This window comes from Actinomyces sp. HMSC075B09 (genome assembly GCF_001812395.1).
In the GTDB taxonomy this organism is placed as follows: Bacteria; Actinomycetota; Actinomycetes; order Actinomycetales; family Actinomycetaceae; genus Gleimia; species Gleimia europaea.
The window spans coordinates 99,266-156,936 of record NZ_KV808735.1 but is presented as its reverse complement, the minus strand read 5'-3'; the positions used below and the strand labels follow the sequence as shown (position 1 = coordinate 156,936).

The 57,671-nt window shown below is 54.1% G+C and carries 54 protein-coding genes and 3 pseudogenes (1 of these 57 cut by a window edge); 19 read left to right on the top strand and 38 right to left on the bottom strand.

Features of this window, described 5'->3' with window-relative positions:
* The 4 genes in view from HMPREF2854_RS05305 to HMPREF2854_RS05290 are tightly spaced (at most 42 nt apart) and all read right to left on the bottom strand, a layout consistent with a single transcriptional unit that may run on beyond the window.
* A protein-coding gene (locus HMPREF2854_RS05305) for a DUF3159 domain-containing protein (protein ID WP_070620049.1) crosses the window boundary here: on the bottom strand, positions 1 to 635 show its 5' portion. The gene continues 79 nt to the left of window position 1, outside the view; only the first 635 of its 714 coding nucleotides appear in the window; the start codon lies at positions 633 to 635; the stop codon falls past the left edge of the window.
* Positions 628 to 936 carry a hypothetical protein gene (locus HMPREF2854_RS05300; protein WP_146002492.1) on the bottom strand — a complete coding sequence of 103 codons (309 nt, stop codon included), beginning with the start codon at positions 934 to 936 and terminating at the stop codon, positions 628 to 630. The genes HMPREF2854_RS05305 and HMPREF2854_RS05300 overlap by 8 nt, the downstream gene beginning before the upstream one ends.
* Positions 937 to 940: 4 nt before the next feature.
* On the bottom strand, positions 941 to 1,606 hold the full coding sequence (locus HMPREF2854_RS05295) for a DUF3710 domain-containing protein (protein WP_070620044.1): 666 nt from the start codon (positions 1,604 to 1,606) through the stop codon (positions 941 to 943).
* A gap of 42 nt (positions 1,607 to 1,648) precedes the next feature.
* Positions 1,649 to 1,948 (bottom strand): DUF4193 domain-containing protein, encoded by a 300-nt coding sequence (locus HMPREF2854_RS05290; RefSeq protein ID WP_034507466.1) that lies wholly within the window; start codon positions 1,946 to 1,948, stop codon positions 1,649 to 1,651.
* 175 nt (positions 1,949 to 2,123) lie between these two features.
* Between HMPREF2854_RS05290 and sepH the strand changes: the two genes are divergently transcribed.
* On the top strand, positions 2,124 to 3,092 hold the full coding sequence (sepH, locus tag HMPREF2854_RS05285) for a septation protein SepH (protein WP_070620041.1): 969 nt from the start codon (positions 2,124 to 2,126) through the stop codon (positions 3,090 to 3,092).
* On the opposite strand, the gene HMPREF2854_RS05280 is transcribed toward sepH, so the two are convergent.
* On the bottom strand, positions 3,089 to 4,228 hold the full coding sequence (locus HMPREF2854_RS05280) for an alkaline phosphatase family protein (RefSeq protein WP_070620039.1): 1,140 nt from the start codon (positions 4,226 to 4,228) through the stop codon (positions 3,089 to 3,091). The genes sepH and HMPREF2854_RS05280 overlap by 4 nt on opposite strands.
* A 68-nt stretch (positions 4,229 to 4,296) precedes the next feature.
* Between HMPREF2854_RS05280 and HMPREF2854_RS05275 the strand changes: the two genes are divergently transcribed.
* On the top strand, positions 4,297 to 6,711 hold the full coding sequence (locus HMPREF2854_RS05275; protein WP_148130905.1) for a DNA gyrase/topoisomerase IV subunit A: 2,415 nt from the start codon (positions 4,297 to 4,299) through the stop codon (positions 6,709 to 6,711).
* Between the two features lie 112 nt (positions 6,712 to 6,823).
* Here the strand turns inward: HMPREF2854_RS05275 and HMPREF2854_RS05270 are convergent, their stop codons facing one another.
* From HMPREF2854_RS05270 to HMPREF2854_RS05260, 3 genes are all read right to left on the bottom strand, one after another.
* Positions 6,824 to 7,744 (bottom strand): hypothetical protein, encoded by a 921-nt coding sequence (locus HMPREF2854_RS05270; RefSeq protein ID WP_070620037.1) that lies wholly within the window; start codon positions 7,742 to 7,744, stop codon positions 6,824 to 6,826.
* Between the two features lie 102 nt (positions 7,745 to 7,846).
* Positions 7,847 to 8,866 (bottom strand): GNAT family N-acetyltransferase, encoded by a 1,020-nt coding sequence (locus HMPREF2854_RS05265; protein WP_070620035.1) that lies wholly within the window; start codon positions 8,864 to 8,866, stop codon positions 7,847 to 7,849.
* An 88-nt stretch (positions 8,867 to 8,954) separates the two neighbouring features.
* The gene (locus HMPREF2854_RS05260; protein ID WP_070620032.1) at positions 8,955 to 11,075 is read right to left on the bottom strand and encodes a DNA gyrase/topoisomerase IV subunit B; all 2,121 of its coding nucleotides are present in this window, start codon (positions 11,073 to 11,075) and stop codon (positions 8,955 to 8,957) included.
* 118 nt (positions 11,076 to 11,193) lie between these two features.
* Here HMPREF2854_RS05260 and HMPREF2854_RS05255 point away from each other — a divergent pair, with 118 nt between their 5' ends.
* Positions 11,194 to 11,406 (top strand): DUF7455 domain-containing protein, encoded by a 213-nt coding sequence (locus tag HMPREF2854_RS05255; RefSeq protein ID WP_070620029.1) that lies wholly within the window; start codon positions 11,194 to 11,196, stop codon positions 11,404 to 11,406.
* Positions 11,407 to 11,513: 107 nt separating this feature from the next.
* On the opposite strand, the gene HMPREF2854_RS05250 is transcribed toward HMPREF2854_RS05255, so the two are convergent.
* On the bottom strand, positions 11,514 to 13,538 hold the full coding sequence (locus HMPREF2854_RS05250) for an RNA polymerase sigma factor (RefSeq protein ID WP_070620027.1): 2,025 nt from the start codon (positions 13,536 to 13,538) through the stop codon (positions 11,514 to 11,516).
* Between the two features lie 207 nt (positions 13,539 to 13,745).
* On the opposite strand from HMPREF2854_RS05250, the gene HMPREF2854_RS05245 reads away from it, so the two are divergent.
* Positions 13,746 to 14,840 carry a polyprenyl synthetase family protein gene (locus tag HMPREF2854_RS05245; protein WP_070620024.1) on the top strand — a complete coding sequence of 365 codons (1,095 nt, stop codon included), beginning with the start codon at positions 13,746 to 13,748 and terminating at the stop codon, positions 14,838 to 14,840.
* A 33-nt stretch (positions 14,841 to 14,873) separates the two neighbouring features.
* Here the strand turns inward: HMPREF2854_RS05245 and HMPREF2854_RS05240 are convergent, their stop codons facing one another.
* Positions 14,874 to 15,200 (bottom strand): Rv2175c family DNA-binding protein, encoded by a 327-nt coding sequence (locus HMPREF2854_RS05240; protein ID WP_148130904.1) that lies wholly within the window; start codon positions 15,198 to 15,200, stop codon positions 14,874 to 14,876.
* A 102-nt stretch (positions 15,201 to 15,302) separates the two neighbouring features.
* On the opposite strand from HMPREF2854_RS05240, the gene pknB reads away from it, so the two are divergent.
* The gene (gene pknB / locus HMPREF2854_RS05235) at positions 15,303 to 17,471 is read left to right on the top strand and encodes a Stk1 family PASTA domain-containing Ser/Thr kinase (RefSeq protein ID WP_261666668.1); all 2,169 of its coding nucleotides are present in this window, start codon (positions 15,303 to 15,305) and stop codon (positions 17,469 to 17,471) included.
* A gap of 68 nt (positions 17,472 to 17,539) precedes the next feature.
* On the opposite strand, the gene HMPREF2854_RS05230 is transcribed toward pknB, so the two are convergent.
* From HMPREF2854_RS05230 to HMPREF2854_RS05220, 3 genes are all read right to left on the bottom strand, one after another.
* Complete coding sequence (locus HMPREF2854_RS05230) at positions 17,540 to 18,895, bottom strand: class II 3-deoxy-7-phosphoheptulonate synthase (protein WP_148130903.1); 1,356 nt, start codon at positions 18,893 to 18,895, stop codon at positions 17,540 to 17,542.
* 78 nt (positions 18,896 to 18,973) lie between these two features.
* On the bottom strand, positions 18,974 to 20,197 hold the full coding sequence (locus HMPREF2854_RS05225) for a pyrophosphate--fructose-6-phosphate 1-phosphotransferase (protein ID WP_034507448.1): 1,224 nt from the start codon (positions 20,195 to 20,197) through the stop codon (positions 18,974 to 18,976).
* 101 nt (positions 20,198 to 20,298) lie between these two features.
* A complete protein-coding gene (locus tag HMPREF2854_RS05220) occupies positions 20,299 to 21,117 on the bottom strand; it encodes a lysophospholipid acyltransferase family protein (RefSeq protein WP_070620018.1) in 819 nt (272 codons plus the stop codon).
* Positions 21,118 to 21,273: 156 nt separating this feature from the next.
* Between HMPREF2854_RS05220 and HMPREF2854_RS05215 the strand changes: the two genes are divergently transcribed.
* Entirely contained in the window at positions 21,274 to 22,971 is a 1,698-nt protein-coding gene (locus HMPREF2854_RS05215) for an exonuclease domain-containing protein (protein ID WP_186822490.1), read from the top strand.
* A gap of 62 nt (positions 22,972 to 23,033) precedes the next feature.
* Here HMPREF2854_RS05215 and HMPREF2854_RS05210 read toward each other — a convergent pair whose 3' ends face one another.
* The 5 genes from HMPREF2854_RS05210 to HMPREF2854_RS05190 all read right to left on the bottom strand — a co-directional run bounded on the left by HMPREF2854_RS05210 (position 23,034) and on the right by HMPREF2854_RS05190 (position 27,340).
* Positions 23,034 to 23,429 (bottom strand): two-component system response regulator, encoded by a 396-nt coding sequence (locus tag HMPREF2854_RS05210; protein WP_070620013.1) that lies wholly within the window; start codon positions 23,427 to 23,429, stop codon positions 23,034 to 23,036.
* A gap of 82 nt (positions 23,430 to 23,511) precedes the next feature.
* Positions 23,512 to 24,504 (bottom strand): FKBP-type peptidyl-prolyl cis-trans isomerase, encoded by a 993-nt coding sequence (locus HMPREF2854_RS05205; protein WP_070620011.1) that lies wholly within the window; start codon positions 24,502 to 24,504, stop codon positions 23,512 to 23,514.
* A gap of 21 nt (positions 24,505 to 24,525) precedes the next feature.
* Positions 24,526 to 24,870 (bottom strand): iron-sulfur cluster insertion protein ErpA, encoded by a 345-nt coding sequence (gene erpA, locus HMPREF2854_RS05200; RefSeq protein WP_034507442.1) that lies wholly within the window; start codon positions 24,868 to 24,870, stop codon positions 24,526 to 24,528.
* A 77-nt stretch (positions 24,871 to 24,947) separates the two neighbouring features.
* Entirely contained in the window at positions 24,948 to 25,997 is a 1,050-nt protein-coding gene (locus tag HMPREF2854_RS05195; RefSeq protein ID WP_070620006.1) for a glycerate kinase, read from the bottom strand.
* Complete coding sequence (locus HMPREF2854_RS05190; RefSeq protein ID WP_083309405.1) at positions 25,994 to 27,340, bottom strand: dipeptidase; 1,347 nt, start codon at positions 27,338 to 27,340, stop codon at positions 25,994 to 25,996. Before HMPREF2854_RS05190 ends, HMPREF2854_RS05195 begins: the two co-directional genes overlap by 4 nt.
* 95 nt (positions 27,341 to 27,435) lie before the next feature.
* Between HMPREF2854_RS05190 and HMPREF2854_RS05185 the strand changes: the two genes are divergently transcribed.
* Positions 27,436 to 28,038 (top strand): DUF3043 domain-containing protein, encoded by a 603-nt coding sequence (locus tag HMPREF2854_RS05185; RefSeq protein WP_070620003.1) that lies wholly within the window; start codon positions 27,436 to 27,438, stop codon positions 28,036 to 28,038.
* 143 nt (positions 28,039 to 28,181) lie between these two features.
* On the opposite strand, the gene HMPREF2854_RS05180 is transcribed toward HMPREF2854_RS05185, so the two are convergent.
* The gene (locus HMPREF2854_RS05180; protein WP_070620000.1) at positions 28,182 to 29,228 is read right to left on the bottom strand and encodes a quinone-dependent dihydroorotate dehydrogenase; all 1,047 of its coding nucleotides are present in this window, start codon (positions 29,226 to 29,228) and stop codon (positions 28,182 to 28,184) included.
* Positions 29,229 to 29,314: 86 nt separating this feature from the next.
* A complete protein-coding gene (locus tag HMPREF2854_RS05175; protein ID WP_070619997.1) occupies positions 29,315 to 29,821 on the bottom strand; it encodes a hypothetical protein in 507 nt (168 codons plus the stop codon).
* A 129-nt stretch (positions 29,822 to 29,950) separates the two neighbouring features.
* Here HMPREF2854_RS05175 and HMPREF2854_RS05170 point away from each other — a divergent pair, with 129 nt between their 5' ends.
* Entirely contained in the window at positions 29,951 to 30,781 is an 831-nt protein-coding gene (locus tag HMPREF2854_RS05170; protein ID WP_070619994.1) for a TrmH family RNA methyltransferase, read from the top strand.
* Here the strand turns inward: HMPREF2854_RS05170 and HMPREF2854_RS05165 are convergent.
* The 3 genes from HMPREF2854_RS05165 to HMPREF2854_RS05160 form a co-directional block, all read right to left on the bottom strand.
* A complete protein-coding gene (locus HMPREF2854_RS05165; RefSeq protein ID WP_070619991.1) occupies positions 30,773 to 31,528 on the bottom strand; it encodes an HAD-IIB family hydrolase in 756 nt (251 codons plus the stop codon). The two genes, HMPREF2854_RS05170 and HMPREF2854_RS05165, sit on opposite strands and share 9 nt — an antisense overlap.
* 71 nt (positions 31,529 to 31,599) lie before the next feature.
* A complete protein-coding gene (locus HMPREF2854_RS08560) occupies positions 31,600 to 31,743 on the bottom strand; it encodes a methionine/alanine import family NSS transporter small subunit (RefSeq protein WP_072341199.1) in 144 nt (47 codons plus the stop codon).
* A 2-nt stretch (positions 31,744 to 31,745) separates the two neighbouring features.
* Positions 31,746 to 33,299, bottom strand: coding sequence for a sodium-dependent transporter (locus HMPREF2854_RS05160; protein ID WP_070619987.1), 1,554 nt, complete (start codon positions 33,297 to 33,299; stop codon positions 31,746 to 31,748).
* A 158-nt stretch (positions 33,300 to 33,457) separates the two neighbouring features.
* Here HMPREF2854_RS05160 and deoD point away from each other — a divergent pair, with 158 nt between their 5' ends.
* Positions 33,458 to 34,165, top strand: coding sequence for a purine-nucleoside phosphorylase (deoD, locus tag HMPREF2854_RS05155; RefSeq protein ID WP_034507425.1), 708 nt, complete (start codon positions 33,458 to 33,460; stop codon positions 34,163 to 34,165).
* 140 nt (positions 34,166 to 34,305) lie between these two features.
* Positions 34,306 to 34,857, top strand: a complete 552-nt coding sequence (locus tag HMPREF2854_RS05150) for a DNA-3-methyladenine glycosylase I (protein WP_070619984.1) — start codon at positions 34,306 to 34,308, stop codon at positions 34,855 to 34,857.
* Here HMPREF2854_RS05150 and udk read toward each other — a convergent pair.
* Entirely contained in the window at positions 34,854 to 35,558 is a 705-nt protein-coding gene (gene udk / locus HMPREF2854_RS05145; protein WP_261666667.1) for a uridine kinase, read from the bottom strand. The two genes, HMPREF2854_RS05150 and udk, sit on opposite strands and share 4 nt — an antisense overlap.
* A gap of 197 nt (positions 35,559 to 35,755) precedes the next feature.
* On the opposite strand from udk, the gene HMPREF2854_RS05140 reads away from it, so the two are divergent.
* Positions 35,756 to 37,678: an FAD-dependent monooxygenase gene (locus HMPREF2854_RS05140; RefSeq protein ID WP_070619981.1), complete on the top strand. Its 1,923-nt coding sequence runs from the start codon at positions 35,756 to 35,758 to the stop codon at positions 37,676 to 37,678.
* A gap of 67 nt (positions 37,679 to 37,745) precedes the next feature.
* Here the strand turns inward: HMPREF2854_RS05140 and HMPREF2854_RS05135 are convergent, their stop codons facing one another.
* Positions 37,746 to 38,270 (bottom strand): hypothetical protein, encoded by a 525-nt coding sequence (locus HMPREF2854_RS05135; RefSeq protein WP_070619977.1) that lies wholly within the window; start codon positions 38,268 to 38,270, stop codon positions 37,746 to 37,748.
* Between the two features lie 119 nt (positions 38,271 to 38,389).
* On the opposite strand from HMPREF2854_RS05135, the gene HMPREF2854_RS05130 reads away from it, so the two are divergent.
* Positions 38,390 to 39,322, top strand: coding sequence for a DUF808 domain-containing protein (locus tag HMPREF2854_RS05130; protein ID WP_070619974.1), 933 nt, complete (start codon positions 38,390 to 38,392; stop codon positions 39,320 to 39,322).
* 123 nt (positions 39,323 to 39,445) lie between these two features.
* Entirely contained in the window at positions 39,446 to 42,151 is a 2,706-nt protein-coding gene (locus HMPREF2854_RS05125) for a Cna B-type domain-containing protein (RefSeq protein ID WP_222563169.1), read from the top strand.
* A gap of 103 nt (positions 42,152 to 42,254) precedes the next feature.
* On the opposite strand, the gene HMPREF2854_RS05120 is transcribed toward HMPREF2854_RS05125, so the two are convergent.
* The 7 genes from HMPREF2854_RS05120 to pdxS form a co-directional block, all read right to left on the bottom strand.
* Complete coding sequence (locus tag HMPREF2854_RS05120; protein ID WP_222563168.1) at positions 42,255 to 43,229, bottom strand: aldo/keto reductase; 975 nt, start codon at positions 43,227 to 43,229, stop codon at positions 42,255 to 42,257.
* A 67-nt stretch (positions 43,230 to 43,296) separates the two neighbouring features.
* Entirely contained in the window at positions 43,297 to 43,530 is a 234-nt protein-coding gene (locus tag HMPREF2854_RS05115) for a TM2 domain-containing protein (protein WP_070619968.1), read from the bottom strand.
* Positions 43,531 to 43,563: 33 nt separating this feature from the next.
* Positions 43,564 to 43,719, bottom strand: a complete 156-nt coding sequence (locus tag HMPREF2854_RS08745) for a hypothetical protein (RefSeq protein WP_186822489.1) — start codon at positions 43,717 to 43,719, stop codon at positions 43,564 to 43,566.
* Between the two features lie 92 nt (positions 43,720 to 43,811).
* The gene (locus HMPREF2854_RS05110) at positions 43,812 to 46,196 is read right to left on the bottom strand and encodes a Cna B-type domain-containing protein (protein WP_148130902.1); all 2,385 of its coding nucleotides are present in this window, start codon (positions 46,194 to 46,196) and stop codon (positions 43,812 to 43,814) included.
* Between the two features lie 93 nt (positions 46,197 to 46,289).
* On the bottom strand, positions 46,290 to 46,610 hold the full coding sequence (locus tag HMPREF2854_RS05105) for a branched-chain amino acid transporter permease (protein WP_070619961.1): 321 nt from the start codon (positions 46,608 to 46,610) through the stop codon (positions 46,290 to 46,292).
* The gene (locus HMPREF2854_RS05100) at positions 46,607 to 47,326 is read right to left on the bottom strand and encodes an AzlC family ABC transporter permease (protein ID WP_083309403.1); all 720 of its coding nucleotides are present in this window, start codon (positions 47,324 to 47,326) and stop codon (positions 46,607 to 46,609) included. Before HMPREF2854_RS05100 ends, HMPREF2854_RS05105 begins: the two co-directional genes overlap by 4 nt.
* Positions 47,327 to 47,543: 217 nt before the next feature.
* Positions 47,544 to 48,425, bottom strand: coding sequence for a pyridoxal 5'-phosphate synthase lyase subunit PdxS (pdxS, locus tag HMPREF2854_RS05095; RefSeq protein WP_070619955.1), 882 nt, complete (start codon positions 48,423 to 48,425; stop codon positions 47,544 to 47,546).
* An 89-nt stretch (positions 48,426 to 48,514) separates the two neighbouring features.
* Between pdxS and HMPREF2854_RS05090 the strand changes: the two genes are divergently transcribed.
* The 3 genes from HMPREF2854_RS05090 (at position 48,515) to HMPREF2854_RS05080 (ending at position 51,622) form a co-directional block, all read left to right on the top strand.
* On the top strand, positions 48,515 to 49,870 hold the full coding sequence (locus tag HMPREF2854_RS05090) for an aminotransferase-like domain-containing protein (protein WP_070619953.1): 1,356 nt from the start codon (positions 48,515 to 48,517) through the stop codon (positions 49,868 to 49,870).
* Positions 49,871 to 50,033: 163 nt separating this feature from the next.
* Positions 50,034 to 50,486 (top strand): MDR/zinc-dependent alcohol dehydrogenase-like family protein, encoded by a 453-nt coding sequence (locus tag HMPREF2854_RS05085; protein ID WP_070619950.1) that lies wholly within the window; start codon positions 50,034 to 50,036, stop codon positions 50,484 to 50,486.
* Positions 50,487 to 50,587: 101 nt separating this feature from the next.
* Positions 50,588 to 51,622, top strand: a complete 1,035-nt coding sequence (locus HMPREF2854_RS05080) for a YeiH family protein (protein WP_070620360.1) — start codon at positions 50,588 to 50,590, stop codon at positions 51,620 to 51,622.
* Positions 51,623 to 51,834: 212 nt separating this feature from the next.
* Here HMPREF2854_RS05080 and HMPREF2854_RS05075 read toward each other — a convergent pair whose 3' ends face one another.
* Entirely contained in the window at positions 51,835 to 52,299 is a 465-nt protein-coding gene (locus tag HMPREF2854_RS05075) for a recombinase zinc ribbon domain-containing protein (protein WP_083309402.1), read from the bottom strand.
* Positions 52,300 to 52,406: 107 nt separating this feature from the next.
* Positions 52,407 to 52,667 (bottom strand): recombinase family protein, encoded by a 261-nt coding sequence (locus tag HMPREF2854_RS05070; RefSeq protein WP_070619944.1) that lies wholly within the window; start codon positions 52,665 to 52,667, stop codon positions 52,407 to 52,409.
* A 649-nt stretch (positions 52,668 to 53,316) separates the two neighbouring features.
* On the opposite strand from HMPREF2854_RS05070, the gene HMPREF2854_RS05065 reads away from it, so the two are divergent.
* Together HMPREF2854_RS05065 and HMPREF2854_RS05055 are read left to right on the top strand one after the other, a co-directional pair.
* Positions 53,317 to 53,751, top strand: coding sequence for a hypothetical protein (locus HMPREF2854_RS05065; protein ID WP_227469326.1), 435 nt, complete (start codon positions 53,317 to 53,319; stop codon positions 53,749 to 53,751).
* Positions 53,752 to 54,159: 408 nt separating this feature from the next.
* On the top strand, positions 54,160 to 54,612 hold the full coding sequence (locus tag HMPREF2854_RS05055; protein WP_070619939.1) for a hypothetical protein: 453 nt from the start codon (positions 54,160 to 54,162) through the stop codon (positions 54,610 to 54,612).
* 16 nt (positions 54,613 to 54,628) lie between these two features.
* Here HMPREF2854_RS05055 and HMPREF2854_RS08740 read toward each other — a convergent pair whose 3' ends face one another.
* Positions 54,629 to 55,159: a hypothetical protein gene (locus HMPREF2854_RS08740; protein WP_261666666.1), complete on the bottom strand. Its 531-nt coding sequence runs from the start codon at positions 55,157 to 55,159 to the stop codon at positions 54,629 to 54,631.
* 190 nt (positions 55,160 to 55,349) lie between these two features.
* Positions 55,350 to 55,520 (bottom strand): annotated as a pseudogene (locus tag HMPREF2854_RS08555) (phage portal protein); the annotation flags it as partial.
* Positions 55,521 to 55,702: 182 nt separating this feature from the next.
* Here HMPREF2854_RS08555 and HMPREF2854_RS05045 point away from each other — a divergent pair.
* On the top strand, positions 55,703 to 56,353 hold the full coding sequence (locus tag HMPREF2854_RS05045) for a hypothetical protein (RefSeq protein ID WP_070619934.1): 651 nt from the start codon (positions 55,703 to 55,705) through the stop codon (positions 56,351 to 56,353).
* Between the two features lie 63 nt (positions 56,354 to 56,416).
* Here the strand turns inward: HMPREF2854_RS05045 and HMPREF2854_RS05040 are convergent.
* Positions 56,417 to 57,420: pseudogene (locus HMPREF2854_RS05040) on the bottom strand (terminase TerL endonuclease subunit); the annotation flags it as partial.
* Positions 57,421 to 57,428: 8 nt separating this feature from the next.
* Positions 57,429 to 57,671: pseudogene (locus HMPREF2854_RS05035) on the bottom strand (DUF4406 domain-containing protein); the annotation flags it as partial.

Below are 57,671 nucleotides of genomic sequence, written 5' to 3'. Positions count from 1 at the left end.
CAAGCGACGAGGAGGAATGGGGGTAGTCCCAGAAGTAATTTGGCCGTTCCGAGCATCGCAACCTGGCCGCCCAGCCACAGAGGGATCTGCACCAAGAACCGCAAGGCGAACAGGGCGAACCACAACCATGACAGATTTCGCGATACCCTTGCCAAACGATCAAACGAGCCCGGGTTTTTCCACCACTTCCACCGCAATTGCCAAACCGGTGTCAGCGCCATCGACACCACCGGGTAACGGACCAAATTAGCCACCATAATTGCCATCCCATACGCGGCTGAAGTAATGATGCCAAAAGCGAAAAAGTTCTCGCCCCTACCCGACCACAGGGCCCAAATAACTCCGATGGCTACACCCACGAACCCGGAAACTGAATATGTGACTGGCTGCCGACTTACCAGCCGAATCAAAATCAGCACTACCGAAATGCCGCCTGCCAAAATGAGTGGCCATTTCAGGCCCATCGTGATCACGTAAGCAACCACAAACACCAAGACAGGAAGCACAGACTCGATCGCGCCGCGCACTCCCCCAACCGCCTGCCACGCGTCAAACTGATCGGCGTTAAGTTGACTGGCTAAAGATTTGCTCTTACCACCTAGATTGCCTGCCGCCTCGTCGATCGAATCACTCATCAATGTCCCCCAGGATTTGAAAATGAGGATTCCACAGAAGCTGCTCAGAAAACTGTTGCATCACGTTGCCTTGAACAACCATGTGGGCGCCAACATGAACGCCCGGAATCTCACGCCTGCCCGGCCAGGCAACAATTACGGTACCCGTATCATCCTTCAAGTGTGCCCGTAGCGTCATCGACGCGCCTTCAATCGGGTACGTTATAGCAACCACCCGCCCCGAAACCACCGCGCGCATCCGCGGTTTCAATGCCGCGATAGCGGTGCGCGGCTGGTCTACTAATCGCGTTGGAAGAGTCAACCTACTACTTATCGTCCTGCGGCTCAGAAGCCGCCGTAAGCTCTGATGGAAGCGTGAACGGGATTACCGAAAGCGGTGCTCGCGGCGCGTCACCACGTTCGATAACGAGGCCAGAAATGACCGCCGCAACGGGCTCCCAAGCTTTCTCATCGGACAGAGCAGCACCCGCAAGGTCAATACGCAACGCCCAACGGTTACCCTCAATAGTGAAGATCCTGCTCGGAGCTATTGCATCGCGCCCATCTTGGGTCTTCACCACCGTGTGCGCAACCAATTCTTCGCCCCATGGACCTTCGTGTACCTCAACCTTGGCACCCTGCTGTTCCAGAGCTTCCTTCGTTGCGCGTAGCACCTCCTGGGCTGCACCACCGGACTTCGGATTCGCAATCACCATCATCTGCATGACGGAATTACCAATCACCACGTTCATTCGAAAAATGGTTTTGTCCGGCGAGAACACGGGCTGGATTTGAATTCCTGCAATAGCGGGAAGTTTTAGTGGCCCAAGGTCAATGTATCCCTGAGAAACGTCACGCTGGCTGATATCGAAAGGCCCGTGCTCCGGGGCTTGCGCTCCGCCGGCTTCAGCAGACGCGTCATCTGCCAGCGGTTCTTCGTCGCGAGCCTGCGCTACGTCCTCGGTCTTCTTCTTGCGCTTGAATAACGCCACTAAATTTCACCTACTACAATCAAAACCTACCGAACGGCCAGTCTACTCCGCACACTCGGTGCATACAGGCAACCCATCCTGCTCGTAGGCAAGCTGCGAAATGTGGTGTACCAAGAAGCACTCCGAACAGGTGAACTCGTCATCTTGACGCGGAACAACCCGAACTGTGAGCTCCTCATTAGATAGATCTGCGCCCGGTAGTTCGAAATCTTCTGCAATCTCGTTCTCATCCTCATCGACCACATTCGAGCCCTGGTCATTGCGACGGCTCTTCAGTTCTTCGAGAGAGTCTTCCGAAACATCATCATCGTTCTTACGAGGCGCATCGTAATCTGTAGCCATGGTTACCTCTTCATACTCATCTGGGTGGACACAACAGCTGTTACTGCATATTAATGCCGCGCGGGGATATTAGCATTGATTTCAGCAATGAACGCAACCGACAAGCGACACGCGCATAATGTAGCACGATGAGAGCCACTTAGGTGCCATGCTTCATACTAGGGACGGAGGATTAATGATCGAGCTTGAACTTTTAGGCCCGCACGGGGATGGTTCGCAGTTGGTTTTTACCGATAAAGACGGCGAACGCTACATGATTGTTGTGGATGATGCTCTCAAGGCAGCGATCAGGCGAGGTGAGCTGAAGCTCGAGTCATTTCCTAAATCCGGGTCCGTCCTGCGTCCTCGCGAAATCCAGCAACTTCTGCGTGCGGGCATGCCAGCCGCCGAAATCGCGGCGAACTATGACATCGACATTGACCGCATTAATCGCTTTCTTGCGCCGGTTGTCACCGAACGCAACTACATCGTGTCCGCCGCATTGGCCGAGCCCGTCGGTGGCGAGGCGGGAGCACCCCAGCTGGGCGACCTGGTAATCGATAGACTCGCAACCCGAGGCGTCGATGCCCACTCCCTTTCCTGGACCGCGCTACGCGAGGGCGACCGCCCGTGGGAGCTGCACCTAACATTTGTTCAGGCAGCCACCGAGCGCCGCGCCTCCTGGCAGGTATCCAACCGCGGTGTACTTATTTGCGCACTGGATGAAGAAGCGCGCTGGCTTACCGAAACCACCACTCCTGCCGCCACCAATGTGACTAGCCTGCCTGAAGGCGAAGCTCCTACCAACACGCCGGGAGAAGCGGCCTCACCTGACGACGTTGAGAAGATCCTTGGCGATTTGGCTTCGAAACGAGGCCGACGCAGGGAATCGAAATCGCAAAGTAAAACTGAGACCGTTGAGAAGCCATCGCTGTTGCGCTTCCCTAAACCAGCCCAGCCTGAGCCGAAGGTGGAGGCCGAGGAGCCCATCGCCGAACCCGAACCGGCCCAGCCGCAACCGGTTGTAAGCGAAGACAGTGATGCGTTGCCCGGCTTTGAAAAACTCGAAGTTCAAGAGCCTGAACCAAAGACGAACAATCGTAGTGGTAAGCGCCGCTCGGTCCCCTCGTGGGACGAGATCGTTTTTGGCACGCGCAGTAACTAATCGAACCTGAGGATCGGAATGGCAAGCTCAGCAGAGCTGAACGAGCCGTGCACACCCACTAGGTCTATCGACTTTTTAGGCTGAGTGCGTGAATCCACCACCACCCAGTCATCGTGCATGAATGCCACGGCATCACCCGTAAGTGTTGCTCCGCTTTCACCGCCCAGTATTTCTACTACTTCGCGACCCTGCACGATGGTGGCGCGCTCCCCCAGTTCGTCTCTCCAACGGCCGATCACTTCGTTGAGGTTGGTGGCCGCGTGGATATGCACGGCTCTACCCTCGCCCGCGATCAGTTCTAAGTCCTGCTGCAACTGCGGGTTTTGCGCCACGTCGATGCGTCTTTCCGGCCGCGTGTTAACCATTCCGTGATCACCCGTCACAAGCGCGCACACGCCTTTTGGCAGTTCCCTATTTATGCGCGCCAGCGCCGCATCCACGAGCTCAAGTTCGGCAACCCACTTGTCGCAGTCTGTACCAAAACCGTGCCCCACGTGGTCAAGGTCAGACCAATACAGGTAGACCACGGCCGTGCCCTCCCTTAGCTGTTGCATTGCCGCGTCTATTCGCTCGTCAAGGGTCTGCGCACCAACTGGGCGTGCTCCACGCAGGGCCGCCATAGTTAACCCCGATCCGGCAAACCGTTGCGGCATGATCGCCGCAGAATTTACACCCGCTCGGCTCGCCACCTCAAACATGGTGGGATTCGACTGCCATTCTTCAGGGGGTACACTCGCGTTTTCAAAGGTAAGAAGCGTAGTTACTTGGCTACCGTCCTTAACGGACCAGCCCACCATGTTTGTTTTTCCGGGCATAAGGCCGGTTGCAAAAGACGAGATAGCCGCGGCGGTGGTTGAGGGCAGAATGGTACACGCCCTCAACATGTCGGCTTTTCTCGAGCGCAAAAACGGCGTGTAAGGAAAATGGTTTGCTACAAGCTCAAAACCAAAACCGTCAATCAAAACCACGAGGGTTTGCTGGCTCTCTTTCAACTGTAGATAGTTTGCAAGGCGATCGCGCTGCTCCTCAGCCCGAGGTGCCGGTCCGCTCACTCCCCACGCCCTAAAAATCACGGGCAAAATATCGCAGATAGACGGGTGAGCGGCGCGCATAACCTGCGCTTTATGTAAACTCATAGCCCCTTCCAACAGACATGCCCTCGCTTAAATTTCAGTTGCGCAAACTTTTTGACACAATGAGAGTTATGCCAAAAACGGTTGATACCAGCGTAGACGAACACATTGTCGAGATCGATGTTTCCAGCGAAATGCGAGGATCCTTCCTCGAATACGCCTACTCTGTAATCTACGCTCGCGCACTTCCGGATGCACGTGATGGCGCGAAGCCCGTGCAACGCCGTATCCTCTATCAAATGTCCGAAATGGGGCTTCGCCCCGAACGTGGCCACGTGAAGTCGCAAAGCGTTGTCGGCGAGGTGATGGGTAAACTCCATCCGCACGGTGACGCGGCAATCTACGACGCTCTTGTGCGTCTGGCACAAGATTTCAACCTACGCGTTCCCCTGGTTGATGGACATGGCAACTTCGGCTCGCTAGATGACGGCCCGGCAGCCGCGAGGTACACGGAGGCTCGCCTTGCCCCGGCCGCCCTCGACATGGTGAAAGACCTGCATGAAGACACCGTTGACTTCGTACCGAACTACGACAACCGTCTGACCCAACCAGATGTTTTGCCAGCGGGGTTTCCAAACCTTTTGGTCAATGGCGCATCCGGCATTGCGGTGGGCATGGCTACAAACATTGCTCCGCACAACCTTGGTGAAGTCATCGCCGCAACCACGCATCTGATTGATAACCCAGATGCCACCGTTCTTGACCTCATGCGATTTGTACCCGGCCCGGACTTCCCCGAGGGCGGCATCATTATCGGACAGGAAGGCATCGAAGACGCCTACACCACCGGTCGCGGGTCATTCAAAGTTCGTGCCAAGATGAACGTGGAGCGAGTGACTCCCCGCAAGCGCGGTCTGGTTGTCACCGAACTGCCCTATATGGTTGGCCCAGAGCGCGTTATCGAACGCATCAAAGATCAGGTCAACGCCAAACGCCTCCAGGGCATCTCAAACGTCACAAACCTAACGGATCGTCACCACGGCGTGCGCCTAGTAATTGAAATCAAGAATGGTTTCAATCCCGAGGCTGTGATGGAGCAACTGTACCGGCTCACACCGCTTGAAGATTCGTTCTCTGTAAACGCCGTAGCCCTCGTTGATGGACGCCCGCAAACTCTTGGTCTAAAAGAGATGCTTGAGGTTTACCTCGACCACCGTTACCAAGTAGTGCGGCGCAGGTCGCAGTTCCGCCGCCAAAAGGCGATGGACCGCCTCCACCTGGTGGAAGGCCTCCTGGTTGCGATTCTCGACATCGACGACGTGATTGCGATCATTCGCTCCTCCGACGATGTAGATGAAGCGCGTTCGCGCCTCATGCTTGCCTTCGAACTGGATGAGATCCAGGCCGACCACATTCTGTCGCTACGTCTGCGCCGGCTCACCAAGTTCTCCCGGATCGAACTGGAAACCGAAAAGGCCGAGTTGGAAGCCGAGATCCGCGCACTCGATGAGATCTTGGGCTCCGAACAAGTACTGCGCAATGTCGTTAAGGACGAGCTTTTAGAAGTGTCCAAGCGTCTGTCCACTCCGCGGCGGACCATGCTGCTATCGGCCGACACTGCGAAAATCACCACTACTGCCAAGAGCGCCGTGCCTCTGGAAATTCCTGACGGACCCGCAACGGTAGTGCTTACTCCAGATGGCGGTCTCATTCGCGTTGAGGGCAATGAGCCCCTTGAGAAAACCGATGCTCGAGCCGTAGCCGACACCTATCGGGTAGCGATCCCCACTACCACGCGCGGCGAGATTGCTGTAGTGGATAGCGAGGGACTAGCCCACCGCCTCCACGTGGTTGATCTACCCGCTGTGCCCCGGACAGCCTCAAACGCTTCGTTTGCTGCCGCGGTGTCTGCCAGCCACCTGCTTGGCCGCGACATTGAGCCGCGTGGCCTCATTGATCTTGAAGGCGACGCCATTACCGGCATTGTCACAAAGGCGGGCGTCATCAAACGTATGCGACCCGAGTTCGCTAAATCCGACGAGTTTGAGGTCATGCACCTCGCTGATGGCGACGAAGTGCTATTTGTAGCGCCCTGCCCCGACGAAGTAGACGTTGTGTTTATCGCTTCTAATGCGCAGCTCCTGCGCACGCCAGCAGGCAAGATCCGCCCGCAAGGACGCGTAGCAGGAGGTGTGGCCGGCATGAAACTTCTTGACGGGGCCAGCGTTATAGAGGCGGCGTTCACGGCATTGGACGCAGCCGAGGTCGTAACCGTTGCGGCCGCCGACGACGGCATGCTCTACCCCACCCAAACCTCTTTGAAGGTCACGAAGGGCGAAGTATTCCCCGAGAAGGGGCGCGCGACGCAGGGCGTACGCTGTCACCGTTTCTTGAAAGGTGAGGATGCGCTTGCACTCGCTCGAGTATGCCCCGGCATTGCACTTGCAACTTCTTCTACCGGGTCTCCCATCGAGCTACCCGAGGCGGACGAACGCCGTGACGGCTCTGGAACGCCGATCACGAAGACGATTGCCTCGCTGGCATAGCGCTACTTACAACTGGGGCGTAGTACACGAAAGCGCGGAAGCTGTATTCAGCTTCCGCGCTTTAATAGGTCCTATGAGGTTACCGGATGCGGCATTATTGCCCGCGGCACGCCTATTGTTCAGTTACTGCCAGGGTGTATACCCGCGACGTCGCCACCGTGGCGAACCCCAGAGAATCGTAAACCGACATCATTGACGGCGAGGAGAGAGACGAGAGTCCCGCGAGGACAGCATCCATCCCCGCCTTCTTCTGCGCACGCATCGATGCAGACACGAGGGCCGGCGCGATGGTTTGATCTTTAAACTCTGGAAGTACGGCAAGCATATCGATGCTTCCCTCGCGCCAACCCAGAACGGACCAGTCCTGAGAGTACTTTGATGCCATGACCAAGCCCGCGATGGCTTCGCGATCCGCAGCACGTGAGAGCGCTACAAAAGACCATTCGGGAATGAAACCCGCGCGATCCTCACCACTCCACTTGTAGGTCTCGCCGCGGCCACCCTCGCCGCGCGTGATGAGATCCAATGCGTGATCGATCTTATGCTGGCCAACGCTGTCCCAAGGAACGATAGTTATGAATGGATCTACTTCTACGAACTCTGGTTCCTTATCCAGCGCAGCTCGCATGTCAAAGTATGAACGATTCCACTCATACCCGTACTCCAGCAGATACTCCTCGAGAACGCGGTGGCCCTCTTCAACGTTAAAGAGGATCTGTTTGGACTCCCCGCCCATGGCTAGTAGCGCGGCCGTTGCGGTTTGTGTATGCCACTCAACCAGCACTCGCCCAAAGCCGATACCGCGGAACTTCGGGTCCACCCCGCCTCGACACGAAGCTACTACAGGCTCGTCATCAAACAGCCGGATGTAGCCGTACACGCGCAATTTGCCATCAATGAACCCGCCGATTGCAAAAAACTCATCAGAATAGCTAAACAGCTCGGCTATCTCTTCTTCAGAAGTACGGTACGGGAGGTCATCAGACTTTTCAATGCGATGCTGCAAGTCTGCAAGCATGCGAGAATCGCGCACATCAAGGAACCGCCACGAACATTCAAGACCGGGCGCAAGCAACTCTGGAGTCGCGGGCAGGGACGTTAGAATGACGAATCCTCTCTATCTCAGACCACGTGACTAAAAATCAAGACTATAAACAAAGTAGTTGCCTACAGCCTTAAATCCAAGCCGTTCGTAAAAACTGTGAGCGCCGTGCGGATTATCCGTATCCACATCCAGTCCCATGCGTTGCATACCCGAATCATACGAGGCCTTCGTCGCCTTCGTAATCAGAGCACGGGCGAGACCGGAGCCACGCGTATTTGGATCAACGCCAAGAAGTTCAGCGTAGGCCTCGCTCATTCCGGTGTGGAGCCACCGGGCGGGGTGGCGCACCACGAGGATGTAGCCAGAAACCTCACCGGTGGGCGAAATTGCTACAAACGACCACCGCTTCTCGATGGAGGCGATAGCATCCTCCCACCATTTAGCAGCGTCTGCGGTACTTCCCCAGTGGTCTGAAAAAGCGCGCAGGTGCAAGGCTTTTATCTGCGCTTCAAGCTCAGCGATCCACGGAACCACCGTGTAGCCGCCGCGAGGCTCGTCTACCGTGGGTTCCTCGCCTTCCAAATCGCGGTACATGACTTGGAACTGGCGCTGCTTCTCAAAACCAGCACCCTCGAGCACTGCCACGCGCTGGAGCAGATGCCCATCAACGTTTGTAGCGATCTGCGCAGGCAACTCACAATCCGGACCGTACGCTTCTAACAAGAGTTGCGCTCCGCGAGCCTTCTGCCACTCCAAAATGGCCTCGCCAATGCCACGCCCTCGAAAATCTGGGTGGACTTCGCTAGAAATCTCAACTCTTGCCACTTCCCCATCAGCCGGGAGAACTTCGACTACGGCCACGGCCTGGATCTTGCCCTGATCATCGCGACCAACAATCACGTCTTTGCCTTCGCCCGTCACCAGCAGATCAGCAATCCTGTCCGCGCTAGTGGAGAACAAGGTGGAATCAAAAAACTCGCACTTGTGAACCTGACGGGCAGCGTCATAACCGTCACGCGGCTCAATTTCGGACCACTCGAGCCCCAAATTAGCTGGCGGGTAGGTTGCGCCGATCAGCGGTGCCGTTCTTTCTGCCAAAGTTGTAGACATAGCGCCATTCTAAAGGACACGCTCATGCCCACCCAATCAACGCCAAGCTTTTACGTCTACCAAGCAACTACTAGAGGCGCCATATACTTTACGCGTCGATCTTTTCCCTATCGAAGTCGTTTGCCCCCTCAACGATGAAACTACGACGAGGAGCCACTTCTGATCCCATCAAAAGTTCGAAAACCTTCTCGGCCTCAAGGAGCGCGGCCTCATCGGCGAGCGTGATTCGACGAAGAGTGCGGTGAGCCGGATCCATCGTGGTTTCAGCCAACTGGTCTGCGTCCATCTCACCCAGACCCTTGTACCGCTGGATCGGTTCCTTGTATTTACGTCCCTGTCGGTTGAGCTTGGCAAGCGTTTGCGTCAGCTCATCCTCAGAGTAGGTGTACAAAATCTCCTTCGGTTTCTTACCCTGCTTCGGTACCTCAATTCGGTGCAGCGGTGGCACGGCCGCGTAGACGCGCCCCGCTTCCACCAATGGCCTCATATAGCGGAAGAACAAAGTAAGTAGCAGGGTGCGGATGTGCGCACCGTCCACGTCAGCATCCGTCATCAAAACAACCTTGCCATACCTTGCGGCCGAGAGGTCAAACGTTCTGCCCGAGCCAGCTCCAATCACCTGAATGATCGCTGCGCACTCCGCATTTGCAAGCATGTCAGCAGTGGATTTCTTCTGTACGTTTAGAATCTTGCCGCGAATCGGAAACAGCGCCTGATGCTCCGAATTACGTGCAAACTTTGCGGTACCAAGAGCCGAATCGCCCTCAACAATGAACAATTCGGAAGAATCCACATCGTTTGAGCGACAATCGGCAAGTTTTGCGGGCAACGATGACGTTTCAAGAGCGTTCTTGCGACGCGATATCTCTTTGTGTACACGCGCTGAAACGCGGGCCTTCATCTCGCCCACAATCTTCTCTATAAGAGCATCATTGGTTTGCTTCACGTCGCGCTTACTGGACTTGAAACGGGTTTGGAAGTAGTCGCTCACAACCTTGTTGACAACCTGGCGAACCTGCGGAGTGCCAAGTACTTCCTTAGTCTGTCCTTCAAACTGAGGCTCTGGGAAACGCACGGTGACAACCGCCGTCATACCGGCCAGGATGTCATCCTTCTCAATGCGCCCATCCTTCTTTGTCACCTTGTAACGTCGCTGATTCTTATCCACCTGGTCGCGAATCACCTTAAGCAACGCAGCTTCAAATCCCTGGACGTGCGTGCCCCCCTTTGGAGTGGCAATAATATTCACAAACGAACGCTGCGTCGTGTCATAACCAACGCCCCACCGAAGCGCAATATCGACGTTGCAGGTGCGTTCAATATCAACTGGTTGCAGGTGCCCGCCCTCGTTCAAGCGCTGCACAGTCTCGTTGTAAACACCCTCTCCGGTTATGTGCATCGTCTCTGTAACAGGTCCATCAACCGCCAGGAAATCGACGAAGTCAACAACTCCGCCATCAAACTGGAGTGTTTCTTCGATAACCTCGTCACCGCGCTCATCAATACACGTGATAGCCAGGCCTGGAACCAAGAACGTTGTTTGGCGGGCTCTACCAAGTAACTGCTCGAAGTCGAATCCCTCATTCTTTGGGAAAATCTGGAAATCAGCCCAAAAACGCACGCGAGTGCCCGACTTACCTCGAGCGGCCTTGCCCACCACATCCAGCTGGGACGCATCCACAAACGGAGTGAACGGAGAGTTTGGAGTACGATCCTTGGAATCATCAAAACGGCCCGGCTCGCCGCGCAGGAATGACATCTGGTAGGTCTTTCCCGCTCTATCTACCTGCACATCCAAACGGGCAGACAAAGCGTTCACTACGGACGCGCCAACGCCGTGTAGACCGCCCGCAGATCCGTACGAACCGCCACCAAACTTACCTCCGGCATGCAACTTCGTGAATACAACCTCAACGCCGGAAAGGCCCACACCTTTCACTTCATCAACTGGAATACCGCGCCCATTGTCACTGATCGACACCGAATAGTCCGGGTGGAGCGTAACGGTAATGTGGTCGCAATACCCCTCAAGCGCCTCATCTACCGCGTTGTCAATGATCTCCCACAGGCAGTGCATAAGACCGCGCGAATCCGTTGAACCAATGTACATGCCTGGACGTTTACGAACCGCCTCCAGGCCTTCCAGTACGGAAAGGTGCCTTGCCGTGTACTCTGACGCGTTAGATTGGGTTTTATTCTTACTAGCCACGCAAACATGTTAGGCGAAAATCCGGCCAAACTAACATTCCCACGCGGCCGTCTTAAGCTGATCGCGAAAACGAATGCCAAAACAGGACTTGCCGCTCGCGCACTGCAACAATGGAAGCATGACATACGAATCGAACATTACTGAAAGTACCGGACTTAAAGTCGCTGACCGCTGTGACCTCTGTGGCGCACAGGCATTCGTTGAGGTCGTAATGGAGTCAGGCACCCTAATGTTCTGCGGTCATCACGCACGAAAGCTTCGCGATTCATACTCTAAGACCGCGCTTGAGGTTCGTGACTTCACCGACCAGCTATACACCTCGGTTAACTAGCCTCACGCACTTTACGTACAGGTTCTTCAAAAGGGAGCGGCTCACCTTGAGCCGCTCCCTTCTTGTATGCGAGACGCACACTTGCCTCACATAATAATGTACTAAACCTAGTCGAGGTAGTCGCGAAGCACCTGCGACCTGGAGGGGTGGCGGAGCTTCGACATAGTCTTCGACTCGATCTGGCGAATACGCTCGCGGGTAACTCCGTACACCTTGCCGATCTCATCCAAAGTCTTCGGTTGGCCATCGCCAAGACCAAAGCGCATTGACACAACGCCAGCCTCACGCTCTGACAGCGTATCGAGCACGCGGTGGAGCTGTTCTTGCAAGAGCGTGAACGCAACCGCATCGGTTGGCACAATCGCTTCAGAGTCCTCAATCAAGTCGCCAAACTCCGAGTCACCGTCCTCGCCCAGTGGCGTGTGAAGAGAGATCGGTTCACGACCATACTTTTGAACTTCCACGACCTTCTCCGGCGTCATATCAAGCTCTTCTGCAAGCTCTTCCGGAGTGGGCTCACGACCCAAATCTTGCAACATTTGCCGCTGCACACGCGCAAGCTTGTTAATCACTTCAACCATGTGCACCGGGATACGAATGGTACGGGCCTGATCTGCCATTGCGCGAGTAATTGCCTGGCGAATCCACCACGTTGCATACGTGGAGAACTTGTAGCCCTTCGAATAGTCAAACTTTTCTACTGCGCGAATGAGACCCAGGTTGCCTTCCTGAATCAAATCCAAGAACAGCATGCCGCGGCCCGTGTAACGCTTGGCCAAAGAGACCACCAGACGAAGGTTTGCTTCCAGCAGGTGATTCTTTGCAAGCTGGCCATCATGCACCAGGATCTGTAGTTCGCGGCGGAGCTTGGACGGCATCTCGTCGCCCTCACGCAGAATCTTTTGCTCGGCGTAAAGACCGGCTTCGACGCGGCGGGCCAGATCGACTTCTTCTTCCGCGTTCAAAAGCGCGACCTTGCCGATCTGCTTCAAGTAGTCCTTAACCGGGTCCGCTGTTGCACCCGCAACGGTAACCTTCTGTGCAGGCTCGTCGCGGTCATCCGAGTCAGAAACTACGAAGCCACCAACCTTTTCGGTCTGCTTGTCCTCGCTCTTCTTACGACGCGAGCGGCGCTTACGAGATCCAGCTGAATCTGAGTCATCCTTATCGTCGTCTTTGTCGTCGTCCTCCGCGTCGCTCTCGTCATCGTCTTCGTCATCTTCGTCGTCAGAAAGCTCAGCTGATTCAGCCGAATCGGCCGAATCCAAGTCAAGATCGAGGTCGTCGTCGACATCCTCGTCTTCAAAAGTTTCGGGAGCGTCCTCACCGAGATCTGCGGACTCGTCCTGAAGTTTTTCGTCCTTAACTTCCAGCTCGTCCGCAGGCTTAGCTGCCGCCTTCTTCGCGGTTGCACGCTTCGGAGTCTTCTTCGCCGGCGCGGCCTTCTTAGCGGCCTGTTCGTCGGTCTCTGTCTTAGCCTTGGTTGCTGTCTTCTTAGCAGCCGGCTTTCGCGTAGTCTTGGCAGCGGTCTTACGCGTAGTCTTCGGCTTTTCTTCAACTACTTCAGACTCTTCTGCCTTGGCAACAGTATTCGCTGCTGTCTTGGTTGCCGCCTTCTTAGTAGCTGGCTTACGTGTGGTCTTAGTAGCGGTCTTACGCGCTGGCTTTGGCTTTTCTTCAGCCGCCGGGACCTCAGTTGCCTTAGGAGAGGCCTTAGCAGCGGCCTTCGTCGCCGCCTTCTTAGCAGGAGCCTTCTTTTCTACCGGCTTCTTTGCAGGAGCCTTCTTAGCAGTCGTTTTCTTTGCGGGGGCCTTTGTAGCCTCCTTGGCGGTTTGCGTGCCGCCATCCGCCTCAGCTTTAGTAGCGGCGCTTTCTGTAGCAGATGCGGCCTTCTTCGTAGTCGCGGTCTTCTTTGCCGTGGCAGTCTTCTTCGAGACGGCCGTTTTCTTAGCGGCCGTAGTCGCCTTGGAATTCGCGGTCCTCTTGGCCGTGGTGGTTGACTTAGCGGCAGTCTTCTTCCTCGCGGCAGGCTTCTTAGTTGCCTTCGACTCGGTAGATTCAGCTACCTCAACGTCGCTAGTGGTGGATCCTGCGGTCTTAGAATTAGTCTTAGAGGCTTTAGAAACTGCCACGAAGTTTTCCTTTCCACGGGAACATTAGGGTCCTCTCACTCTTTAATCGGCGCATGGCTGCACCACTTGACCGGGTTGTGATTAATCGTGAGAGACGAAACTAGAACCAATTATAATCAGGTCTTGTATTTTTCGCCCAACTGAGGTAAACAATCTCCTCACCCCCGTTGATAGGGCGCTGCTCGTTCGATTCGGTATCTTTATAGTATGGAAACGGATCGAAACGCCTCGAACGCCGCGAAGCCCGCGTTTAACCAAGCCCTATTCGCACCGGTGATGAACCACAAAGCCTTGGATTTCTTCAATACCTTTGCAGCAACCCTGGCTCCACACCCGGAGCTTGATCGATTCCTCTCGTTTGCTCGCTCGTACGTGGGATCGGGCAAGGCCCTGCGCGCCCTCGGCGTTTCCATCGGTAACTTTATTGCGGGTGGCGAAGATGTCGGCCATAGCGAAACCGCGATGAATCTAGGCGCTGCGCTCGAACTTTACCAAAGCTCCGCCCTCGTGCACGATGACTTCATCGATAATGCTCCAACCAGGCGCGGCATCCCGTCCGTACACGTGCAGGCTGCGCGCGAGATAGGCGTGGACGCGGCAGGGCCTGTGACAATCTTGGTTGGCGACCTGTTGCTCTCCCTAAACCACCTGGCCACCGAACATAGCCTCAAAGATCTTGACGCGAAAACCGCACACCGCATCTCCAGCTACATGGCGCAAATTACTGCCGAGGTTGCGTGGGGCCAGTACTTGGACGTCCTCACCGAAAAACACCCACTGTCTGATCCCGAGGCACTTCGCCGCTACGTCTACGACGTAATCGCACTAAAATCTGGACACTACTCCGTCATGAGGCCTCTGGTTCTGGGTGCTCTCCTACAAGATCCAAGCCCGCACTTCGTTGAAATGCTCGAGAAAATTGGGCGTGCGTGGGGTGTCGCATTCCAAATGCGAGACGATGAGATTGGAGTTTTTGGCGACGAGTCAGTTACGGGAAAACCCACTGGATCAGACATTCGCGAAGGCAAGCGCACGATCCTCATAACAATGGCGCTATCCCGCACCACCGGAGCGGATCGAGAATTTTTAGAAGACGCACTTGGCAACCAAAACTTGTCTGAGGAGAAGCTCGTGCGCGTGGTAGAACTTATTGAGTCTTCTGGCGCACGCCTCGAACATGAGAAAGCTATTGCGAACCTAGCCGAAGAAGGCCGCAAATACATGCGCGAATTAAAACTGGACGAGGAGCGGGAGGCCGCCCTCACCCAGTTTGGGAAAGTACTGCTAAATCGCGAATTTTAGGTATGTAAAAGCTCTACTGTTTGGAACTCGCGGTTAGAAAGCAAGAGGCAAAATCGCGTTACGCACTTCGCGCACGCGGTTCTTCGCAAGTAGCTCCAGCGGGGTCTCCTCAAGGCCATCGTGGTTGGAGAGGATCCATTCGGTGGCCTCGTCGTGAGAAAACCCGGCATCTAGCAGCATCAACATCGTGCCATGAAGCGATTTAAGAGGACGCGGCACCCCCTCCTCGTGTGCGATACAAAGAGAAGGCACCATTGGCTTGCTATCTTCCATGACTTTCAAAAGCTCGTTTTCCGCCCAGAGCTGTTTGATACGGGCGGGAGTTACACCCAGCATCGCGGCCGCTTCACGCTGTGACAATAATTCGATCATGCTTATGAGTTTAAAGTAAATCCGCCACCTTGTTGGAGGCACACCCCCGCGGTGTTCTACATTTGCAAGGTTTACACGTACAATCGCGGCGTGGGATTGTTTAAAAATTGGCGTGAGCAAGCGGGGCAAGACGAAAACCCCAACACGGTGCCTCCCCCTGCGCCAGGCTCTGAAGACGAAGCGGCGTCGGAGAGTGCGCACCCTACTGACATAGCTGAAAATGCCGAAGAATCCGAGGTTGAAGTTACCTCTGACATAGACATGCAACTGCCTGCCACGGAAGACGCGCCGAGCACGGAAGACTCTGCCAGCACTGAACAATCCGATGATCAGGAACAGGCGGATGAAACCGCCAACTCGGGAGCTAAAGACGAGGCTCCTACATTAACCGATCCCCTCGTTGGCATGGTTCTGGACGAGCGCTACAAGATTGAGCGCCTTCTGGCTCGCGGCGGCATGGCAACCGTATACGTGGCATATGACAAGCGTCTGGAACGCCCGGTAGCCATTAAGGTGATGCATCCCCACCTCGCGCAGTCAGCAGACTACGTAAATAGATTCCGCAAGGAAGCCCGCTCTGCCGCGCGTATCATCCACCCCGCAGTGGTAACAGTTTTTGACCAGGGCATTATTGAGGGGTCCGGATATTTGGTTATGGAGCTGGTGCACGGATCAAATCTGCGTACCCTTTTGAACGAGGAGGGCGAGCTCACCCTTGATCGCGCACTGGCAGTCACCGAGACCGTTCTCCAGGCCCTCTCAGCCGCACACCGAGGCGGCGTCATCCACCGCGATATCAAGCCCGAAAACGTCCTCGTACCAAACGACGGAAACCTGAAGGTGGCAGATTTTGGCCTGGCAGGCGCCGTCTCGGATGTTTCGGCCGCTTCCACCGGATCCGTAATGGGAACAGTAGCGTACCTGGCTCCAGAACTCGCTGCCGGCGAGCACGCGGATGCTCGTTCCGATCTGTTCTCTGTAGGCATCATGCTGTATGAGAGCCTTACCGGCCACACGCCCTTCGAGGATCTTTCCGTCTATCAGATCGTGAATTCGTACGCAGAAAAGGACATTCCTTCCCCTTCCAAGCTCGAATCGTGGATCCCTTCCGAGGTTGACGATTTTGTTTGTTCACTTACCGCGCGTGATCGCAATGATCGACCACAAAGCGCGGCGGAGGCGTTAGAAACCCTGGTACGGATCCGTTCGCAACTCCCCGAATCGTTGCTTGGCCGCAAGGCGGATGTTGCCCCCAAGGTCACCTCGGAAACCACTCACAAAATCCAATTGCGGGGCGAGACCGTGGCACTTCCCGTGCCTGCCTCAAAACCAACCACATCCGTGCGCACCATCCCCGCCGCGCCAAAAAAGAGCAGGCGGGCCCCACTCGTTATTGCCACGATCATTACGCTACTTGTTGCCGCTGGAAGCGGCTTCACGTGGTGGTGGTTCGAGTACGGGCCCGGCTCCTACATTGATGTTCCCGCTATTGCTGGAGCAAATTTAAAGGATGGCACCGCCAAGCTTGATGCTCTCGGTATTCAAAGCGTGGTTGAAGAAAAGTTTGACGATGTTGTTCCCGCCGGCATCATTATTGACACGCGTCCATCCAGCGACGAGCGCGTACATAAGGCCGGCGTTGTTACTATCTTGCTCTCTAAGGGCATTGAGATGGTTGAGGTTCCAGACCTTACCAACGCCACAAGTGAAGAGCTTGACGAGCTTCTTAAAGGAGCAAAGCTAACCCGCGGCGACACGAAGGAGGCCTACGACGAAGAGGTCGAAAAGGGGCGGGTCATTTCCCAGTCCGTTGCCCCCGGTGAGAGCGTAAAACACGACACTTCCATAGACGTAGTTATCTCGAAGGGGCGCGAGCCAATCAAGGTACCAAAAGTTGTAGGCCTGACCCTTGCTGAAGCTAGTCAGTTACTCTCTGATGCAGGGCTGCAGGTAAATACCAGCGAAGAGTTCAGCAACGAAGTAGAGAAGGGCATTGTCATCTCGCAAACACCGGTTGCTGATGAGATCTTGCACCGGACAGACCCGGTTTCAATTGTTGTCTCTAAAGGCCCGGAAACCGTCACTATCCCCAACGTGATCCGAATGTCGGAGGCCGAGGCTAAGGCGGCTTTAGAAGAGCTCGGGCTAGTTGTAAACGTAGACCGCGTATTCATGCTCGTAGACATGGTGGCAACCGTTAATCCGGGTGTTGGAACCGAAGTTAAGGTCGGTTCAACCGTAACAATCCGCGTGGTCTAATCCGCTAACTCTTTGGGGGAGCAATCCAATCTGGATTGCTCCCCCAAAAGTTTAAAGCTCGGCTCTACCTACTCATCGAGGTTTTCGCTTCGACGCAGTAACTCCGCTACGCGGAAAGCGATCTCTAGAGATTGCTGGTGATTTAGCCTTGGATCCACTCGCGTCTCGTAGCGCTCATTCAAACGCAGCTCGTCCAGATTCTCCGAACCGCCCAGCACCTCGGTCACATCATCACCGGTTAACTCAATGTGAAGACCAGCTGGCACCATAGCATTTTCGTACAAGACCTCAAAAAAGCCTTCCACCTCGTTCATGATGGTGTCGAAGTCACGGGTCTTCACGCCCGTCGCAGTTTCGATGGTATTTCCATGCATTGGGTCGGTAATCCATACAACCGGACGCCCATCGCGTGCAACAGCACTCGCAATACTTGGAAGAACATCGCGGATCTTATCTGCCCCCATACGGGTAATGAAAGTAAGACGGCCTTCTTCCCCTTGAGGATTTAGCTTGTCGATAATGCCGATTACCTCCTCCGGTGTGACCGTCGGACCAATCTTTACACCAACCGGGTTGCGAACCTCGCGAAGCAACTCAATGTGAGCACCGTCAAGCTGGCGAGTGCGCTCCCCAATCCACAGGAAGTGACCGGAAGTGTTGTACAGCTCCCCTGAACGCGAATCAATACGGGTTAGCGCCGCCTCGTACTCGAGCAAAAGCGCCTCGTGTGCAGAATACAGATCCACAACCTTTAGACCATCGAAGTCAGCACCTGCCGCCTCAATGAACATGATTGCACGATGAATCTCGCTAGCGAGTGCCTCATAGCGCGCGTACGCTGGATTCTTAGTGAAACCGCGGTTCCAAGTGTGGACGCGACGCATGTCCGCGTAACCACCCTTGGTGAATGCGCGAATTAGATTAAGCGAGGCAGCGGACTGCTGGTAGGTTTCCAGCAAACGCTCCGGATTAGCTACTCTTGCTTCCTCGGTGAACGCAATATCATTCACCGCGTCGCCCCGGTATGAGGGCAAAACCTTGCCATCGCGCGTCTCGGTATCAGAAGACCGTGGCTTCGCATACTGGCCGGCGATTCGCCCCACCTTAACAACTGGTAGGGATGCGCCATATGTCAGCACAACCGACATTTGCAACAGAGTTTGGATTTTTAAACGGATCTGATCGGCAGTAGAACCGTCAAACGTTTCTGCACAGTCCCCGCCCATCAGTACAAAAGCTTCACCGCGAGCAGCGCGTCCCATTTGTTCACGTAAGGAATCGGCCTCGCCGGCAAACACCAGAGGTGGCCGCTTGCGTAGCTTGGCGGTAACCGCCTTCAGATGGTCAAGGTCGGGATACTGTGGCTGCTGCGCAGCCGGGAAGCTACGCCATGAATTCCACGGGAAACTCTGATCCGTAATCATATACCTTAGGGTAAACCTTTCAGGTAAAAGTTCGGCGCGCATCCCGCAAGCTGGAATGCGCGCCGAGCACCCTTAACGTTAGTCGACCGACGGAGCCGGCGATACACGCTCGCCGATCTCAGCCATCATCTCCTGGAACCACGGAGTGTTAATGTCGAATTTCTTGCCACCGGCAATGCGCTTGAACGCAATAGCCTTTAGGCGATCGCCGTCTTCCTCGTCGTGGCCGATAACACCGGACGTGCCCTCAAGCGCGCACTGTACCGCGTAATCGGTCATCGACTTAATAAGGCGCAGATCATCCTGGTTGGCCTTCGCCGAACGCGAGAAGTAGCCGGACTTTTGAACCATTACCTTCTCGGCGCCAATCAGCTTAGCGAACTGCTTAGCAAACCACTCGCCCGGGTTAATGGTGTCAAGCTTGACGTGACCAAACGGATCGCGCTGTACTTCTTCACCGTTTTCTTCCATCTCGCGAACGATTTCTGCTACACCAGCACCCTCGGATAGGAAGATGTTTACGTTGCCGTACTTGTCCATGATGGCGCGCAGACGCTCAGCCTCGCGCTCGATCTCAACGTGATCTTCCGGAACAAATACAGCGTGGATGTCCCAGCGTTCCTTCATGAGTCCCAGCTCGGGAGCCCATTCCTGCTGCTTCCACCACTTGCGGTAATCGTATGCAGCAGCGGCCGTTAGATAGCCACAGTTACGACCCATGACCTCATGGATAATCAGCATGCGCGGGTTCGAGCGGTGCTCGCCAATAATGTTGCGGGCAAAAATGGAGGCCTGCTCGGCTGCGGTCCAGGCTCCCAGCGACTGCCTGATTGGAATAACGTCATTATCAATAGTCTTAGGCAGACCAACAACGGTGAGTTCGTAATCGTTGTCATGGAGGTAGTGCGCAAGATCCGCAGCTGTGGTGTTCGTGTCGTCTCCACCAATCGTGTGCAGCACGTCCACGTGATCTGCACGCAGGCGCTCAGCGGCAACCTTCAGCGGATCTTCGCCTTCCTTAACGAGGCCCCGCTTCACCAAGTCCTTGGCATTCGTCAGCTTTACACGGGAGTTACCAATCGGGGAGCCGCCGAACTCGTGGAGTAAACTTGCCTTCTTACGAGCTTCCGGAGTGACGGTCACGTAGGTTCCAGTCAGAAGACCGTGATAACCGTGTTGGTAGGCAATGATTTCGATCGTTGGGTCTAGTTCGTTGTAGCGCTCAATCAGTCCTCCAACTGCAGAGGACAGGCACGGTGCAAATCCACCGGCAGTTAGCAGAGCAACTCGCTTGACTGACATCTAAGAACCTTTCACCTAGAAAACTGGTTTGCGTAGCAATGCACACACCAAGTCTACATTGAAAATCTTTGGATGAATTTTAGGGGCGCTTTCCCTATCGCTTAGTCTTTCTCGTCTTCTTTTAGCTTCTTGGAAAGATCAACAACCTCGTCATCCTCCGTGGGTTCCGGAACGTTCACGTCAGGAACTTCGCGACCTCCCGGCGCCTTTGCTCCGGCTGGGACCGGGCCAGCGAATTTTCCTTCCTTGGCCAGCTCAGCCTTCACATCAGCAGCGTAAAGATCTACGTACTCCTGTCCGGAAAGAGTCATGAGGTTATACATGATCTCATCGGTAACAGCGCGAAGCGTGTATCGATCTTTGGCGAGGCCGCGGTAGCGGGAGAAATCCAATGGTTCACCAATAACGATGCCCACTCGGTGGCGACTAGGGATCTTCTGCCCGATGGGCTGGGCAATGTTTGTTCCGATCATCGCAACTGGAATAACGGGGGCACCCGATTCAAGAGCGAGGCGAGCAACCCCCACCTTGCCGCGGTAAAGTTTGCCATCCGGACTACGCGTGCCCTCCGGATAGATACCAAACAGCTCATTTTCCTGCAGACGTGCCAGCCCCGTATGCAACGCGGCCTCCGCTGCTTTACCAGACGATCGATCAACCGGAATCGTGCCAACTGCCCTCATAAACTTCGCAGTTGCCCTGCCTTTCAGCCCTGTGCCGGTAAAGTAATCGGACTTTCCCATAAACACGACCTCGCGATCGATCATAAGGGGCAAGAATACCGAGTCAAACACAGCTAGGTGATTCGAGGCCAGGATAGCTGGGCCAGTGGCGGGAATATTCTCTTTTCCGCGAATCCAAGGACGATAGAAAGCCTTCAGTAAAGGTCCAAATCCTGTTTTGAGTACCTGGTAAAGCACGCTTTCCTCCCGGTTGGATTCAAATGCAACACTAAATATTCAGTCTAGTACCCATCCTCACAGTTTATGACGCGTTGGCATCTTCCGCCCCATAGTGTCATCTTGCTCCCACCATCCGATACGCTTAGGAGGTTAGATTTCAAAAAGGGGTTCGTGATGGTCAGGCGCGTCGGCGAGAGCAATATTAGCCGCAGCCTATCGCATACCTGCGGTCCAACCTCATTCCCCAATAGTGGAAGCGACACAAACGACTTCGTAGGCTCCGTTTGGCGTCGCGATTACGTGGTGGTTGACCTTGAAACCACCGGGCTTGGAACCGACTCGCAGATCACCGAGATCGGTGCGGTCCGTGTAAAAAATGGTGAGGTCGTAGATACTTTTAATACCCTCGTAAATCCGCAGATGGAGATTCCTCCTAAAATCACCGCACTGACTGGAATCACCAATCTGATGGTGACTGATGCCCCACATCCAGATGAGGCTATTCGCCAATTTCTGGCCTTTGCGCAACTTGAAAGCAGCATTTTGATTGCTCACAATGCCTCATTTGACTGCGGTTTCTTAACGCGAGCAGCGGCCGGCGCAGGCATCGAGTGGCCGCGCCCGAAAGTAGTAGATACGCTCGCGCTTGCCCGTACAGTACTCCCTCGCCCTCTTATTTCGAATCATCGACTGGGTACGCTGGTACGTCATTTCAAGATTTCGAACGACGGCGCTCACCGCGCCCTTTCGGACGCAACTGCTACTGCATACGTGTTTTCCGGCCTGGTGAACGAGCTTGGAAAACTGGGGGCCACCGACTTTGAAGACCTCATGGTCGCCGCACAAAGTGTGCCGTACCGTCACCGACAAAAAGTTTCGATCGCGAAAGATCTGCCTGCAAAACCTGGACTATATCGATTCGTGTCTGCCGATGGCCTGGTGCTCTACATCGGTTCGGCAACCAACCTGCGCTCGCGCGTTCGCTCGTATTTCTCCGCTTCAGAAAAGCGGCGTCGAATCCACTCTATGCTCGAGCGAGTAGAATCTGTGCGCATCGAAGTTTGCGCCAGTGAGCTTGAGGCCAGAGTTCTCGAACTGCGTGCCATCGCAGAAGAACAGCCACCCTTCAACGCTGCTTCGAGCCACCAATTCGAAACAGCGTGGCTAATCATGGAAGACGGGGTGCTGAAAACCGCGCACACGATTTCTTCCGATCTAGCCCCGCAGGCTCTTGGTCCGTATCGACGAGTCACCCACACCCTCAAAGCCCGCGAGGCAATCTTGTTGGCGTTGGGCGGTGAATTCGCGCCATTTTCAGACATTCCCCTGCGAGAAGTGGCTGCCCCAGATGTCAAACTCGCAAGAATGTGTTTGGAAGGACGCGGGCAGATTGTTTCTCAAAACCTGCTGGGGCGAATGGCTGACTTTTCAGACCAGTCCCACTTTGAACTTGCAGCCCGCATCCGCGATTACTTTTCGTATTACATCCAGGGTGTAGAGCGGGCACGAGACACGGCCCTGATTGCTCGAGCTACAAAAATTATCTGGGCTCATCACTTGCCCGGCGGAGGGTGGCAGATTCACGCAGCATCTCGAGGCAGACTCCTAACCTCCGTAGCAACTCCCCCGCTCACGTCGCCAGCGCCGTGGGTTAACAAGCTCGAGCAGCTTGAGCCGCTACCTGAAACCAGCGTGCACTTAGCCTACTCCTCCTGGGAAGAGGTTCGCGTGATCACCCGTAGCCTTCTCGAGCCCGGTGCGCGGCTAATCGAATGGAATTCACCCGATCCGTGGGCCTGGCCAGTCGACTCAGACTTGAAGGAGTTCCCCCGCTTCGAAAACATTCCTCGGCCTCGTCCCGATCGCCTATAACATCTGGACGAAAATTACTTGTGGGCGACTGTTCATTCACAGTCGCCCACAAGTAATAACCGTTAGGAAAGTAGCTGCGCTACCGTCTCTTGTAATTCGATCGGATCAATCGGGTAGTACAACATCTTCGTAGTGCCCGAGAACTTAGCGATCCAAGAATCTTGCTGACGAGCAAGAATCGTAATCGAGGGAGGCAGGTTGTCGAACTCAACCTCCAGACGGCGCAACAGGGCCATCGCGCCTACCTTTTGGGTTTCACCGTCGAGGATGAGGAGGTCGAACTCTCCCTCTTTGTACTTCATTACAGCGCCATCTTCGGTGGCAGCCTCAACCCACTCCACCTTTGGCATGCCCGCACCGGGGCGTACACCAACCGCTTCGATTACGTTAGCGCGGAACTCGGAATTGTCGCTGTAGAGAAGGATCTTGTTCGCTTCCTTCTCACCCGTTTGAGACATGTCTTTCTCCTATGAAACTAAACTCTGCGCGAGCTAACTAATACTTTATTGTATTGGCCTTGGCGACGGTTACAAACCGGCGCTATTGAACGGGCGAAACGTCCATAGCGCCCGTAATTTCAACTACGAACACCATCGCGTTTTCGGGATTCTGGGTATCTGGATGAATCACAAGAACACGACTTCCAACGCTCATATTTGCAAAACCTAGGGTGTTCCCAATCGCTTGTTGCGAGTATTCTGCGAGCCCCATGTCCCAAGTTGATTCGGCATCATCACCTTTGCCCCACTGGGATCCGGTGATGTGGTAGCTAACCGCGTCATTCGCGGCGATCTTCGGCCCACTACCCGCTGCCAGTTCAATGGCCGTAGCCTCAGTGGGAGCCTTCGCGTCATGGTCAAACGCAATAGTTGGCTTCATCCCTAGCGGCCCCTCGATTGAAAGTCCAGCAGGCGGCTTATTGTCCGTCATTTTCGCGTTTTCAAGGGCGGAGGTGTCGGTGGGATCAAGCTTTCCTACCAGATCAACCACAAATACCAGGGTGGCGCCTCCCGGAATCTTATCTCCCGCACCGGCTTCGCCATATCCGTAGGCAGCCGGAATGACGAGCTCAACACGATCGCCCACGCGCTGGCCTGCAAGGCCGTGCTTCCATCCCTTAATAACCTGGTTGAGACTAAACACAAGAGGTTCAGACTTCTTCCCCTCGGGGGCGCGGTCAAACGTTGAGTCAAACACCGTGCCATCCCAGAGCATGCCATGGTAGTGCGCAGCCACTATGTCATCGGCTCCAACCTCATCACCAGAGCCCTCAATGAGAGTTTTTGCGACAACTACGTCAGGTTCTGGCCCATTAGCAGCAGTGAAAGTAACGCTCTTACCCCACTCACCACCGATTTCAGGAATTTCTCCATCGTAATTGCGATCAACCGGCACTTCGTCTGGGGCCGTGGTGGATGCAGTGGTTTCACCAGTTTCACTAGGTTGCGTTTTGCCCGCATCATCTGAGCAAGCCGTGAGCATACCCGCGGTAAGAGTAGTAGCCAAAGCTAAAGATAAGAGTTTACGTTTCACAGTTGGTTCCTAAATGGCGATTTAGTGGAAAGACTCACCGCACGCGCAAGTGCCGGTTGCATTCGGGTTCTCGATAGTGAAGCCCTGGCGCTCAATCGTGTCAAAAAAGTCAATGGTTGAACCGTTGAGGTAGGGCACGGACATGCGGTCCACAATCACTTCAACACCATCAAAGTCGCGAATGTGATCCCCATCTAGGATTCGCTCGTCAAAGTACAGCGAGTAGATGAGGCCGGAGCAACCACCCGGCGAAACCGACACGCGCAGACGAAGGTCATCTCGACCTTCCTGTTCAAGCAGGCTCTTTACCTTTGCGGCCGCGTTCTCGGTCAGCTCAATCTCATGAGTTGGAAATTCGTCAGACATATTCTTCCTATCGCTTGTGCGTAACAGTGCTTACTCTAATCCGAACCGGGTGGGACTGGCATCTCGCACCGCTCGGGTTACCTCTTTCTGATCCACGTTCCGGCCAATATGCGGCTAACATCACTGTCCGCGCGGCCCCTATCGATCACGTACGCCTGATGGATCCCCCACTCGGATAACTCGTGATTAGACAGGGAGCTTTCATGTGTGAAAACAATGCAAGGTAGGGCGTATTCAGCGGCTAGAGAACCCAGCATCCGGATTGGCGAGTCCGCGATGGTTTGCGGGTGGAGAGTGTCGATTACTCCGACCACCAGGTCGGCCTGGGCGATTTGTTTACGTAAATCAAACGCTTCTGCCAAGACTTCCGCCAGACTGGTTAGCTGTCCGCGTAGCCCTAGCGCAAGAGCACCAATACCAAGTCCCGCTCCTGAACCAACCGCGCGCGCGAACGAGATTGAGCTAGGCGCTAGCTGTTCAGCTTGACCAATATCACTCAGCTTCTGGTAGAACGACGTCAATCCACGCACGGCCTGTTGCCCGACCGTGTCCAATGCACTGCCGGTAGGCCCCTGCGCCAATGTTGAGTCCAACCCCAGTAATGGGCGCTCGGTAGCACTTGCAACCGTGAGGTTACGATTACCAATACTATTTAGCGCGCGAAAGCGCACCTGAGCCATGAGGTCGTGGTTTTCGAACCAGACGGCGTCCGCCTCGCCTTCAATTTCCGTCCCGATGGCTGCGCTGACCTCTGCCACAGATGCAAATGCTCTCTTGGCAGGAACGCCGGCCAGCTCCATCAGGGTTCCGATTGCACCGATCTCGGCATTCTTCGTCGAGCTTTGTGGCAACGAGGTAACCGGATTCGCGGATGGTTCCTCATGACCCGTCACCACCCAGGTGGTTTTGCCTTCGGCCGCCCAAGCCTGCACGTTACCCAACTGCTCCCTAGCACAGACGTGCATCCCCATCGCGGCCAGATTGGTAGCCGCGTGAGCCGTGTCGAGGTCAATCGCGGTAGCGAACACGCCGCCCTCGAAAATGGTGGCGATTATGTTCGCTATATCCTTACTTTCGAGGGCGGCCTGTTCACCGGCAACCACGACGTGGTTGAACGTGTATGTCACGCCTTCTCCGCAAACTTTTGCAGCATTAGTGCTTCGGCCAAGATAGCGTTCTTCAGATCGTTCAAATCCTGTGATTCGTTTTCAGAGTGCGCGTTGGTAAGAGGATCTTCAACGCCAGTGACTATCACTTGCGCGCCCGGAAACTGTTCTTGGAACGTAGAGATGAACGGGATTGAACCACCCACGCCAATGTTTACCGATGGCACTCCCCACGCCTGCGACAAAGCCTCATGCGCGATTTTCGCCGCACCCGACTCGAGGTCTGCCTGGTAGCCCGGGCCGATCTCACCGGCCTCAAACTCAACAACGGCCCCAAACGGACGGTTTTCCATGATGTGGCGCTCAAGTGCCGCCATGGCTTCCCTACCGTCTGTGCCTGGCACAGTGCGTACCGAAACCTTGAACTTAGTCTCGGGCCAAATGGTGTTTGACGAGTGTGCAACCGAGGTCGCATCGAGACCAATGATCGACACGGCGGGCTGTGTCCACATACGCGACGCAAGATCTCCAGACCCGGCGATGCGAACTCCCTCTAGCAGGCCGGCCTCAGCCCTAAACTCCGCCTCGTCGTACACCACATCCGCGCTCTTACTACCGCCAAGGCCGGCAATAGCAACCTCGCCAGCGTCATTATGGAATGTGGAAATTAGGTGCGATGCCGCGGTAATGGAATCGAGGACGGGACCTCCCCACATGCCCGAATGCATCGCGTGATCGGTCATACGAACCGTTACGGTTGCATCGATTACACCGCGCAGCGAAGAAGTCAATGCGGGCTTGCCTGGCTTCCAGTTATCGGAATCGGTAACGATGATGTAGTCAGCTTCGAGCTGCTTGTGGTACTTAGTGAGGAAGTTTTCAAACGAGGGAGAACCAACCTCTTCCTCGCCCTCGATGTAAACGGTTACGTTTACGGGGAGTTGATCACTGAGCAAGCTCAGTGAGCCGAGGTGAACAACGATGCCTGCTCCATCATCAGAAGAGCCGCGACCATAGAGACGACCATCCCGAATTTGCGGCTCAAACGGGCTACCGGTCCATTTGTCGGGATCTCCGCCTGGCTGAACGTCGTGATGGGCGTACAGCAAAACTGTTGGCGCTCCCTCGATTCTTGGCGTTTTCGCAACCACGGCGGGGGCTCCATCCGTCCCATCGGGCCGTGGGGCGCGCAGGATTTGCGCCTCTAAGCCAAGGCTTTCGAACCTCGACGCCACGTGTTTTGCGCAGCGCTCAACTTCTGATTGATCAAAGGAAGCCGAGGAAACGGAGGGGATACGGATGATGTCTTCGAGTTCGCGCACAAACTGGTCGAACTGATCTTCAAGTCGCTGTTTAATGTTCACCCTCCTTACGTTAAACACCTTGGAACTATTCGGCAATATTGCTATTGTCGGCCTGTTATTTAGGCCTTCAGACGCCCTGCGGTAAAGTTGGAACCGTGTTTGGAAAAGAAAAGCCTAAGGATAACTCTGGCGATCAGGCTCACGAGGTAGTTGGCAAGGGTCGTCCTACTAGAACTCGCAAAGAGGCTGAGGCCGCGAACCGTCGCCCCATGATCCCGAAGGATCGTCGCGAAGCTAAGCGCCGGCGTCGCGAACGCGAAAACGCTCTGTGGGAGCGCCAGCAGCGCGCAATGGAAACCGGCGACGAACGCTACATGCCGGCCCGGGACAAGGGGCGGATACGCCGGTTCACACGCGACTACGTGGATGCGCGTTGGACCCTGGCTGAGTTTGTACTTCCAATGATGCTGGTTTTGATCATTGCGATGTTCTCGATGATTTTCCTAGCAAGGCTAACCACACCTGAAACAGCCGCGTTGGTTGTCCAGGTAGTCACTTACCTAACGTACGGCATGTTGATTTTCTCGGTGTTCGAGTCGATCCTCATCAACATGCAGATCAAGAAGATCGCGGCAAAAAAGTGGCCGAACGAACCGTGGATTCGTAACTGGTTCTACACCTTCTCCCGTATGATCATGCTTCGCCGGTGGCGCCAGCCTAAGCCCCAGGTCAAGCGCGGCGAGCATCCGGAAAAGTAAGTGCATAAATGCAATGTTGAGGTTCCCACCCGATTGGGAACCTCAACATTTTATTAGGGTTTCTCGTGTTGTTTTGCGGCTACGCACCTTTTGAACACGACCCTAACCCAGCTATGGAGCGGGCGTCCTGCCCCGCGCATTCTTTATTTGGCGTAGGCACCTTCCCTTAGAGATCTTGCTATCGCGCGGTTCATTTTGCCGGGCCAAGCGGGCCCCTCGTAGATATACGCGGTGAATGCTTCTAATAGATCCGCTCCTGCGTCAAGGTATGCCAGAGCGTCCTCTGGTGTCGAGATTCCGCCTACTGCAATGATTGTTTGCTCCGGATTCAAGTGTTCACGTAGCATTTTTACGACCTCGAGGCCGCGCTGCAATAACCTTGGGCCAGAAACGCCGCCTTCTCCCAACGTGTGATTAATCGTCGTATTAGCAGCCACTACGCCTGCAAGACCAAGTTCTTTAGCAAGATCGGCAACTTCGAGGATGTCCTCATTTACAAGATCAGGTGCAATCTTCACAAACACGGGCACATCTCTACGAGCAGCTTCGCGGGCGGCCCGCAGGGTGGTCTCGATGATCGGCCGAAGCGTCTTGGCAGATTGCAAGCTACGAAGTCCCGGAGTGTTGGGTGAGGACACATTGATCACTAAAAAATCAACAAAACGTGCTAGCTCACGAGCGCAGATCTCGTAATCACTTGCCGCGTCCTCGTTAGCTGTCACCTTGTTCTTGCCAATATTTGCGCCCACAACAATCTGTCTGCCAGAAGGGGTTGAACGCAGTTTCTTTAGGCGTTGCTTAACAACTTCCACGCCATCGTTGTTAAAACCCATCCGGTTGCGGATTTCGCGAGACGCGGGCAGTCGCCATAGTCTGGGCTTATCGTTGCCTGGTTGCGGACGGGGGGTTACCGTTCCGATTTCTAAGAAACCGAATCCCATTGCCGCCATGCCCTCGACCGCGAGCGCGTTTTTGTCCATTCCAGCGGCAAGTCCGAGCCTGCCCTTTAGCCTGCGTGGCAAGAATGTAGCGCCCGCGGGCACGGAGGTGTCAGCGTAGTCAAACACCATTCCCATGCCAGCTCTTGTAACCGGGTTCGAGCCAGCCAGTTCGATCGCTTTGATTGCTACTTCGTGCGCTATCTCCGGGTCGGTATGAACCAGACCGTAATCAAAAATCCACCTGTACACGCCCCTAGCTTACATTGGCAAGGCTCGGCATAGACCAAGGTGGGAACCACTCAACATGTGCCTGGCAGACGCGGTATAGGTGGCGATTAATCCCACCAGACCCACCAGCCTTCTCGGCCCGGGTTCCAAGATGGCCTTATCTTCGTTATTTCATCGGGGCGATCAAGGGCCGAATCTAAACCAAGTTCGCGCTCTAAGTACTCCCACAAGACGTCACATTCACAAGAGGTTTCGTGGAACGCCTCAACGTGGAAATCTGGCGTACCGTAGTAGACAAACCCCTCGATACTGACGCGCTCATCGGGGCGCGTGGGGCCGATCGCGTAACCCACCAGTTCTACCTGGTCCGGGTGGGCAGCTGCTGCCTGCAGCAGTTGTAGCGTAGTTGGCCCATAGTTTTGCCGTCCGTCCAACTGCTGACTCGGTAACAGTTTTAAGAGTCTTTCTGCCGCGCTCGCACCCAGACCGTGAAACGGAACAAAGCTTTCTAGCTCCTCCCCGGTTCGGTCGCTTTCTATACAAACCATGTACGGCTCCAAGATCCGCTTTATCCCAATTTTGGTTGTCCAGCCCGATTGTTCTTCAACCAGCATTTGTTGCTCCTTTCGTATGGACGCCTTAATGCTGACCGCAACCTACTTACCTAACAGTTCAATCAAATGGCAGGTGTGGATGCGCGGACACTGAGAGTCTTGGGGATAAGCGGAAGATGCGATAATGGCATGGTGATCATTGCAGTAGACGACCTTAGCGACCAGCGGCTTTTGGATTACACGTCACTTACGGACGTTAAATTGCGGTCCCGTTTGGAACCAGAACTCGGGCTTTTTATGGCCGAATCTAAGAACGTAATCGAACGCGCTCTAGAGGCCGGCTACAAACCTCGATCTTTCCTAATTCCAGAAAAATGGCTGGACTCAATGCAGGAAACCCTGACGAGATTGGGACCCGAAGGCAAAGATGTTCCCGTTTTTGTAGCGAGTGAGGACGTACTGGAGCAGATCACTGGGTTCCACCTACATCGCAGTGCAATGGCGGCCATGCACAGGCGCCAGTTGGCGCCCGTCCAAGAGATAATCGCAGGTGCACATCGCATTGCAATCATCGAAGACATCGTGGACCACAAGAATGTAGGGGCTATTTTCCGCTCAGCAGCGGCTCTCGATGTGGATGCAGTGCTCGTAACGCCAAGCTGCGCGGATCCTTTGTATCGCCGCTCTGTGAGAGTATCTATGGGGTCGGTTTTTCAAGTGCCGTGGACTCGGCTTGAAACATGGCCCGACATGAGACCGCTCCATGACCTCGGATTCCACGTTGCTGCTCTCACATTGGGGGAAAACACGGTTCGTCTCGACGACTTTGAGCAACGCGTAAAGCTCAATCCCGAAATGAAGGTTGCTTGGATTCTTGGTTCAGAGGGGTACGGCTTGAAGGATCGCACTATCCGCGCAGCTGACAGCTCCGTTATGATCCCGATGAGTCACGGCGTGGATTCACTCAATGTAGCGGCGGCCAGTGCGGTTGCGTTTTGGGCAACGCGCCGCTTAATTTAACCGGGTTTCAATCAGGCGCTCAATAACACCCACCGTGTCCTGCCACCCACTCACAGAAATGGTTTCGAAACCTGCTTTCTTTACGGGGTAGTCGTTGCCCTGCGGGTCAAGACGATCCCCAACAAACACTATCTGATCTATCGCCAGTCCTGTTTGCTCCATGATTTTGGCCATCCCGTAGGCTTTATCCACGCCTTTCATGGTGACATCCACCGAGGTTGATCCACCCGAGCGAACCTCAAGATCAGGCAGTTGCACGGCAACCGCATCGCGCAACCGCGCCTTCTTCTCTCCAGTGGGGTCCCAAGCCCTCTTTGCTTCCAATGGTGCCTGCTGGCCAAGAGCTGAATACGTGATCTGACTACCACGGTCTTCGATAATGTCACCGGCGGGATTATCTTCCCACAAGCCAAGTTCTTTAGCGCATTTTTCCAAGGTGGTTATGGCATCGCGCTTGGTCGTTTCGTCCAGGTCATGCGCGTATTGCGCCTGCCAGATGCCATTTTCGCGCCGGTAGTAGCGCGTTCCACACGTTGGCATCAGGTGCAGGCGGCTCATCTGTTCCTCACTCGCAAACAGGTTCGAAAGCAACTGAGTTTGGAACTGCTCCAGGTTGCCTCCGGAGATTACTAACACTTGCGCCCTATCCAGGAGGCGGCGCAAGCACTTCCCAACCTCGCCCGGCAAACTCGATTTCGAGGGCGCGAGCGTGTCGTCCAGGTCAAACGCTACGAGCTTTAGCTGCATAACTCTCCCAAAATGCAAAAGATGGTGGCAAAACTGCCACCATCTTAAGCAACTCTTCGCTAAGCGGGAAACTAGTCGGTTAGCGCACCTGTAGGCTCACCTTCGATCTCCGGCTCTGGAATGTCAGATTTTTGTAGTGCCACTACGGAGGCAACGAGGCCTCCCCACACTACGAGGATGGTTAGAACCATGAGGATAATCGATGCTGGTTCCATGTTTAGTCTTCCTCTCCCTTGAACTTGATAACGTCTTCGTGCTTGGCTTCACGCCAAGGTAATTTCGTCAAAATGAACGCGCCGATCACGGCCACAGCGATGGTTCCCCAGCCGAATATTAGGACGTTGAGACTTCCTGCGCTCCAATCTCCATATCCTTCGGTGACATATCCGATTAGAGCTTGGAATAGCATCACTGCGAGAAGTGCGGGCGTAACCAGGCCAACTATCCAGTCCCACGCCGCGGGAACAGGAACAGCGGAGGCGAGGTTCAGGTGCTTACGCAGCGCCCGAACCTTCGGAACTGCGAAGTAGGCAAGTAGTGTCATCACGATCGCGGAGAACACGACACCCACGTTATTGATGAATGCGTCCACCACGTCAAGCGTGTTCAGGCCGGTGGTAGTAGAGAATAGGACCACTGAAACTACCCCCGCGACCGCGCCCACAGTAACTGCAGCTTTTCGGGCCGAGTATCCGAACTTGTCCTGGAATGCACCCGATACCACTTGGAGTAGCGACAAAAGTGAAGTGATACCAGCTAGGACGAGCGAGATGAAGAACAAGACGCCAAACAGTGGACCACCAGGCATCTGGTTAATGATTGCGGGGAAGGTCATGAAGGAAAGACCAACGCCCGTAATACCTTCAAGCTCGTTTAGTCCAACGCCCTGCTGATTCGCCATGAAACCGAGGGTTGCAAACACGCCGATACCCGCAAGGATCTCAAACGAGGAGTTAGCAAATCCAGCAACAAGGCCCGTACCAGCCAGGTTTGCCTTACGCGGTAGGTAAGAGGCGTAGGTAAGCATGATGCCAAAAGCGATGGACAATGAGAAGAAGATCTGACTTACTGCCGCAAGCCAAACGTTGGCATCAAAGAGTGCGGACCAGTCCGGAGTGAAGAACGCGTTCAAGCCCTCCAGAGCGCCCGGCAAGAACAGAGCACGCACCACCATAATGAGGAACAGGACCACCAATAGTGGGAGGAAAACCCTATTCAAACGCTCAACACCCTTGGAGACACCTCGTCCGAGAATAAAGAGTACGAAGAGCCAAAGAACAACCAGTGGGATAAGTATGCTCAGAACCGGCCTAAAGCTGATGAGGTCACCACTTGCCTGCAAAAAGTCTGAAACGAAAAAGCTGGTGGTGTCTTCACCCCACGCGAGGCGAACCGAATAGATGGCGTACATCATCGCCCACGCCACGATCACTGCGTAGTAGACGGTAATAATGAACGAAACCATTACCTGGAACCAGCCGAGGCTTTCCGCCTTGGAGTTCAGACGTTTAAACGTAAGCGGTGCGGAGCCGCGGTATTTGTGCCCCAGGCTGTAATCGAGAAACAGTACGGGAATGCCAACGAATAGTAGTGCGATTAGATACGGGAGGATGAACGCCCCTCCGCCATTCGAATAGGCAACTCCTGGAAAGCGCCAAATATTACCCAGGCCGATTGCAGAACCAATTGCGGCCATCAAGAAACCATATTGACCAGTCCAGTGATCGCGTGAAGCGCTATTTGTCTCGACAGGTCCAGCATTTTTAGACATTTTATCTCCTTGCACTTAATGAGATAAGCAAAACATAGCGCCCTACTCGCAATTTGCAACACTCTGTCTCTAAGTGTGAACACTGGCGATCGAAACTGTAATGAGCAACACTATATGAAGACACTTTTCCGTTCAGTTGTTAAAGAAAGGCAAAACTAATGGCAACACCTCACATCGCAGCAGAAAAGGGAGATTTCGCGCCAGCAGTCCTTTTCCCCGGCGACCCGAAGCGCGCCGAGCGCATCGCCCACATGCTTATGGACGACGCCCGCCTGGTTACGGACGTGCGCGGGATGCTTGGATTTACCGGCACAGTTGACGGCAAGCCTCTTTCGGTTATGGGCTCAGGAATGGGACAACCTTCGGCAACCATCTACGCAACGGAGCTCTTTCGCGAATATGGTGTTGAGAGAATCATCCGCGTTGGAACCTGCGGCGGCATCGCTCACAACGTTGCAGTTGGCGACGTTGTGGTTGCTCTAGGCGCGCACACTGACTCTGCAATGAACACTTACCGCCTGCCTGGTCTTCACTTCTGCCCGGTGGCCTCTTACGATCTGATTCGCGCAGCTGTTGACGCGGCCAGCGAAACCGAGAACGTTCACGTTGGCACCATTATTTCTCGCGACCACTTTTACCTAACGCCCGAAGGTCAGGTTGAGCGCCTGGCTAACTATGGAGTTTTGGGCGTAGACATGGAAGCTGCCGCACTCTATGGAGTGGCCGCCGAGTTCGGCAAACAGGCCCTTACGGTCCTAACGGTTTCCGACCACCTACTCGATCACTCTGGCGATATGAGCGCCGAAGAGCGTGAGACTAAGTTCCAGGGCGCGCTAAAGCTCGCGGTAGCCGCGGCATTTGCTTAAACCTTAACCATAGGGGGCGCCAGCCGGCGCTCCCCTTTTTTGTCCCCAAAAGGCTCAAACCCATCCCCGTCCACACCATCGCTCCCCACGCCTTCGCCTGACTTCCTCGCAGGCTTACTTTTTGCTTGAGAGGAGAAATAATGACTATTCCAAAATGGGCAGACGCTAACGAAGAGACCAGAAGGCACTACAACAACGAGTGGGGACGCCTTCCAGAAAACGACGACGCCGCATTTGAAATGTTAAGCCTGTTAACTTTCCAAGCCGGATTAACTTGGGCTACCGTGCTTTCCAAACGAGAAGCACTTCGCGCAGCGTTTAGCGACTTCAAGGTCGAAACGGTTGCGAAGATGAAGGATGAGGATGTCGCCAGACTATTAAAAGGCGATAGCCCAATTAAGAACGAGCGCAAAATCCGGGCGGTTATCCAAAATGCTAAAGCCATCCAGGAGTATCGCAGCACCGTACAACACGAAAAGCGAAAGAACGCATTTCTAGCCGTGCTTGAAAACTCCGCTGGCAAACCCGGAGTTTGGCCGGTCTACGGCGAGGAGCAAATGACACTGCTTCGCCACTTTTTTAACGACTGGGGATTTACTTTTACCGGCCCAAAACTGATTCGAGCTCTATTGGAATCATTCGACCTCGCCCTTCCCTGGCTACAGGAAGAGCCGACAATCGAGAGCGTTTAAACACTATGCAGATAGTTGTTGATCCTGTTAATAATCATGTCTAGTGCAACCAAATTCTGCACTCCATCAGGAATAATGATGTCGGCCTTACGCTTAGATGGCTCAACGTAGAGGTCATGCATAGGCTTCACAGTTTCTAGATACTGCTTTTCGATTGAATCAATGGTGCGCCCGCGCTCAAGCATGTCGCGGCGTACACGCCGCAGGATGCGCTCATCCGCATCCGTGTCCACAAACAACTTGATATCAAACAGCTCGCAAAGCTCGGGGAACACGAACAACAAAATTCCTTCCACAATCACAACGGGTTGAGGCGTGATTTCTACAACCTCTTCACTGCGGTTATGGACGGTGTAGTCATACACCGGGCATTCGATAGGCTTTCCATCAATGAGCTCGCGAAGCTGCTCGATCATTAAGTCGATATCAAATGCGGTGGGCGCATCGTAATTGAGGGATGCGCGCTGTTCATAAGTAAGACCGGTGTGCGACTTGTAATAATTATCGAGGTATACAACAGCTGTTTTCCCTTGAAATTCCTTCACAAGCGCCTTAGTTAAAGACGTCTTACCGCTTGCAGTTCCACCAGCAATACCGATGACGAGCGCACGCACGTTACTACCCCGATCTTCGAGATTTTTTCTAAGTCTAGTGGATTTGAGCAATAACTCCTGCATCCACAGCGAAACTTTCTCAGTCATTTACGTCCGTACAGTTTCCCATGAAACCAATACGTGAGCCCCCAATGATCCCGCGCAGCACACAACCCCTCGCTACACTGTGAGTTGAGCCACAGTCATGCCCGTTAGTCGGCCACTGTTGCCATAATCGTATACGAATATGTGTACGACCGGTTCGGCGGGATGGTCCGCCGCCCACAAAGTAGTGAGGAATAATCGTGCAATTTCACCACCATGGTTACGTCTCTGAAAATCCCCGAGTCAAAGTTGCTCAGGGCCTGGGAATCGATCGCCGAGCAGAACTCCCCGATGAAGTTGATGTTCTGATTGTTGGCGCTGGTCCTGCAGGCATGCTGATGGCGGCCCAGATGTCCGTTTTCCCAGACATCTCTACTGCGATCATTGACAAGCGCGCGGGTAGACTTCCGCTTGGCCATGCTGATGGCATTCAGGCGCGTTCAGTTGAAACATTTCAGGCTTTCGGTTTTGCACCGGAAATTACCGCGGAAGCCTACAAGATTGTTGAGACTGCATTTTGGCAGCCGGATCCGGAGAATCCGGATCACATTAAGCGCATGCACCGCACTGAAGACGATCCGCATCGAATCTCTGAGTTCCCCCACCTGATCGTGAACCAAGCGCGCGTACTCGACTACTTCCGCGAGTTTGCATACAACTCGCCGTCGCGTCTAGTTCCAAACTGGGGTTGGGCCTTCACTAGCCTTGAGTTCAAGTACGAAGACGAGTACCCGGTTAAGGTTAGTCTGGTTGGTACTGGCCCAGACAACGAAGGGGTAACTCGCACTGTCGCAGCAAAGTATGTGCACGGCGCTGACGGCGCGCACTCTGCGGTTCGCAAGGCAATCGGCGCCCGCCACCTCGGTGATGTTCAATACCAGGCGTGGGGTGTCATGGACGTCCTCGCAAACTCGGACTTCCCCGACATTCGTCTTAAGTCCATCATCCAATCCAAGCACGGATCAATCCTGCACATTCCACGTGAAGGCGGATACCTGTTCCGCACGTACGTGGATCTTGGCATCGTTGACGAGAACGACAACCACGCGGTACGTAAGACACCGCTCGAAGAAATCATCCGGCGGATGAATGAGATCGTTGCCCCCTACTCGATTGACGTGAAGGACGTTGCTTGGTGGTCCGTCTACGAAGTTGGCCACCGCGTAACGGATCGATTCGATGAGATTCCCACCGAAGAGGTAGGAACACGCGACCCGCACGTGTTCATTTCCGGCGATGCCTGCCATACGCATTCGGCTAAGGCTGGCCAGGGAATGAACGTATCTATGCAGGATGCATTCAACCTCGGTTGGAAGGTTGCACACGTTTTGAAGGGGCTGGCTCCCGCTTCCCTACTGCAGTCCTACACCCAGGAACGCCAGGTCATTGCACAAAACCTGATCGATTTTGATTCCGAATGGTCCGCACGTGTAGCGGGTACATACAAGGGTCCGGGCGCCGACATTCCGATTGAGGACTTCTACTTGGAAACCGGTGAGTTCTCTAACGGCTTCCGCACGGAATACCCCGAAGGGTTACTTGTTGGTTCGAATGCATATCAGGATTTGGCAAAGGGCTACACGCTGGGCAAGCGGTTTAAGTCCGCGAAGGTAGTACGCCGGTCGGATTCAAATCCGATCCACCTTGGCCATACGCACGAGGCTGATGGTCGCTGGCGCATATACGTATTCGCTGACAAGGAACGCGCCGCGCTTTCGGGTACTAAGGTTGCCGACTGGGCTAAGTGGATGGACGAGTCAGTTGACTCCCCCATTAATAGGTTCACTCCGAAGGGTAGCGATCGCGATGCCCTCTTTGATGTGAAGGTGATCTACCAGCAGGATCACCGCGACATTTGTCCGGGCGATGTTCCCGCAATCTTCAAGCCCGAAAATGGTCCGTTTGGACTACAAAACCTGGAGAAGATTTTCGGCAAGCTTCCGAAGGGACTATGGCACGGCTTCGATATGCCAGACACTGATATTTGGGAAGAGCGCGAGCTTTCCGAAGACGGCGTTGTGGTAGTTGTTCGCCCAGACATGTATGTCGCACACGTTCTCCCGCTAGACAAGCCCGAAGAAATCGGCGAGTTCTTCTCGAAGATCTACATCGAACAAAACTAAGCTGTAGAAATTTTCGGGGGAAGCGCATTCGCGCTTCCCCCGAAACCAATTTTGCGAACTGCAACGATCAGTGGAAGGTTATCGAGCTTTGTCCCATGAAATCCAGACTGACTATTACGTCGGCTAGATCAGCAACCTCAAAGCCGAGATCTAACGTGACCTGCTGGCCGGGGAGTACAGGCGTGGGTGGAAGCGGTACGGCTCCAGAATCTTGCGATCCCACAATTGGCGCGCTAATTGCGTCAGAGACTACAGAAACTATGACTTGATCCGTCCAAAACTCTTCCTCTCCCACATTCTCTATGGTTATCGGAAGCGTTACTGGCTGGCCATGATCCCCCGTGTAGGTTCCAAGCGGTTGCGGCTTGCCAACAGCTACCCTCACCCCGCTCCCTGCTTCTACGAACTCACCAAATTTACCTGTTTTTGAAACCGCTCCACCAGGTTGTAACTGTGAGAGGGCTTGCGCCGAAGCGCGCGTTTGTGGAGTTGAACTTTCTGGGGATGCGTTTTGTCCGCCACAGCCAGCGAGCGCCACTGCCACCAAGGCCGCACATCCTAGCCACAGCGCATGCTTACCCGTTGAAGCCATAATCACCCCTCGTAGAAGTTAACACGCGATTATCTAGTAACAGCGCTATCTGTATCAGATTCTGTCATTATTTACATGAGTTGCTTGTCGATGCTCACTCGTAAGCGTATGGAGGATTTATGTCTGGCGGCATCGTTGCTTTACTTGACGACATCGCTACTCTAGCGAAGATGGCTGCGGCAAGCGTCGATGACGTGGCTGCTGCCACCGGCAGGGCTAGCGCCAAAACTGTTGGGGTTATTGTGGACGACACTGCGGTAACGCCTCAGTATCTACAAGGCCTTAAACCTGAACGCGAGCTTCCCATTATCAAGCGGATTGCTCGTGGATCTTTGACGAACAAGCTACTAATTATCTTGCCTGCCGCGTTAGTGCTCAGTCAGTTTGCGCCGTGGGTACTACCCATTCTTCTGATTGCGGGAGGCTCTTTCTTAGCCTTTGAGGGAATGGAAAAAGTTTGGGAGAAGTTGCGCGGGGGCGGGCATGACGATCCTCTCATCGTTGCAGGACCATCCGGTGAAGAACAGATTGTGAAAAGCGCGGTTAGAACGGACCTGATCTTGTCGGCAGAGATTATGATCATCGCGCTCAACGAAGTGGCGTCCGAGGGATTCGTTGCACGCTCCATAATCTTGATAGCTGTCGGCTTTCTTATCACCTTTGTGGTCTATGGAATGGTTGCCGTTTTGGTGAAAATCGACGACGTTGGCGTTGCCTTGATGAAGCGAGAGAAGGCGTCCTCGCAACGAATTGGCAAACTGCTTTTTAACGCAATGCCGCGCGTATTGGCCACTATTGGGGTGATTGGCACGCTCGCGATGCTTTGGGTTGGTGGGCACATCGTGGTCGTTTCCGCCGCGGATTTGGGGTGGACTGCGCCGCATCAAATCATTGAGAACCTCGCCCACCTGGGCGCGAGCTTCGGCGCCGGAGCTGGCTTTTTGAGTTGGACTATCGAAACGCTTGCCTCTTTGCTGGTGGGCGCAATCCTAGGATCCCTCCTGGTTGGCGCCCACCACGGCCTGAAGGCCCTGGGCAAAAGCCGCAACTAAGAGTGGTACCGACAGGCGTTCTTCGACCCCACCCAAACGGCTGTTTCAGCCTGATAGCATCGTGATCGTGGATCATAGTCAAAGTTTCTCTTAGCACGATCTGTTTTAGCGGGTGTTTTCAAAATGCGTCTCCCACGAGTCCGATCTGTATTCATTGCTCTTTCAACGGTGTTCGCGGTGATGCTAGGCATTCCAGCGACTACCGCCCTTGCTGAAGACGAGTCCGCTCAGGGTAGTGGCGAACCAGAAACCGTTGAATGCGTGTTCCAGTGTTCACGTGAAGAACTCCAAGAGTTCATTACCAACGCCGGTAGCGACCCGACCAAGATAGTGCTGGGTCTTCTCGACACGGATATTGACGAAACGTTAGTCATTCCGGCCGGTGCAGACATAACGATTGTGAATGCCCCTACTACAGACCCCAATTACGTGAATGACACTCGCCTCCTGCGCGAAAACGGTTTTGCTGGCACCCTGATTGAAGTCGAAGAGGGGGCAAAGCTAACTCTAGATAAGAACGAGTCTGGGATCGGTACTCTATCTGTTGGGGCTCGCGGAGAATGGGTAAAAGCAAATTCTCCCGCGATTGAAGTCAAGGGCGAGCTCATTATGAACCACGGCCGCGTCGAGGGAGCTAGGGGCCTCTCTAAGAAAAAAGAAGCTGCTATTACCGTCACGGGGCCGAATGCGAAGTTCGTTCTCAATGAAGGTAAAGTTACCGATAACCAGCGTCTGTTAGGTTCCCCTAGTACTACTCAAGAAGGTGCCGCAAACGTGGCGCTGAGCGACGGCGCAACCATGGTCATGAACGGCGGCGAAATCTCGAAGGGCCGCGCAATGACGGATGAAGGCGCCTACGGAGAAACTGGCGGCATTGGCCTATTCGGAGGCTCCCATCTGACTATCAATGGCGGAACTATTACTGGCAACCACGGTTGGGCAGGCAACATCGGGATTTACAGCTGGCTCTCCGGTGCAAACACAGAAGGTTATGAAACTAAACGTTCCATCGTTGAGATTAATGGCGGCGAGATTTCCAAAGGTTACGCCCAGTTTGGCGGCGGTGGCATAAATGTTTTCGGCAACGGGGCCGTAACCATGAACGCCGGCCAGATAAGCTATAACAAAGCTGCCTACGGAGGCGGCGTCAATGCTATGGACCTCTACGTTAAAGCTGGAGACAATCCCTTCGAGGAGGTCCCAGCTGAAGGTAAGGGGAACGGTTTCACCACCGAAGAGTGGACCGAGATCTCCCCGGCTAGTTTCACCATGCGGGGTGGAACTATTAGCAACAACTGGGCAGCAAATACCGGTGGCGGCGTGAACACCGTGTCCAATGGAGTGTGGCTACTTGGCGGCGAGATTTCGAACAATACAGCAGATAGTCAAGGCGGCGGTCTGTACGTTGCAACCGAGTCATATTCCGCCCATCTTCAAAACGCGTTAGTAACTCAAAACGGATTTTCAGATGCAACCAAGTACGACAGAGGCAAGGGCGGAGGAATTTGGCTGTGCCCTACCGGTTCACTGACTATGCATGTGACCGATGGTGGCGCAATTTTTGACAATACGGCTCCGCGAAACTCAGACGAGATTAGCAACTATTACGGCGACGATATCGCGCACGATAATTACGGCCAATCCAACCCGGCAAAACTCATTCTGGATAAGAATATGCTTGGCGGCGGCGACTCGGCGTATTACAAGGATGGCGGTGTAAATAAGACCCGCTTCGATGACGAGAATCGCGAAAAAGAGCAGATTTTCCAGAACCTTGCAGATGATTCCCCAAATGCGGAGGCTGGCGAAAACGCCGAGTATCAAAGCACTCTGTCCAACGCAGGGCTCAAGAATGTAGCTTCGGATGAAGCGAAGCTACGCGCGAGGGCTTGGGCCAGCTTGATCATCACCGGAAATAAGGCGCCTCGTGGCAGCGGCATTGGTTCCAATGGGAATGTTACGTTCGGTACTCCCGAGTCCACTGAGATTAGTGTGCGAAAGGAATGGACTTACACCACGGGCCAGGAACTCTCCGAAGACCTAAAGGTTCCAGTGACCGTGCAACTCGAAGCTAACTTCGCTGACGAGGCCGAGACGTTCCCCGTCGCAAAACCAGTCGTTTTGGATGGCGATAATAACTGGAGTTATACCTTCCGAGATCTCCCTACTGTAAATAAGGGACGTAGCATAATCTACTCGGTGAAAGAATTGGACTCCGACATACTGAAGAATGGTTTCAGTTCATCGGTTGCTGTTGATCCGGATAAGGAAAAGACCTTCATCGTAAAGAATGAGTTGGATTATATTTCTGTTCCAGTGGAGAAGTTTTGGGAAGGCGGAGAGGTCACCGATCGTCCTAAATCAGTGACAATTCGGCTGCTTCAAAATGGAGAACGAACTGATCAAACGATCACGCTCAATGAAGCCAACCGCTGGAAGGGGCAATTCACTAATCTGCAACCCTACAAAAAATGGGATGGTGAAACAGGGCAGTTTGAAGCGAACGTCTACAGCGTTATCGAAGACAATACCGGCTCTTTCGAGTCTTCTATCTCCGGGAACCAAACCGATGGTTTCAAAATAACCAACAGGTTCATCCCGACGGAGCCGACCACTCAGCCAACTACCCAGCCAACTACCGAACCTGGTGGTACCGAGCCGAGCACAACAGTAATGAGCCCCGTGCCACCCACAAGCACGGAACCTTCACTTCCAGGCCGCCCGCAATTACCGAAGACTGGCACGGACCTACTTATTCTGACCCCGATTGCTATTGCCCTCCTAATAGCTGGTGGCGGGATTCTCATCGCTAGGAGGCAAGCCAAATAGGCCATTGCCGCCTAAACCGCCTAACTTTAGCGGGTAGGTGATCGCACCAATTAGTAGCGGCCGTGAACTATGTGGATCACGGCCGCTACAGTTGCCACTGCGTTTATGCGAAAAGATGGTCTAGTTTGCTCTTGAGCTCTGGGGTGAGACGCTCCAGAGCCGTTAGTGCACCAAGGTTTTCCGCAAGCTGTTTCGCGGACGAGGCTCCAAGGATAACCGTCGAAACATGCGGGTTAGCGGCAACCCAGGCCAGTGCAAGTTGCGCTGGAGAAACCTCAAGTTCCTTCGCCATAGCTACCAGAGCGCGAACACCCTTTTCATGCTTGCGGGCCTCCTCTGCGATCGATTCGCGCCCCTTCAACGTGGCTCGTGACCCTTCGGGAACACCGTCAAGGTACTTACCGGTCAAAATTCCTGAGGCGAGCGGGCTCCAGGTAGTTAGGCCCAGGCCGATATCCTCATATAGGCGGGCAAACTCGCTTTCCACCTTGTGCCTATGGACCAGGTTGTATTGCGGCTGCTCCATGACGGGTTTACGCAAGTTCCTGCGGTCAGCAATTTCGTAGGCCGCGCGAATCTCATCGGCAGACCATTCAGAAGTGCCCCAGTAGAGGGCCTTGCCCTGGCTGATCATGTCTGAAAATGCGTACACAGTTTCTTCAATGGGCGTGTTCGGATCGGGCCTGTGTGCGTAAACGAGGTCCACATAGTCCAAACCAAGACGCTCTAAGGAACCATCGATAGCCTGCATCAAGTACTTACGGTTAAGCGTGTTCTTCATGTTCACCATGTCGTGAATTCCCCAGAACAGCTTTGTGGAGATGATGTACTCGTGGCGCTTCCAACCGAGCTCGCGGATAGCCTGGCCCATGATTTCTTCAGATTTACCAAACGCATAGGATTCCGCGTTGTCAAAGAAGTTTACGCCAGCTTCTGCGGCGATCTGAAGCTGCTCTTTGGCAATACCCGTGTCTACTTGACTTCCAAACGTAACCCAGGAGCCGAAGCTGAACTGGGAAACCTGTAATCCCGAGGATCCTAAACGGTTGTACGGCATTGAAGGCAAAGATGTGTTCATACAGCCAATATAACGCGTAAAAGACGGGGGCGCGCCAGCTGCACGCCCCCGTCTTTTGAGGTTTCTGTTAGCGGATGTACGCCCCCGTGGGATCAAAAACGATCTCTTCGGAGGTGCCGAATGCCTCCCCGTAGGCCTTGACTGCGGCAATAATCCAATCCACCAGGCCCCAGATGCCAAGCGTCAACCAGTTGCAGAAGAACTTGGCTAGGCCGAGCCCCACCTGTCCACGCATAAAGCGATCAACACCAAACCCGCCCAGGAGGAATGCTCCAAGCCAAACGAAGAGATGCTTGTTCACGCGCTTGTACCCAGCAGCCTCGTATGGATCGGCTTACATGCCCGAATATGATCCATAGTTTTGCTGGCCCGAATACTGGCCCCCGGGTTGCTGCGAATATGAAGCAGGCGGCGCCTGGTACTGGTTAGCGTAGGAGTTATCGCCAGAGCCGGGAACCTGACCCTGATTGTTGTTTTCTGGATAGCTCATAGTAAGCCCCCTCGTAGATTCTGTTGCAACCAAGATACAACACTCGAACTATTTCCTCGGCACATGTGGCACGAGAGCACAGATTCTAAAGATTAGTTTCGCTTCCTATTTTGTACAGCAACAATCAGCAAGAACGCGCCTGCCAAAGCGAAGCCTCCTGCCCAACCACTCCAAGTCGAGACACTAACACCCGTCTTCGGTAGTCTTGGTGCAGTTGTGGGTTCGGTTGTTGTGCCGCTCGTGGGCCCAGTTGAGGGCTCGGTAGTAGCCGGTACAGTGGTCGGTTCCGTGGTGGTCGGCTCGGTTGGAGGCTCATATGTATTTGTTACAACGTAGCCTTTTTCTGCACTGCCCGAGATCAACGAAACATAACCGTTAGCAACGCCAATTTCAGCGACTGAATAGTTGATCTTCTTATCGTCTCTATATTCCGGAAGATTCGTGAACAAGCCCGTCCAACCAGTGCTTTCATCCAGCACTATTTGCTTCCCAGTTTCGGCTCCATCAGCCAAAAGTTTAACGGTAACAGAATCGGGACGAACTCCCGCCGTATTCTCGTTATCCTCCCACTTCTTCGAAACCGCAATGTCAGTAAAGGTCAGAGTATTTACCAATGTGAAGCTATACTCAGAATTTTTCTTCACCTGTGAGGAGTAGACACCAGCTGGATACTCTTCGATGCTGTAAACGATTTCTTGCCCGTCGTGCGTTTTTGGCAGGTTCGAGAAAGTGGTTTTCCAGTCTGTGTCGGCACCAATTCTCCTGGTTTCGACAACGCCACTGATATCGCCCACTGTCGCAGTCAAGCGGACCGTGACTGTCTCTGGACGTAGCTTCTCAGCATTGTCTTGATCTACCCACTGCTTCTCTACGCTAACTTCAACGAGCTCTTCGGAGGTACCAAAGATCACGCTTCCGTTGGACCCGATACCGCCGCCACGCGTTGCGGAATAGTTATCGGCAATGATTACCTTGGCAAGCTTGCCTGTCAGATCATTCGCGGCTGAATCCGTGTGCAAGGGAAGTTCCTGGTTGTCTTCTAGCGTTCCCTTGTAGCTCTCCTTTGGCAACAAAGTTCCATCGGCAAGTTTCCAATCGTACGGGACACCCCCAAGCATGCGTTCAGCTAAGTCGTAATCTGGGCGTCCCGAATGCAATCCGTATTTCTGGCTCGCCAACAGGTAAAGCTCTCGACCTTTTTCACTTTGGTCAGTTCGAGCGTTTCCTTTCATACCAACGCCATCGGTTACGTTGATAGTCGTCTTCGAAATCGGACAGGCAGCGTAACCGGCACCTTCCTGAACCGACTGGTTATCACTTATCAAGACATTCTTGATGTACAGCTCGCCGTTCGCGCCATTGGCGCCGTATAGATCGTTTGCTCCATTAACGTAAATTCCGCCGCCACCAAAAAGAAAATTGGTTTTTCCCTTTCCAAGCATGCGGTTTCCAGTTATACGTCCAGCGTTCAAGTATCCCTTCGAGGCACCGCCGCTAAAGTACTTCGCTTGAATAAACAGGCCCCCGCCGGTTGCTTCCGAGGTGTTATCTTTGATCTCACCGCCATCCATCTGGAAAATGTTGCTAGGTCCCCATTGTCTTGAGCCTGCACTAATGCCGCCGCCGACCTCGTCCGAATGGTTACTCTGAATGAGAGCAGATCCCGACATTCTTACGGTCGAACCTTTATCAGCGCAGATTCCACCACCCGCGGAATGAACTCCAGCTTCATCTGTAACCCTACGGGCCGTATTGCGTTGTATTACACCGCCCGAGAGCTCCATAGTCGCATTCAACAGGTAAATACCACCACCATTTACGGCTAGGTTGTCTTCAATGACGCCGCCCGTCATCTTGATAGCGCCTCCGTAAGAGAAGATGGCGCCGCCTCTATCGTTGCTTGAACTGACGTTAAGCTTGTTATTTCTCAGGACAGCACCATCTCCAATTTGGAGGGTGGCTCCTGACTCGACATTGATAAGCGATTTTTCAATAGCAGAATTGACGTCAGAATTACCGTCAATAACTATGTCCGTGAGCGACGCGGTGTCGCCTCGCGAGATTGTGAAAAGATAACCATTGAATCCGTCGGCGCGCACTACCTTCACCGGGCTGCCAACGAGGTCAATATCACCAGAAACTGGAGTTGTTCCAACCACTACGATCTTGTCGAGATCCGGATTGCTTTGCACTAAAGCCTTAGCTTTAGAAAATGTCTTGACTGCACTACCAGGGGTCTTGCCGTCGTTGTCGTCGTTTCCTCCACTACCGTCCAGGTATACGGCTGTCTGGCTATCTGCTTCGTCATTTGGCGTCGCATCCTGTGGTTCCGCATTGGTATCAGGTGATGAAGAAGAAAGCTCTTCCGGCGAGGGTTCTGCCATTGCAGCTGGCATCGCGTATGCAAACAGCAGCGCCACTATAACCAATATTGAGCTGAGCAAAGTCAGCCTTACGCTCTTAATGTGTCGTCTCACGAGACCTCTCCAAATTCAAATGCGCGGGAATTAGGTCCTAGATTACGCGTATTTTGGCTACTTTAAAAGCGGCGAGTACGCAAGAATCAGAGTTTAACCAACCAGTGCAAGAACAAATGCGAAGGCTCCCGTGCCTGCCAGCAGAGACCACAGCACCTTGCGGAAAGCCAGGTGCACAGCAAGCGTGGCGATTACCCCTGCGGCTGGTGGCATCCAGGATTCCGCACTGGAAAACGAGGTTCCTTGAAGAGTGAAAATCACCAGGACAAGCATGACCCCTGCCGGCATGGCTGCACCAAGGTACGCAAGTGTTTCGGAATCACGCACGCGAGATAAGAACACGAATGGCGCCGCGCGTAGCGAAAACGTTATGACAAAGACTGTGGCGATAACGCCGACGATGTATCCGGTCATGGCATACCATCCCTTCTGGCTCTGTCTAACGCGGGGATAACCGGATGTAAACGTGAGGCGATGAGCAAAGCAGCTGTAAGCGCGGCCAAAGAAAAGGGCAGATAAATCGAGTCTGGTAGCACTAGCATGCCCACACCGATCGCTGCGGCAAGCGCAAGATCAAAGCGCGCCCGGTTCGCGAGGTATGCCTCCAACATCAGCACGATGAAAAGCGACGTCAGCACGAAGTTAAGAATGCGCCCGTCAATCGGAACAGCAAGCCCAATTAGCGCGCCGAGCGTACACCCTAAAGTCCAGGTGGCGTGCGCGAAAACCTGCGTCCACAGCACCCTCTCCCCCGTTAGCTCAGACTTTGGTTTCGAAGCGATGACCGCATAGACCTCATCGGTGAGCGCGTGGATCGAGTAGACTTTCGCCACCTTGTTCTTCACGAGATCAAGCGGGAAGCTAATCCCGTAAAAGACGTGCCGAAATTGAATGAGAAGGGTAGCAAGCGCGATCGCTGCGAGCGGCTCGCGTGCCACGATCATGGGCACGATGAGGTATTGCATCGAACCGGCATACATGAACAACGAGAAGATGGGCGCCCACCACCAGTCCAAGCCCGCACCCGTAAGCGTCATCCCCATTCCCATACCCAGAGGAACATAGCCCAGGGCCACGGGAAGGACGTCTCGGGCTCCTAAAGACAGTGGAGAGTGTACGGTTGTGGACATATAAAAAACCTATGGCGGCTCCAGCAGCCAGACAAAATCAGTCCAGCACGTGGGCAACGCTGCCATGAAACTACTCACACACCCTTGGAGGGCGCGGCCCCACACCCATTAAACAGTCAGAGCAAAAGCGTGGGGACCAGTTCGATTACGAACCAGTCCCCACGCTACTCAACCCTCAACAATGGGCAATCAAGTTTTGGCTATCAGGCCTACCGCGTTACCAGCCGCGCTCGGCAAGACGGTGCGGCGCCGGCAAGTCAGCCACATTGATCCCAACCATGGCCTCACCCAAACCGCGCGAAACATCGGCAATAACCTTCGGGTCATCGTAGGAGGCGGTGGCCTTGACAATAGCTGCGGCCCGCGCCTTCGGATCACCAGACTTAAAAATGCCCGAGCCCACAAACACACCATCAGCGCCCAGCTGCATCATCATCGCAGCATCTGCCGGAGTAGCCACGCCACCTGCCACGAAAAGTGGAACGGGAAGCTTACCCTCGCGAGCCACCTGAGCCACTAGGTCATATGGAGCAGCAAGTTCCTTGGCCGCCACGTACAGCTCATCCTCGGTGAGGTTCACCAGCGCTGCAATCTCCTGCTTGATCTTCCGAATGTGCTTGGTGGCCTCCGAAACATCACCGGTGCCGGCCTCACCCTTTGAACGAATCATCGCAGCGCCCTCATTGATACGACGCAAGGCTTCACCAAGGTTCGTTGCGCCGCACACGAAAGGAACGGAGTATTCTCGCTTGCTGATGTGGTTCACGTAGTCGGCTGGCGAAAGCACCTCGGACTCATCCACCCAATCAATGCCGAGTGCTTGAAGCACTTGCGCTTCCACGAAATGGCCGATGCGCGCTTTAGCCATGACGGGAATCGACACGGCATTCATAATCCCCTCGATAAGATCAGGGTCTGACATACGCGCAACACCGCCTTCGGCGCGAATATCTGCGGGAACGCGTTCAAGTGCCATCACAGCTACAGCGCCAGCATCTTCAGCAATCTTGGCCTGTTCGGCGGTTACGACGTCCATAATGACGCCGCCCTTCAGACCGTCAGCGAGCACGAGCTTTTCTGGTTCAATCATGTAACTCATGATTCCTATTCTCGCCCACCTGTGGACTAATATTAATACCAGTTTTGAAATACTTTTTTAGACCACCTGCGAATATGTAGGAGGATTCCGTGCCCTCAATCCCTGCTTCCATCGTTGCAGATATTCGCAAACGCTTGGAGGACGGCTCGCTTGCACCCGGTGATCGGCTTCCCTCAACGCGCGCGTTAGCTGACGAACTCGGGGTGTCGCGGGGCTCGGTTGTTAGTGCGTACGAGCAACTTTCTGGCGAGGGCATCTTGCTATCCACGCGTTCGGGCAGTCGCATTCACCCGGACCTTGTAGTCACTTTGCCTACGAGGCATTTGCGACTATCTGAGGACGGTGCTACGCCGGTTGTGCCGGCCCCGAGTTTGCTTCGGCCCGGCGCTCCTTTGGAAGCTCTCACTACTTCCGCTTGGCGCGGAGCCTGGCGCATGGCTGTTGCTGAGCCGCATGCGTACCCAAGCCCGGGTTCGGACCGCCTGCGTTACCTACTTGCCGAGCATTTCCGGCTCACGCGGGCCGTGTCCATCGACCCACAATCCATACTCATCACCGCCGGTGCCCGTGATGGGCTGCGCGCCACCCTTGCCGCGCTCGCAGCCATGCGTCATTCCAACCACGCTTTCCCGTTAGAGATGTGCGCGGCCACTTTGAATACACCGCTTCAAGGCAGCCGCCTCGCTGTAGAAAATCCAGGGTTCGGTTCTCTTCGCGCAGTGCCAGCTTCGATCGGCTGGGAAACCACGTTTCTACCAGCCAGTGGCGAAAACAACTTAACCGCAGGGTTGCGCAACCTGTCCCCCGATGCTGTTCTCACTACCCCTAATCACCAATTTCCATACGGTTTACAAATGCCAGCCAAGAGGCGGCGCGAGCTAGTGGAGTGGCGCCGCGCCACCCCGGGGGCGTTTCTCATTGAGGACGACTACGACTCTGAGCTACGCGCCACTCACCCCGCCCTCGTGGCGCTAGATCCTGCTGGAACGGTGTTGCTTGGCTCATTTGCGAAAACGCTCACTCCTGCCTTGGGGCTGGGATACACCATCGTGCCTGAAGCGCTGCGAGAGGGCATCGCGGCCCGCCTCACCCCCGTTTGTGGAATCGCACAAGATGCGCTTGCCAACTTCCTCGCCGCTGACGGTCTGCGCCTGCACACTGCTCGCATGCGTCGCGAATACAAATTTCGCCGAGGCGTTTTTGAGCGGATTTTCCCTGAGGGCCGCACCATGGATGGAAGTCTGGGAGCCATCATCGAGGTTTCCGCCAGTATCGAAGAGCAAGTTTTGGCGGGCGCTCACGGAGCCGGACTAGCTGTAGAATCACTGGGCAAATACTGGTCGGGGCGAGCCGGAACACCGGGAATAGTTGTTGGACTAGGCGCAGGAAGTCGGGAAAAACTAACCGCGGCGCTAAGGAAGCTCCGCCAGATCGTGCCCGAGTGAACCATGCGAGTCTTTTTCTCGCAGACTTCAAAATGTACCTGGCGTACCGCCCGCGGCAATACGCGCAGAGTGGCTTTTAATCAATAATCCGACGTACCTTATGGAAAATGAGCGCGAAGCGTTAGTGGTGCCTCACGTGTTTTGAGCGCGAAATAGTTTTCGTATGAATGAGGAAGTGGCTCCGAAAATGGTGCGTATCGATGGCGAGCACTACTACAACAAGGACACCCGTGCTGAAGTGTTATCTATGAGCGCGGCAACGATAGACCGTTATTTGAAAGCCGACGTGGTTATCGTGTGTATCGGCGCCTCGGAATTAGCCCAAGATGCCTTAGTACTTGCCCGGGACGGAGGGCGAGTCAACTACTTTGCTGGATTCCCGAAAGGCTCGATGACCCAAATGGAGCCTAACCTGATTCACTGGAAAGATTTGCAGGTTGCCAGGGGATCTAATGCGCGGCGCCGGGACGTAAAAGGAGCCATCCGCGTCCTCGAATCGGGAGCGATAAATGTGGAAGAGATTGTCGCCCACACCTTCCCGCTTTCAAAAGTGCATGAAGCTTATCAGGCAGTACATGATCGGGTCGGCGTAAAAATTGCAGTAATACCCGACTAAAGTTGCAGTTCCGGTCAACCTGTGGGGAACGAGACAAACCTATCCCGCATTCTTGCTACGGAATCGCCTTAACCTTGTGATACATATGGCAAGTGGATTTTTTGAGTAGTTTCAAACGCTTGTTGCCCGGAATAGTATACGCGTGCGTAGTCGCCGGTATCGCCTGGCTGATTAATCTATTTGTTCCCCTACTGTCATCAATGCTGGTGGCGATCCTACTGGGGGTAGCAGTTCGCAACACGAAGCTAATTCCGGCTGTCTGCGAACCCGGAATCGCTTTTTCAGCGAAGACTATTTTGCGCTTCGGGGTGGTGCTGCTTGGTTTTCGTCTGTCGCTACCGGCTATTGCCGCGCTAGGTGCCGGCACGATTGTAACTATCATCTGCGCGGTGGCGGTCACTATGGTGGCGGGTTACCTGCTTACTTACTTTATGCGGGTCAGTCACGCCACCGGGATCCTCACCACTTCCGGCACCGCCATTTGCGGAGCCTCGGCCGTTGCCGGGATTTCTCCAGTGGTTTCTGCCCGCAGTCACGAGGACGCCGATGACGCGGTTGCTACCGCTATCGCTTGCGTTACCTTATTCGGGACTATCTGCCTTGTCGCTTTGCCCGCTGCCGCCCACGCATTGCACTTGTCTCCCACTCAAGCAGCTGTCTGGCTGGGGGCTTCTATTCACGAGGTCGGCCAGGTAGTAGCGGCGGCTAATATTTATGATCCGGCAATCTCTGATTTGGCTACCGCCACCAAGCTGGGACGCGTGGCCTGCCTAGCTATCGTAGTGGCAATCGTAGGAATCATTGAACGGCGAGTAGTAGAAGTACGCCACGAACAGGCAGAGAAAGCCAGCTCTGGCAAGCGCCCGCCCCTGATTCCCGGATTCGTGGTGGGATTCCTAATTGCGGTAGCATCAGCTTCAGTGTTTGCCAGTATTTCTACCGTGAACAGCGCTTTCAGCATTTTAGGCGGCACAGTAGCTACAATGCTGCTCACCGTAGCGATGGGCGCAATGGGAGCCGGGGTAAACTTGCGCAACGTAATTAAGTCCGGAGGGCGCGCCCTCGTCCTCGGAATAATCTTGACTGTCCTAATCGCCGCGGTCTCGTTGGGATCGGTACTTTTGTTAGTCGATTAGCATCCGGATGGAAACGCGTAGGTGAACGGGAGCCCTCGTTCAATACCCAATGAGTGGGAAAGATGCAAAAATTCATCGGCAATATTCAACTCTTGCCCATCACTGGCAAGAAAATCCTCCGCTCATCTCTTGCTCTGGAATTGCAAAGAACGACATCGCATTAGCCCCCGTTATCCCAATTAATGGGTGTGCTGATAAGAGGATCTCAATGTTCACTCGACTGGCAGGCCTTTGAACACAACGTTGATCTGCCCGTAGGTTTCGATCGTTACGTGGCCAACAAGGAGTGCCCATGCATCGTCGCTGTATTCCAGTGGCGGTCTCGCGTCGAGGTAGTCAGCGGTTGCGCGGACTTGGGCAAGGCGGGTCTGCTTGTCCGTGATCTCGCCACTCTCTTGGGTGACTTTGTCTCGTTCGGCTTCTAGCGGCCTTGTATCGAACACGGTTTCTTCGAGTATGCGTAGTGCACGGCGTGCACCAGCATTTCCGGTGATTCGCCTGGCCAAGGCGTCGACGAATGCGTGCTCGATGTCCGCATCGACCACGTGCGGGGTCTTACAGCCGGTTTTCTTTCCTTCGTATTTGTTGGCGCACCGCCAGATCTTTTTATCGTTGTGTGCGCCTGCATGCCAGGTTTTGCATCCGTAGTGGCCGCCGCATTGGGAGCAGATGATCATTTTGGTAAACGGGTGCGTGCGGAAAATGTAGCGGCCTTTTCTGTGGGCGATTTCTGCTTACACGCGCTCCCACACATCGGGGTGAATAATGCCCTGGTGATGGTTTGTCACGTAATACTGAGATTGTCTCCCTCGTTCTTTTTCGTTTTCTTCGTCAAGAAGTCGACGGTGAAGCTTTTCTGAATCAACGCATCACCCTTGTATTTCTCGTTGGTAAGCATTGACTTGACGGTGGGTACTGCCCAGTTTCGTTTGCCTTTCGAGGTGGGCACGCCTTCATCGGTAAGTTCCTTAGCGATCAGGGCAGGTGCCTTACCGGCAAGGAAGTCACCGTAGATACGCCGCACGATCTTAGCTTCATCTTTCACGATGGCGATCTGCCCGTCAGCATTCTTGGGGTAGCCAAGAAAGTTAGAGCACGCGCTGCTCAGTGCTAAAGACCAAGCACTGGATGGGCTAATCCATCACAGCGACCACGGATCGCAACACGTCAGCATTTGCTATACCGAGCAGCTGGCCAAGGCTGGTCTGGCAGCATCCGTTGGGACTGCCGGACACGCCCACGATAATGCGTTGGCTGAGACCGTCAATGGACTGTATAAGACTGAACTAATCTACGCCCGCCCTGCATGGCCCTCAGCTACCGAGGTGGAATTCGAAACTCTGAACTAGGTCCATTAGTGGAATACCACTCGCGTGCATGAAGCGCTGGACTACCAGACCCCGACACAGATCGAAGCCAGCTATCATATGACCCGGGCTCAAGCCCTAAGCCCCGTATAACAAGCGGAACAAAACCCAGGGCGCTTCAGGTATAGGCGCTCCCGTGCGCCTTTTCGTGACTGTCGGGTTCAACGCACCAGGCCTCGTGCCTGTATTCACGCGACATCCGCCCGATCAGCGCTATCCTTAGCAATGCAGGGAAACCCTTCTTGTAGAATGAAAACCCATTAAAGAAAACCTATTGGGGCATACAACTCCTGATGCCGTTGCCGTATCAAAATGTGTAGCGAAAAGTTGAAGGGACTGGTCATCAAAAAAATATCTGTGTTTCTTGTATCCGCTCTGGCATATTTTGTCGGCGCGTGGCTTTTCGCCGCCATCTTTCTACGGTGCAAGGATCAGGATCAGAGATTTTTTGTGGTCTTCTTATTGATGCCACTCATGTATGTGTGTTTCACGATTCTTCTTCTGCTTTTTAATAAGCATTTCATCGGTATTCAATCTGCCCGCGCGTTGCAACTTTCAGCAGGAGCCTTTATCGGACTCTCAGCTTTTCTCTTTTCACTCGATGGTGTCGGCTCGTTAGTTCATAGTGATTCTTTTTCTCAACTGCTGAGCCAGTTTTCCGTTCCCGCCATCGGCGCTCTTGTTGCTGGTGGTGTAGCGCTTGGGTTTAGCGTTTTTACCCAAGCGCCACACCAAGGAAAAGACCAAATCAATTATCGGTAGATGAATTCAGCTAGCTTTCGGCAAGCTGTCAAACGAATCTCTTCCTTGACGTATCCAGCCAGGAACCATCCTAAAACGGCGCTATCCAAGTCGGCATATTCACTTATTTTCTGATATGCCTCAGTGGAATTATTCGCCCCCAAGCTCCAGCCAATCTGCTTGAATCTGTTGGCAAGTTTGCTGGAATTGTTGTGTCGGCGGCGCCTAGCCACTACGACTGGGCGATTAAGAAGCTCCGCGTCCACAATAAAGCCAATAAAACAAATTCCTGCCTCAGGATAGCGCCCAGCGGTTTCCTATTACGTGGTAGTTTCGACAGGCATGGAGACAGTTCTAACATCGATGAGATTTCAGTCAATAGAAAAGTTGGCTTATCTCTGACTAGGTATGGCGAGGGAAGGAGCACTGATGCGTGATATCGTCAAAATCGCTCTGGTCTATGCCGTATGTGTGCTGGTATTCCAGATAGTTTTTCTTAGCGACCTGGTGTGGGTGCTGTTCCCTGCGGCAGTCATTGAACCAGTTCTCATACCTGTAGTCGCATTACTAATCACCCGGAAAATCCAGGTAGCAGACTGGCAGCTAAACTTTTTTGTTTTGCCACTCTTGCTTTACTGCTTTGGCTTGGTTGCTGACAGTATGGCATTTTGGATTTCAACTGGAGGAAGCGTGTTTGCAACCGGAAATCACATTTGGTATCAAGTAGCTCCAGATTCTCCTTCGGATGTTAAATGGTGCGGACTTTACGGAATCCCAGCTGTCATTTTCATGGCAGGATACCTGATTCGTTTAGCGATGCGAAAAAGGGTAGCCTGCCATGTTTCTGACCCTAATGATCCATCAGAAAATGAAGTTCGCTAGTTTTTCACAGGCTTTATTAATCACCTCTGAGGAATATTGAGCCAGCTAGCTTTCGCCTTAGAACCCCACCTGGAACTCCTGACATGACTGAAACGAATGCTGTCAACGCGCCTGAAGCATTTGAGGCATTAACACTGCTGGCGATCCGCTTGAATCTGTTGGCTAGTTTGCTGGAGTTGTTGTAGTACTCACGCAGTGTTGCCGACAGAAGATGGCTGTTGGAATCATTGCCGTTTTCTAGCGTGTTGGCGATGATAATGGCGTCTCCATCACAGCAGAGATCGTCGCGGTTACAGTTGTTTCCTACCGATTTCCATTTTCCTTTGTCGTTTTTCTTGTCAAGTACCAGCCCCTGCAAGCCAGGATGCTGACGGTAATCGTTACCTTGACCGACTAGAGCTGTGGTCACCTGATCCAGGTTCGCGCTGGGATTCCACTCAAGTGTTTTCTGAATATTCTCCATGGCAGTAGCTAGGTCTCCAGCCCAGCCAGTCCACGCATCAGGGATAACATTCCAGTTGGTGTATCCAAGTGTTGTTGCCGCCACGTGTTATCAATATAGCGATTCAAGGCTGCGATGATCTTCTTGCCTACAGCGTCCTTCTCGAGTACGCTCGCGTCAGCACTCCTGAAACTTTCTGCTGATACGGACCAGTTCACCGCAGATCCCCTACCACCGTCACGCAGGTAGGCTTTTGCTAAATAGTTGAGTATGCAACGCCAAGTCGGAACGGCACCTCAGCCAGAATCCGCACGCAACTGTAGACAGCGGTCATCTGCATCGCGCTGCGTTCCGTTACCGGACGACCAGAGATCGTGGCCCCGAAGAAAAAGCTATATCCAGAGCTGATCGCGTGATCGTCAGCTGAGCGCAAAGTATCGCCGCGTAACCATCCAAGAAAACACATATTCACCCCCCTAAAAAACTAGACTATGCGAATTCATCTAGTCATGATTGACATGCTGAAAGCACTGTGCTCTAATTGCTATCGGAGCGGTTCACTACATAGGTAGCTCGCCGAATCCAAAGTAAGAATTCAAATCACGTAGCGGGTATTAACTGCTACCTGAATTAAGAAAGGAGGCTGTCATGTACAGCTTCAATAATGCCGTTTACGGCTTTGAAACAGCCAAGAAAATCCTTGGCGTTGGTTCTAATACAATGAGTAAACTCATTGATCTCAATCTCATCTCGGTATTTCCAGATGGTGCGAATCAGCGAAATCAACGATATTCAGGATGGGATATCGGATACTTGTCCTCTGCTCGAAATCGCCCATTAACAGTAGAGGCTGGACAAAAAGCGCTAGTCTGCTCAATGGGGATTGAAGAACAGGAGGCTCGCCCTTCTATGTATTTCGATGCTACATGGGAACGGTGTAAAGATGTTCTCGATGAAGTTCGCCAGAACGTTTCTACTAACACGTGGGCACAGATTGTCGAAGGAACGCTTCGAGTCACTGGACATTGGCGCGTGACTCAAGAAGACACTGATTTCTTGGTCGCGAACAACTCAATAGTTGTGGCTTCCTATGCAGGCTTCATTCTGGACGGTGGGCGCATTGTGGATTGGGTGCCGAATGCTTTCAACAGCTCAGGCGGCCGATGCTTCATTGTGCGCCCCTTTAACAAGCGCGAGCGGTATCAATACGCCCACAATTTCCTACTATCGCGTCAAGGCCCAATGAATAAAGTCTGGACTTCAGGGGCACTTGACGACGAGGCTCGCGCCATAGCCTAAACAGTTCCTTTTGAAATGGCGGGTTTTGGTGGCTAGTTCAACTACCGAAACCCGCCATTCATCTCAGAACACCAGCAGTCCACGCTCGTCATACACCGAGCCACTCGTGCTGGTGCTGCCGTAGCGGATCTCCCGATCGAGGGCCATGATGGTGGCGACGACGCCATTGATCTTCTCGATGCTCTTTTGCTTGTCGGGCCTGATGTTTCCCACTGGGTCGGTGTGAACGTGAATGTTGTCCACCATCCACAAAAGCACTGGACGCCCGCCATGTGCCAGCTTGCCCTCGAGTGCGAGCCTCATGAGTTCTTTGGAAGGTGGGCTCATGCCCTTGAACCCTTGCCCGAAGGGAACGACGGTGAAACCGAGTGCTTCGAGGTTTTGGCTCATTTGGACAGCTCCCCACCGGTCGAACGCAATCTCCCTGATATCGAAGCGTTCGCCTAGCTGTTCAATGAAGGCTTCGATCACTCCGTAATGAACGACGTTGCCTTCCGTGGTTTGCAGGAAGCCTTGCTGCTGCCACAGGTCGTAGGGCACGCGGTCACGGTTAACGCGGAGTGTCAGGTTGTCTTCGGGGATCCAGAACCATGGCGCAATCACATACCGCTCGTCACCGGTTTCTGGTGAGAAGACGAGCACGAACGACGTGATATCTGTCGTCGAGGCAAGATCAAGCCCGCCGTAACAGACACGTCCTTCCGAGTCGCTCAGATCAACGGGTGCTGACTTTAGGTTCCAGATGCACGTTGGCATCCACCGCACCGACTGCTTGACCACTGGTTGAGCCGTAGCTGGCGGAAGGTGTTCTCTTCGGCCGGGTTTTGCTTCGCGCTCGTGCAGGCTTGGCGGACTTTCTCGATCGGGACAGTGGCGCCAAGAGAAAGGTTAGCCTTATGCCAGACTTTCTCGTCCGTCCAGTCATCCTCACGGTCAGCCCCGTAAATCACCGGGTACAACATCGGATCATACTTTTTGTCTGCGAGGATGTCCTCGGGTTTCTCATGCTGCTCATAACAAATGCTATGCGTGTCCGTGCTTGCAGTGGTGATGAGAAAGTACAACGTCCTGGGTGTCATAGCGCCACCTGCCCGAAATGCTCGTCGAGGTAGCGGATCGGTAGGTCATTGATGTGTGCCCACTCGATCTCGATACGCATCCCGGCAGAGACGCGCGGCGTGTAGACCCACATCGCTTCACAGTGCGAGAGCAGGATCCTGTTGAAGAACATCGCCAACTCCCGCTCATCCACGTCGGCGTCATCCATGAACTGCGGGAACAACAAATGCGGTGCCAGCGGGATCTTCTCCCCCCCCCC

Coding starts and splice junctions, on each gene's coding strand:
- HMPREF2854_RS05265 (WP_070620035.1), bottom strand. CDS start 8,866: ATGTCTACAACTTTGGCAGAAAGAACGGCACCGCTGATCGGCGCAACC.
- HMPREF2854_RS05230 (WP_148130903.1), bottom strand. CDS start 18,895: ATGATTACGGATCAGAGTTTCCCGTGGAATTCATGGCGTAGCTTCCCG.
- HMPREF2854_RS05175 (WP_070619997.1), bottom strand. CDS start 29,821: ATGCTGGTTGAAGAACAATCGGGCTGGACAACCAAAATTGGGATAAAG.
- HMPREF2854_RS05125 (WP_222563169.1), top strand. CDS start 39,446: ATGCGTCTCCCACGAGTCCGATCTGTATTCATTGCTCTTTCAACGGTG.
- HMPREF2854_RS05225 (WP_034507448.1), bottom strand. CDS start 20,197: ATGTCAGTCAAGCGAGTTGCTCTGCTAACTGCCGGTGGATTTGCACCG.
- HMPREF2854_RS05255 (WP_070620029.1), top strand. CDS start 11,194: ATGACATACGAATCGAACATTACTGAAAGTACCGGACTTAAAGTCGCT.
- HMPREF2854_RS05045 (WP_070619934.1), top strand. CDS start 55,703: ATGTACAGCTTCAATAATGCCGTTTACGGCTTTGAAACAGCCAAGAAA.
- HMPREF2854_RS05120 (WP_222563168.1), bottom strand. CDS start 43,229: ATGAACACATCTTTGCCTTCAATGCCGTACAACCGTTTAGGATCCTCG.
- HMPREF2854_RS05100 (WP_083309403.1), bottom strand. CDS start 47,326: ATGTCCACAACCGTACACTCTCCACTGTCTTTAGGAGCCCGAGACGTC.
- HMPREF2854_RS05245 (WP_070620024.1), top strand. CDS start 13,746: ATGGAAACGGATCGAAACGCCTCGAACGCCGCGAAGCCCGCGTTTAAC.
- HMPREF2854_RS05160 (WP_070619987.1), bottom strand. CDS start 33,299: ATGTCTAAAAATGCTGGACCTGTCGAGACAAATAGCGCTTCACGCGAT.
- deoD (WP_034507425.1), top strand. CDS start 33,458: ATGGCAACACCTCACATCGCAGCAGAAAAGGGAGATTTCGCGCCAGCA.
- udk (WP_261666667.1), bottom strand. CDS start 35,558: ATGACTGAGAAAGTTTCGCTGTGGATGCAGGAGTTATTGCTCAAATCC.
- HMPREF2854_RS05135 (WP_070619977.1), bottom strand. CDS start 38,270: ATGGCTTCAACGGGTAAGCATGCGCTGTGGCTAGGATGTGCGGCCTTG.
- HMPREF2854_RS08745 (WP_186822489.1), bottom strand. CDS start 43,719: ATGAGCTATCCAGAAAACAACAATCAGGGTCAGGTTCCCGGCTCTGGC.
- sepH (WP_070620041.1), top strand. CDS start 2,124: ATGATCGAGCTTGAACTTTTAGGCCCGCACGGGGATGGTTCGCAGTTG.
- HMPREF2854_RS05280 (WP_070620039.1), bottom strand. CDS start 4,228: ATGAGTTTACATAAAGCGCAGGTTATGCGCGCCGCTCACCCGTCTATC.
- HMPREF2854_RS05210 (WP_070620013.1), bottom strand. CDS start 23,429: ATGTCTCAAACGGGTGAGAAGGAAGCGAACAAGATCCTTCTCTACAGC.
- erpA (WP_034507442.1), bottom strand. CDS start 24,870: ATGTCTGACGAATTTCCAACTCATGAGATTGAGCTGACCGAGAACGCG.
- HMPREF2854_RS05055 (WP_070619939.1), top strand. CDS start 54,160: ATGCGTGATATCGTCAAAATCGCTCTGGTCTATGCCGTATGTGTGCTG.
- pdxS (WP_070619955.1), bottom strand. CDS start 48,425: ATGAGTTACATGATTGAACCAGAAAAGCTCGTGCTCGCTGACGGTCTG.
- HMPREF2854_RS05075 (WP_083309402.1), bottom strand. CDS start 52,299: ATGATCATCTGCTCCCAATGCGGCGGCCACTACGGATGCAAAACCTGG.
- HMPREF2854_RS05150 (WP_070619984.1), top strand. CDS start 34,306: ATGACTATTCCAAAATGGGCAGACGCTAACGAAGAGACCAGAAGGCAC.
- HMPREF2854_RS05170 (WP_070619994.1), top strand. CDS start 29,951: ATGGTGATCATTGCAGTAGACGACCTTAGCGACCAGCGGCTTTTGGAT.
- HMPREF2854_RS05105 (WP_070619961.1), bottom strand. CDS start 46,610: ATGACCGGATACATCGTCGGCGTTATCGCCACAGTCTTTGTCATAACG.
- HMPREF2854_RS08560 (WP_072341199.1), bottom strand. CDS start 31,743: ATGGAACCAGCATCGATTATCCTCATGGTTCTAACCATCCTCGTAGTG.
- HMPREF2854_RS05215 (WP_186822490.1), top strand. CDS start 21,274: ATGGTCAGGCGCGTCGGCGAGAGCAATATTAGCCGCAGCCTATCGCAT.
- HMPREF2854_RS05290 (WP_034507466.1), bottom strand. CDS start 1,948: ATGGCTACAGATTACGATGCGCCTCGTAAGAACGATGATGATGTTTCG.
- HMPREF2854_RS05165 (WP_070619991.1), bottom strand. CDS start 31,528: ATGCAGCTAAAGCTCGTAGCGTTTGACCTGGACGACACGCTCGCGCCC.
- HMPREF2854_RS05130 (WP_070619974.1), top strand. CDS start 38,390: ATGTCTGGCGGCATCGTTGCTTTACTTGACGACATCGCTACTCTAGCG.
- HMPREF2854_RS05085 (WP_070619950.1), top strand. CDS start 50,034: ATGAATGAGGAAGTGGCTCCGAAAATGGTGCGTATCGATGGCGAGCAC.
- HMPREF2854_RS05275 (WP_148130905.1), top strand. CDS start 4,297: ATGCCAAAAACGGTTGATACCAGCGTAGACGAACACATTGTCGAGATC.